This window comes from Rhizobium albus (genome assembly GCA_030160035.1).
GTDB lineage: Bacteria > Pseudomonadota > Alphaproteobacteria > Rhizobiales > Rhizobiaceae > Georhizobium > Georhizobium albus.
Genome location: BSNO01000001.1, coordinates 1,421,828 through 1,477,804 on the forward strand (window position 1 = coordinate 1,421,828; position 55,977 = coordinate 1,477,804).

At 63.7% G+C, this 55,977-nt stretch carries 56 protein-coding genes (2 of these 56 only partly in view); 29 read left to right on the forward strand and 27 right to left on the reverse strand.

Annotation, left to right across the window (positions count from 1 at the left end; all coding sequences use genetic code 11):
* From QQL76_RS06840 to QQL76_RS06855, 4 genes are all read right to left on the reverse strand, one after another.
* Positions 1-437 carry the 5' portion of a VOC family protein gene (locus QQL76_RS06840; protein ID WP_499206935.1) on the reverse strand. The gene continues 16 nt to the left of window position 1, outside the view, so the window shows 437 of its 453 coding nt (coding positions 1-437); the start codon lies at positions 435-437; the stop codon falls past the left edge of the window.
* Positions 438-579: 142 nt separating this feature from the next.
* Positions 580-1,002 carry a VOC family protein gene (locus QQL76_RS06845; protein ID WP_126010016.1) on the reverse strand — a complete coding sequence of 141 codons (423 nt, stop codon included), beginning with the start codon at positions 1,000-1,002 and terminating at the stop codon, positions 580-582.
* Between the two features lie 39 nt (positions 1,003-1,041).
* Positions 1,042-1,395, reverse strand: coding sequence for a DUF1428 domain-containing protein (locus QQL76_RS06850; protein ID WP_126010017.1), 354 nt, complete (start codon positions 1,393-1,395; stop codon positions 1,042-1,044).
* Between the two features lie 82 nt (positions 1,396-1,477).
* Positions 1,478-1,936, reverse strand: coding sequence for an SRPBCC family protein (locus QQL76_RS06855; RefSeq protein ID WP_126010018.1), 459 nt, complete (start codon positions 1,934-1,936; stop codon positions 1,478-1,480).
* Here QQL76_RS06855 and QQL76_RS06860 point away from each other — a divergent pair.
* Positions 1,935-2,108 carry a hypothetical protein gene (locus QQL76_RS06860; protein WP_164527860.1) on the forward strand — a complete coding sequence of 58 codons (174 nt, stop codon included), beginning with the start codon at positions 1,935-1,937 and terminating at the stop codon, positions 2,106-2,108. The genes QQL76_RS06855 and QQL76_RS06860 overlap by 2 nt on opposite strands.
* A gap of 56 nt (positions 2,109-2,164) precedes the next feature.
* Here QQL76_RS06860 and QQL76_RS06865 read toward each other — a convergent pair whose 3' ends face one another.
* The 6 genes from QQL76_RS06865 to thpD form a co-directional block, all read right to left on the reverse strand.
* Positions 2,165-2,374 (reverse strand): cold-shock protein, encoded by a 210-nt coding sequence (locus QQL76_RS06865; RefSeq protein WP_126010019.1) that lies wholly within the window; start codon positions 2,372-2,374, stop codon positions 2,165-2,167.
* 189 nt (positions 2,375-2,563) lie between these two features.
* Complete coding sequence (locus tag QQL76_RS06870) at positions 2,564-2,809, reverse strand: hypothetical protein (protein WP_126010020.1); 246 nt, start codon at positions 2,807-2,809, stop codon at positions 2,564-2,566.
* Positions 2,810-2,870: 61 nt separating this feature from the next.
* The gene (locus QQL76_RS06875) at positions 2,871-4,181 is read right to left on the reverse strand and encodes an RNA polymerase sigma factor (protein ID WP_499206936.1); all 1,311 of its coding nucleotides are present in this window, start codon (positions 4,179-4,181) and stop codon (positions 2,871-2,873) included.
* On the reverse strand, positions 4,178-4,561 hold the full coding sequence (locus tag QQL76_RS06880) for a YciI family protein (protein ID WP_499206937.1): 384 nt from the start codon (positions 4,559-4,561) through the stop codon (positions 4,178-4,180). Before QQL76_RS06880 ends, QQL76_RS06875 begins: the two co-directional genes overlap by 4 nt.
* A 164-nt stretch (positions 4,562-4,725) precedes the next feature.
* The gene (locus QQL76_RS06885) at positions 4,726-4,941 is read right to left on the reverse strand and encodes a hypothetical protein (RefSeq protein ID WP_126010023.1); all 216 of its coding nucleotides are present in this window, start codon (positions 4,939-4,941) and stop codon (positions 4,726-4,728) included.
* Positions 4,942-5,056: 115 nt separating this feature from the next.
* Entirely contained in the window at positions 5,057-5,983 is a 927-nt protein-coding gene (gene thpD, locus QQL76_RS06890) for a 2OG-Fe(II) oxygenase family protein (protein ID WP_499206938.1), read from the reverse strand.
* A 349-nt stretch (positions 5,984-6,332) separates the two neighbouring features.
* Between thpD and QQL76_RS06895 the strand changes: the two genes are divergently transcribed.
* The gene (locus QQL76_RS06895; RefSeq protein WP_126010024.1) at positions 6,333-7,154 is read left to right on the forward strand and encodes a sulfite exporter TauE/SafE family protein; all 822 of its coding nucleotides are present in this window, start codon (positions 6,333-6,335) and stop codon (positions 7,152-7,154) included.
* On the opposite strand, the gene QQL76_RS06900 is transcribed toward QQL76_RS06895, so the two are convergent.
* The 3 genes from QQL76_RS06900 to cobS are packed head-to-tail and all read right to left on the reverse strand — an operon-like array spanning position 7,138 to position 8,920.
* Complete coding sequence (locus QQL76_RS06900) at positions 7,138-7,848, reverse strand: pepsin/retropepsin-like aspartic protease family protein (protein ID WP_499206939.1); 711 nt, start codon at positions 7,846-7,848, stop codon at positions 7,138-7,140. The two genes, QQL76_RS06895 and QQL76_RS06900, sit on opposite strands and share 17 nt — an antisense overlap.
* A 4-nt stretch (positions 7,849-7,852) precedes the next feature.
* Positions 7,853-8,134, reverse strand: coding sequence for a DUF1289 domain-containing protein (locus QQL76_RS06905; protein WP_499206940.1), 282 nt, complete (start codon positions 8,132-8,134; stop codon positions 7,853-7,855).
* A 9-nt stretch (positions 8,135-8,143) separates the two neighbouring features.
* On the reverse strand, positions 8,144-8,920 hold the full coding sequence (cobS, locus tag QQL76_RS06910; protein WP_499206941.1) for an adenosylcobinamide-GDP ribazoletransferase: 777 nt from the start codon (positions 8,918-8,920) through the stop codon (positions 8,144-8,146).
* A 209-nt stretch (positions 8,921-9,129) separates the two neighbouring features.
* Here cobS and cobT point away from each other — a divergent pair, with 209 nt between their 5' ends.
* From cobT to QQL76_RS06940, 6 genes are all read left to right on the forward strand, one after another.
* A complete protein-coding gene (gene cobT / locus QQL76_RS06915) occupies positions 9,130-10,152 on the forward strand; it encodes a nicotinate-nucleotide--dimethylbenzimidazole phosphoribosyltransferase (protein WP_499206942.1) in 1,023 nt (340 codons plus the stop codon).
* Positions 10,153-10,279: 127 nt separating this feature from the next.
* Positions 10,280-10,693, forward strand: a complete 414-nt coding sequence (locus QQL76_RS06920; protein ID WP_499206943.1) for a GFA family protein — start codon at positions 10,280-10,282, stop codon at positions 10,691-10,693.
* Positions 10,694-10,774: 81 nt separating this feature from the next.
* Entirely contained in the window at positions 10,775-11,584 is an 810-nt protein-coding gene (locus QQL76_RS06925; RefSeq protein ID WP_499206944.1) for a DODA-type extradiol aromatic ring-opening family dioxygenase, read from the forward strand.
* 100 nt (positions 11,585-11,684) lie between these two features.
* The gene (locus QQL76_RS06930; RefSeq protein WP_499206945.1) at positions 11,685-12,035 is read left to right on the forward strand and encodes a diacylglycerol kinase; all 351 of its coding nucleotides are present in this window, start codon (positions 11,685-11,687) and stop codon (positions 12,033-12,035) included.
* A gap of 7 nt (positions 12,036-12,042) precedes the next feature.
* Positions 12,043-12,624, forward strand: coding sequence for a hemerythrin domain-containing protein (locus QQL76_RS06935; protein WP_499206946.1), 582 nt, complete (start codon positions 12,043-12,045; stop codon positions 12,622-12,624).
* A 119-nt stretch (positions 12,625-12,743) separates the two neighbouring features.
* A complete protein-coding gene (locus tag QQL76_RS06940; protein WP_499206947.1) occupies positions 12,744-14,417 on the forward strand; it encodes a glutamine-dependent NAD(+) synthetase in 1,674 nt (557 codons plus the stop codon).
* 7 nt (positions 14,418-14,424) lie between these two features.
* Here the strand turns inward: QQL76_RS06940 and QQL76_RS06945 are convergent, their stop codons facing one another.
* The 3 genes from QQL76_RS06945 to QQL76_RS06955 are packed head-to-tail and all read right to left on the reverse strand — an operon-like array spanning position 14,425 to position 17,035.
* A complete protein-coding gene (locus QQL76_RS06945; protein WP_499206948.1) occupies positions 14,425-15,315 on the reverse strand; it encodes a DMT family transporter in 891 nt (296 codons plus the stop codon).
* 35 nt (positions 15,316-15,350) lie between these two features.
* Positions 15,351-16,112: an ABC transporter permease gene (locus QQL76_RS06950; protein WP_126010034.1), complete on the reverse strand. Its 762-nt coding sequence runs from the start codon at positions 16,110-16,112 to the stop codon at positions 15,351-15,353.
* Positions 16,109-17,035: an ABC transporter ATP-binding protein gene (locus QQL76_RS06955; RefSeq protein WP_499206949.1), complete on the reverse strand. Its 927-nt coding sequence runs from the start codon at positions 17,033-17,035 to the stop codon at positions 16,109-16,111. The genes QQL76_RS06950 and QQL76_RS06955 overlap by 4 nt, the downstream gene beginning before the upstream one ends.
* Positions 17,036-17,461: 426 nt before the next feature.
* On the opposite strand from QQL76_RS06955, the gene rpsU reads away from it, so the two are divergent.
* Positions 17,462-17,692, forward strand: a complete 231-nt coding sequence (gene rpsU / locus QQL76_RS06960; RefSeq protein ID WP_126010036.1) for a 30S ribosomal protein S21 — start codon at positions 17,462-17,464, stop codon at positions 17,690-17,692.
* A gap of 329 nt (positions 17,693-18,021) precedes the next feature.
* Positions 18,022-19,401, forward strand: coding sequence for a glutamate--tRNA ligase (gene gltX, locus QQL76_RS06965; protein ID WP_499207131.1), 1,380 nt, complete (start codon positions 18,022-18,024; stop codon positions 19,399-19,401).
* Here gltX and QQL76_RS06970 read toward each other — a convergent pair.
* Entirely contained in the window at positions 19,319-20,038 is a 720-nt protein-coding gene (locus QQL76_RS06970) for a hypothetical protein (protein WP_499206950.1), read from the reverse strand. The genes gltX and QQL76_RS06970 overlap by 83 nt on opposite strands.
* A 160-nt stretch (positions 20,039-20,198) precedes the next feature.
* On the reverse strand, positions 20,199-22,520 hold the full coding sequence (locus QQL76_RS06975; protein WP_499206951.1) for an NADP-dependent malic enzyme: 2,322 nt from the start codon (positions 22,518-22,520) through the stop codon (positions 20,199-20,201).
* A gap of 201 nt (positions 22,521-22,721) precedes the next feature.
* On the opposite strand from QQL76_RS06975, the gene QQL76_RS06980 reads away from it, so the two are divergent.
* From QQL76_RS06980 to QQL76_RS07005, 6 genes are all read left to right on the forward strand, one after another.
* A complete protein-coding gene (locus QQL76_RS06980; RefSeq protein WP_499206952.1) occupies positions 22,722-23,567 on the forward strand; it encodes a UDP-2,3-diacylglucosamine diphosphatase in 846 nt (281 codons plus the stop codon).
* Positions 23,568-23,681: 114 nt separating this feature from the next.
* Complete coding sequence (locus QQL76_RS06985) at positions 23,682-24,863, forward strand: MFS transporter (RefSeq protein ID WP_499206953.1); 1,182 nt, start codon at positions 23,682-23,684, stop codon at positions 24,861-24,863.
* Positions 24,864-25,065: 202 nt separating this feature from the next.
* Positions 25,066-26,199 carry an ABC transporter permease gene (locus QQL76_RS06990; protein WP_499207132.1) on the forward strand — a complete coding sequence of 378 codons (1,134 nt, stop codon included), beginning with the start codon at positions 25,066-25,068 and terminating at the stop codon, positions 26,197-26,199.
* Between the two features lie 9 nt (positions 26,200-26,208).
* On the forward strand, positions 26,209-27,063 hold the full coding sequence (locus tag QQL76_RS06995) for an ABC transporter ATP-binding protein (RefSeq protein WP_499206954.1): 855 nt from the start codon (positions 26,209-26,211) through the stop codon (positions 27,061-27,063).
* A gap of 7 nt (positions 27,064-27,070) precedes the next feature.
* Entirely contained in the window at positions 27,071-28,759 is a 1,689-nt protein-coding gene (locus QQL76_RS07000; RefSeq protein ID WP_499206955.1) for an MlaD family protein, read from the forward strand.
* 118 nt (positions 28,760-28,877) lie between these two features.
* Positions 28,878-29,471, forward strand: coding sequence for an ABC-type transport auxiliary lipoprotein family protein (locus tag QQL76_RS07005; protein WP_499206956.1), 594 nt, complete (start codon positions 28,878-28,880; stop codon positions 29,469-29,471).
* Between the two features lie 381 nt (positions 29,472-29,852).
* Here QQL76_RS07005 and QQL76_RS07010 read toward each other — a convergent pair whose 3' ends face one another.
* The gene (locus QQL76_RS07010) at positions 29,853-36,128 is read right to left on the reverse strand and encodes an apolipoprotein A-IV repeat region-like domain-containing protein (protein WP_499206957.1); all 6,276 of its coding nucleotides are present in this window, start codon (positions 36,126-36,128) and stop codon (positions 29,853-29,855) included.
* Between the two features lie 465 nt (positions 36,129-36,593).
* Between QQL76_RS07010 and QQL76_RS07015 the strand changes: the two genes are divergently transcribed.
* The 3 genes from QQL76_RS07015 (at position 36,594) to QQL76_RS07025 (ending at position 38,677) form a co-directional block, all read left to right on the forward strand.
* The gene (locus QQL76_RS07015; RefSeq protein ID WP_499206958.1) at positions 36,594-36,911 is read left to right on the forward strand and encodes an Hpt domain-containing protein; all 318 of its coding nucleotides are present in this window, start codon (positions 36,594-36,596) and stop codon (positions 36,909-36,911) included.
* 200 nt (positions 36,912-37,111) lie between these two features.
* A complete protein-coding gene (locus QQL76_RS07020; RefSeq protein ID WP_126010046.1) occupies positions 37,112-37,432 on the forward strand; it encodes a 2Fe-2S iron-sulfur cluster-binding protein in 321 nt (106 codons plus the stop codon).
* 219 nt (positions 37,433-37,651) lie between these two features.
* A complete protein-coding gene (locus QQL76_RS07025) occupies positions 37,652-38,677 on the forward strand; it encodes an NAD(P)/FAD-dependent oxidoreductase (RefSeq protein WP_499206959.1) in 1,026 nt (341 codons plus the stop codon).
* Between the two features lie 459 nt (positions 38,678-39,136).
* Here QQL76_RS07025 and QQL76_RS07030 read toward each other — a convergent pair whose 3' ends face one another.
* Positions 39,137-39,808: a DUF922 domain-containing Zn-dependent protease gene (locus QQL76_RS07030; RefSeq protein WP_499207133.1), complete on the reverse strand. Its 672-nt coding sequence runs from the start codon at positions 39,806-39,808 to the stop codon at positions 39,137-39,139.
* Between the two features lie 166 nt (positions 39,809-39,974).
* Between QQL76_RS07030 and folP the strand changes: the two genes are divergently transcribed.
* Genes folP through folK form a run of 3 tightly spaced genes read left to right on the forward strand, consistent with a single transcriptional unit; the run spans position 39,975 to position 41,747 of the window.
* Positions 39,975-40,865: a dihydropteroate synthase gene (gene folP, locus QQL76_RS07035; protein ID WP_499206960.1), complete on the forward strand. Its 891-nt coding sequence runs from the start codon at positions 39,975-39,977 to the stop codon at positions 40,863-40,865.
* The gene (folB, locus tag QQL76_RS07040; RefSeq protein ID WP_404861658.1) at positions 40,865-41,233 is read left to right on the forward strand and encodes a dihydroneopterin aldolase; all 369 of its coding nucleotides are present in this window, start codon (positions 40,865-40,867) and stop codon (positions 41,231-41,233) included. The genes folP and folB overlap by 1 nt, the downstream gene beginning before the upstream one ends.
* On the forward strand, positions 41,217-41,747 hold the full coding sequence (gene folK, locus QQL76_RS07045) for a 2-amino-4-hydroxy-6-hydroxymethyldihydropteridine diphosphokinase (protein WP_499206961.1): 531 nt from the start codon (positions 41,217-41,219) through the stop codon (positions 41,745-41,747). Before folB ends, folK begins: the two co-directional genes overlap by 17 nt.
* On the opposite strand, the gene QQL76_RS07050 is transcribed toward folK, so the two are convergent.
* From QQL76_RS07050 to QQL76_RS07065, 4 genes are all read right to left on the reverse strand, one after another.
* Positions 41,741-42,268, reverse strand: a complete 528-nt coding sequence (locus tag QQL76_RS07050; protein WP_126010052.1) for a hypothetical protein — start codon at positions 42,266-42,268, stop codon at positions 41,741-41,743. The two genes, folK and QQL76_RS07050, sit on opposite strands and share 7 nt — an antisense overlap.
* A 57-nt stretch (positions 42,269-42,325) precedes the next feature.
* On the reverse strand, positions 42,326-43,480 hold the full coding sequence (locus tag QQL76_RS07055; protein ID WP_499206962.1) for a YcjF family protein: 1,155 nt from the start codon (positions 43,478-43,480) through the stop codon (positions 42,326-42,328).
* Complete coding sequence (locus QQL76_RS07060; protein ID WP_499206963.1) at positions 43,477-44,955, reverse strand: YcjX family GTP-binding protein; 1,479 nt, start codon at positions 44,953-44,955, stop codon at positions 43,477-43,479. Before QQL76_RS07060 ends, QQL76_RS07055 begins: the two co-directional genes overlap by 4 nt.
* 90 nt (positions 44,956-45,045) lie before the next feature.
* Positions 45,046-45,549, reverse strand: coding sequence for a SixA phosphatase family protein (locus tag QQL76_RS07065; protein WP_499206964.1), 504 nt, complete (start codon positions 45,547-45,549; stop codon positions 45,046-45,048).
* 253 nt (positions 45,550-45,802) lie between these two features.
* On the opposite strand from QQL76_RS07065, the gene dksA reads away from it, so the two are divergent.
* Positions 45,803-46,222, forward strand: coding sequence for an RNA polymerase-binding protein DksA (gene dksA, locus QQL76_RS07070; protein WP_126010056.1), 420 nt, complete (start codon positions 45,803-45,805; stop codon positions 46,220-46,222).
* 125 nt (positions 46,223-46,347) lie between these two features.
* Positions 46,348-47,163, forward strand: a complete 816-nt coding sequence (locus QQL76_RS07075) for an alpha/beta fold hydrolase (protein WP_499206965.1) — start codon at positions 46,348-46,350, stop codon at positions 47,161-47,163.
* A gap of 22 nt (positions 47,164-47,185) precedes the next feature.
* Here the strand turns inward: QQL76_RS07075 and QQL76_RS07080 are convergent, their stop codons facing one another.
* The gene (locus QQL76_RS07080) at positions 47,186-47,965 is read right to left on the reverse strand and encodes a flagellar biosynthetic protein FliO (RefSeq protein ID WP_499206966.1); all 780 of its coding nucleotides are present in this window, start codon (positions 47,963-47,965) and stop codon (positions 47,186-47,188) included.
* Between the two features lie 316 nt (positions 47,966-48,281).
* On the opposite strand from QQL76_RS07080, the gene cckA reads away from it, so the two are divergent.
* The 4 genes from cckA (at position 48,282) to QQL76_RS07100 (ending at position 52,976) form a co-directional block, all read left to right on the forward strand.
* Positions 48,282-50,873: a cell cycle histidine kinase CckA gene (cckA, locus tag QQL76_RS07085; RefSeq protein ID WP_126010059.1), complete on the forward strand. Its 2,592-nt coding sequence runs from the start codon at positions 48,282-48,284 to the stop codon at positions 50,871-50,873.
* Between the two features lie 220 nt (positions 50,874-51,093).
* Entirely contained in the window at positions 51,094-51,582 is a 489-nt protein-coding gene (locus QQL76_RS07090; RefSeq protein WP_499206967.1) for a PAS domain-containing protein, read from the forward strand.
* Positions 51,583-51,690: 108 nt separating this feature from the next.
* Entirely contained in the window at positions 51,691-52,356 is a 666-nt protein-coding gene (locus tag QQL76_RS07095) for a YiaD family glycine zipper/OmpA-like lipoprotein (RefSeq protein WP_404861665.1), read from the forward strand.
* Positions 52,357-52,502: 146 nt separating this feature from the next.
* A complete protein-coding gene (locus QQL76_RS07100; protein ID WP_499206968.1) occupies positions 52,503-52,976 on the forward strand; it encodes a hypothetical protein in 474 nt (157 codons plus the stop codon).
* 82 nt (positions 52,977-53,058) lie between these two features.
* On the opposite strand, the gene QQL76_RS07105 is transcribed toward QQL76_RS07100, so the two are convergent.
* Both QQL76_RS07105 and QQL76_RS07110 read right to left on the reverse strand, forming a co-directional pair.
* On the reverse strand, positions 53,059-53,982 hold the full coding sequence (locus QQL76_RS07105; RefSeq protein WP_499206969.1) for a pseudouridine-5'-phosphate glycosidase: 924 nt from the start codon (positions 53,980-53,982) through the stop codon (positions 53,059-53,061).
* Positions 53,983-54,014: 32 nt separating this feature from the next.
* Positions 54,015-54,965 (reverse strand): carbohydrate kinase family protein, encoded by a 951-nt coding sequence (locus QQL76_RS07110; RefSeq protein WP_499206970.1) that lies wholly within the window; start codon positions 54,963-54,965, stop codon positions 54,015-54,017.
* Between the two features lie 211 nt (positions 54,966-55,176).
* On the opposite strand from QQL76_RS07110, the gene recA reads away from it, so the two are divergent.
* On the forward strand, positions 55,177-55,977 hold the 5' portion of the coding sequence (recA, locus tag QQL76_RS07115; protein ID WP_499206971.1) for a recombinase RecA. 285 nt of this gene lie beyond the right edge of the window; the window shows 801 of its 1,086 coding nt (coding positions 1-801); its start codon is at positions 55,177-55,179; its stop codon lies beyond the right edge, outside the window.

The window sequence follows — 55,977 nt, forward strand, 5'->3', positions numbered from 1 at the left end:
TTTTCCAGTTCCGCGATGTCGAGCTTGACCATGCCCATGACGGCAGCCTGGACGCGGGAGGATCTTTCACGGTCCGGGTCGTTCATCATCTTGGGCAGGATGGCAGGCACGACCTGCCAGGAAAGACCGTAACGGTCCTTAACCCAGCCGCATTGCTGGATGGTGCCGCCTTCGCCGAGCGCGCTCCAGTAACCGTCGATCTCCGCCTGGTCGCGACAGGCGACCGAGAGTGATATCGCCTCGGTGAATGCGAACATGGGCCCGCCATTGAGGCCCATGAAGTCGCGGCCGGCGAGGCGGAAGGTGGCGACGAAGAGCTTGCCATTTGCATGGCGCGTGGCTTCGATGATGGCGGTATCGGGGAAGATGTCGCCGTAGAACGCGATCGCTTCCTCCAGCTGGTTATCGAACCACAGGCAGGGGGTGATGGTTGGCATGGTGGACGCCTCCGACATCGATCGTCTCAAGGATTATCGCAGAAACTCTCCCGCGCGGGCGGGTCGGCCGGCGAGGTGCCGGCGCGGCCTCAGAACCATGATCCCATGATATGCCGACTTATTTGCCGGCTTGTCGTTCTGTCTATTTCCCGTCCGGCGGACCGACGATGGCCCACATATGGCCGAAGGGGTCCTTCAGCTGGCCGTAAAGATCGCCCCAGAAGGCGACTTCGAACGGCATGACGACGGTGCAGCCGGCATCCACCGCGCGGTCCCACCATTCGCGGGCGTTCATGACCGCGAGCGTCAGCGTTGTGCCCTGCGGCTCGACCCAGGGATAGCCGTATTCGGGCATAGCATCGCCCAGCATGAACTTGCCATCGTTGATCGTGAGTTGGCAGTGCATGACGCGCTTGCCGTCATCCATCAGCATGCGGCTGTCTTCGGTGGCGGCGAAGGCCTTCTTGTAGAATTCGATGGCTGCGCTCGCATCCTTGGATGCGAGATAGGGGACGACGCCAGGGATGGATGCGGTCCATTCCTGCGGCTGGGTTTGATCGGACATGGGTGCTTCCTCCTTCAAGCTGTGTTTGGCACCGGTGGATCAGAATTCGACGAAGCTTTCAAAGCCGCCGAAGATCATGCGCTTGCCGTCAAACGGCATGCTGGCCATGTCCATCTTCATGCGGTCGTCTTCGAACACCTTCTTGTTGATCTCGTCGCGCTTTTCGCGGGACGGATAGGTGATCCAGGCGAAGATCACCGTTTCGTCGTCCTTGGCCTGGACGGCGCGGGGAAACGAGGTGAGCTCGCCATAGGGCACGTCGTCGGCCTTGCATTCGACATAGGACAGCGCGCCGTGCTCCATCCAGATGCGGCCGGCAGTGGTGGCGATCTCCTTGTAGGCGTCGAACTTGTCCTTCGGGACTGCAAGCAGAAATCCGTCGACATAGGGCATTTCAGAGCCTCCTCTTCAGCATTTTCATTGAGCTTAGGACGTTCGCGATTTCGGGCAGCCGACATGGCCGCTCGAAATTTCTTCAGAGCGTGGCGGCGAGCGCAGCCATCTGGTCTGCAGCCTTTCCCCAACCTTCATGAAAGCCCATCTCTTCGTGGGACTTCTTGTCGGCCTCCGTCCAATGGCGCGCGACCGCGGTGTAGCGCGTGCCGCCCGCTTCATCCGCAAAAGTGATGATGCCGGTGAAGAAGGGCTTTTCCGAAGGCGTCCAGGCATCGGTGTAGGCGTCGGTGAAGACGATCTTCTCGTTGGGCACGACTTCGAGATAGATGCCCTGGTTCGGATACTCGTTGCCTTCGGGATCCGCCATGACGATGTGGCTGATGCCGCCCGGGCGCACGTCGACCCTGGCCGAAGCGATCGTCCACGGCGCGGGGACGAACCACTGCTTCAACAGGTCGTCTTCGGTCCAGCAGCGATAGAGTTTCTCGCGCGGCACGTCGATGAAGCGGGTGAGGGTCAGTTCACGGGGCTCAGCCATGGTGCATCTCCAGATGATGTCCGATTTCGTGCAAAGGACGCTGGAGGATGCCACTTCCCGACAGGGGGCGTCCAAAAAATCTGAATTTTCGCGGAAACCGGCGTTGCTTGAGCCGAAAAACGCAAAAAAGGCCGGTATGAACCGGCCTTTCATTGCCATTGCCGCATCCTGAGCCAGTACATCCGTGGTCACAGGGAAGGCGATGACAAGCTATTCGAGCTTGCTCGATTAAGCGGCGGCGAGGTTGCCTGCGCTCATCTTGCCGCTCTTGCTGTCGCGAACAACGTCGAAGTGCACTTTCTGGCCTTCGGCGATGGACGACATGCCGGCGCGCTCAACGGCCGAAATGTGAACGAACACGTCTGCGCTGCCATCGTTCGGCTCAATGAAGCCGTAACCCTTGGTGGCGTTGAACCATTTTACAGTACCAGTAGCCATGACGATTACCTTTCAATCGCATAGTAAGAATGCCGATCGACCAAAAGTCGAAAGGCGGTGGATCGATAGGTAAGGGAAAGTCGTCGCATGCGCCGTGGCGCCTAAACAAGTTCGGTTACTCAGATCGATTTGACATAGGTGCGCCTTTGGCGGCCCAATGTCAATGCTATGGCGTTGATAGTCGGGTCCTTATCGGCTGCCTACGCCCTTTCTGGTGGCTTTCTTAGGGGATTTGCGCGCGGGCGCCTTGGGCACTTCGACAGCGGCGGTCTCCGCTTCCATCGCCAGGCGCTGTGCTCTCAGCCGCTCCGTCTTGCGCTCGCGGGCGACGACTTCCTTTTCCATGATGGTGCGGGCTTCGTTGTTGGTCGATGACCACTTGGCCTCGGAGGAAGAGCGCTTTTCCGTGGACGGCGTTTTGAAGGGCTGGGCCAATCGTTTTCCTGACTCTGTCTGAACACAATGAACGCTGTCTGCGTTCTCTAAAGTCCTTATATCAGACATTCGTCGTTCGTGACAGGTGGGCTGTTTCACGCGCCGTTTTGGGGGCTTCGCCGAGCTTGTCGAGATGACGCCGGATATGCGCCGCCTCGGCGGGGCTGTTGGCCAGCGAAATGGCGCGGTTGAACGCCTCGACCGCCTCCGCGCGCCGGCCGAGTTCGCTGAGCAGGCCACCACGCAGGCCGTGGAAATAGAAGTAGCCGGACAGCCTTTCAGCGAGCGGATCGATGAGCGCCAGCGCCGCTTCGGGCCCGGCAAGCTTGTTGATCGCAACCGAGCGGTTGAGCGTGACGACGGGGGATGGCTGCACGGCCTCCAGCGTGCGGTAGAGCAGGTCGATCGCTGCCCAATCGGTTTCGACGGCGGATTTCGCGCGGGCATGGGTGGCGGCAATCGCGGCCTGAAGCTGGTAGGGGCCGGGGCGCGCGTGACGCAGCGCCTTGTCGAGCATGGCGACGCCTTCGGCGATCATCGCGCCGTTCCACAATGTGCGGTTCTGATCCTCCAGCAGCACAATCTGGCCATCGGCATCGAAGCGGGCGGGGCTGCGGGCGTGCTGCAGGAGCATGAGCGCGAGCAAGCCCGCAATCTCAGGCTCGGCGGGGAAGAGCTTGACCATCAGGCGGGCAAGCCGGATCGCCTCCTCGGCGAAGACGGAGGCGGACCGCTCGGCCTCACGCGTCCTGGCGACGTCGCTGGCGCGGGCGGAGTAGCCTTCGTTGAAGACCAGATAGAGCATGGCACCGACGGTCGACAGGCGCTCGGCACGCGCCTCGCGGTCCGGCGCCTCGAAGGGAACGCCGGCGCGGGCGATCTTCGCCTTGGCGCGCGTGATGCGCTGTTCCATCGCCGCTTCGGAAACGAGGAAGGCACGCGCGATCTGTGGCACGGTGAGGCCCGAAACGATGCGTAAAGCGAGCGCGATCTGCTGCGTCGTCGGCAGATCCGGATGGCAGCAGACGAAGAGCAGTCGCAGTATGTCGTCGCGATAGGCGCTCTCGTCCAGCTTCTCGGCGATGTCGGTTTCGGCGTCCGAGAGATCGGAAATCTGATCCTCTTCCGGCAGCGGCCGGAGGCGGCTGTCACGACGCACGCCGTCGACGCCGGCATTGCGGCCGACGAAGATCAGCCAGGCGGCGGGATCGCGCGGCGGGCCGTTCTTCGGCCAGGATTTCAGTGCGCGCAGGCAAGCTTCCTGGAAAGCTTCCTCGGCCCGGTCGAGATCGCGAAAGTAGCGAAGAAGCGCTGCGACCGCCTGCGGACGGGCGGCGGTCAGTGCAGTCTCGATCCAGGCGGGGTCGTTCATCTGGTCTCAGCCTTCGGTGTTGCCGGTTGATAGAAGCCGACGGGGCGGATCTCGTAGGAACCACCGCCGGGATTGGCCTCCGCGAGGTCGCGCGCGATCGTCAGCGCATCGTCGAGCGTTTCGCAATCGACGAGGTAGAAGCCCAGGAACTGCTCCTTGGTTTCGGCAAAGGGACCATCGATGACGAGCGGTTCGTCCGCGCCCTTGCGCAGGGTGGTGGCGGCGCTGGTCGGCATGAGGCGGGCGACGGGGCCGAGGCGGCCTTCGTCCTGAAGTTTGCCGGTGATCTTCATCAGACGCGCCATGACGGCATCGTCTTCTTCCTTGCTCCAGGCACCGACGACGTCTTCATGGTTGTAGCACAGGATCGCATAAAGCATGGGTTTGGCCTCGCTTGCTCACAGGACGAAGGAAACAAGCGGTACCCGACAGCAGGCCGGCAAACAATGTTGGACAAATCGATGGGAAGGAGGGCGCGGGCTCGATGCCGCGTCTCTGACCGGGACAAGAGCCCCGGCCTCATTCGTGTGCCAGGCGCTGGGTTTCAGGCTGGCTCGGGCTCGTCGATGAGGATCAGCTCCTCACGGGTGATGTCGATGACGTAGCGTCCTTCCTCGACATGGGTGACCTTGCGGCCGTCGTCGAGAATGTAGTGCTTCATGCCAAGCGCGCCGCTCGCCATGAGATCGTGATACTCGTCCACGCGGCGCTCGGTGCCCTTGCCGTCGCGCACCCGGAACGATCCGGTTTTCTTGTCCATGGGACATTGCCTCCCTCTTCCAATCACCGTCTCGGCGAGACGGTTTTCATCAGGCCCGAAGACCCGATCTGTCCATCGGACGCCCCACCGATCGAGGCGTCCGAAGGCCTCGCCGTCAGGCGGCGAGTGGTTTCGCGTTGCGCTCGATCACCTCGACCCTGTCCACATGCTTGCGTGCGCCGACGAATTCCGGGCGCGGCGTGCCTGCAGAGAAGGGGGCGACGAGCTTGTTCGACACGGCGTTGAACACGAAGAACGCGTTGGACCGCGCCATCGGCGAGATGTTGGACGCCGAGCCGTGCATCGTGTTGCAATCGAAGATCAGCAGCGAACCGGCTGGGCCCGTTGGCGTTTCCAGCCCGAAATCGTCATAGAGACGGGTGAGGCTTTCATCGTCCGGCGTGCCGGTTTCCTGGACCTTGAGCGATGACTTGTAGTTGTCCTCGGGCGTTTCGCCGACCGTGCCGACGAAGCGCTTGTGGGAACCGGGCATCAGCATGAGCGGACCATTGTGCGGCTCGTTGTCGGTGAGGAGCAACGACATGGACAAGGCACGCATGCGGGGCATGCCGTCTTCCGCGTGCCAGGTTTCGAAATCGGAATGCCAGTAGAACTCCTTGCCGCGAAAGCCCGGTTTGAAGTTCAGCCGCGACTGGTGGATGTAGACGTCGTCGCCGAGCAGGAAGCGGGCAAGCCCGGCCAGGCGTTCGTCGCTGGCGAGGCGATGCATGATGGCGCTCTGCCGGTGAAGGGCGAAGATCGAGCGGACATCGCCGGAATTGGGTTCAGTGATGAGGGTTTCGTCTTCGAGCGCATCCTTGGAGGTGCGAAGCCGCTTGGACTCATCAAGAAGGATCTGAAGTTCGTCCGCCTTGAAGAGGCCGGGCAGGAAGAGGAATCCCTTGTCCTCGTAGGATCGATATTCCTCTTGAGTGAGGGGCGCATCCTCGCTCCAGCGCGAATAGATCACCGGATCCTGACGGTCTCGGATGTCAGGTTCCGTGCCTTTTCGGGTCGGGTAAAGGTCGTGCATCTCTGCCATCGTCCATCTCCTCATTCGTCGTTCGGTTGTTTCACACGTCCGAAACTGGCGTGGCGACCGAAAGAGCGGATCGAAATCCGATAGGGCAAGGCAGTCAGACTTACCGGCGAGCGGCTGGCAGGCCGCGGGATTTCCTCATCATTCCGGCGGCGCAACGCACGCATCGGACACCGGCGGAACATCTGCTTCCGCCTCGTGTTCCAAACTACCTCAAATTTTTTCCGTCTGAAACCTTCGGTGAGGTGCGCGACTGGAAGAATGGGGGCGATCCAAAGACGGGTTTTGCTTTTGGCCGCTTTCGCGCTATGGCGATTGCATACAATCTTCAACTCTCGCGAATGCCGGTCCCATGCCCCCCATCGAAGATCTGATCCTATTCGCGCTGGCGCTCGCCGGTGCCGGTGTCGTTGCCGGTATTCTGGCCGGACTGTTCGGCATCGGAGGCGGGGCGATCCTCGTGCCGGTATTCTACCAGGTGTTCGCGCTGGTGGGCGTCGATGAGGCGGTGCGGATGCATCTCGCGGTTGGTACGTCGCTTGCGATCATCGTGCCGACATCGCTTCGGTCCTATTTTTCGCATCGAAAGCGCGGGGCGGTCGACGATGTGCTTCTGAAGTCCTGGATTACGGCCGTGCCGCTCGGCGCGCTGCTTGCGGCGGCCGTGGCAGCGTTTTCGTCGAGCGAGGCGCTCCGGGCAATCTTTGCGGTGATTGCCGTGCTGGTCGCCTTCCGCATGCTGTTCAACCGGGCATCGTGGCGGCTTGGCGACGACCTGCCGCGCAATCCGTTCAAATATATCGCGGGCGTCGTCATCGGCGTTCTGTCGGGCCTGATGGGCATCGGCGGCGGCGTGCTCAACAACACCTTCATGAGCCTTTACGGGCGACCGATGCACCAGGCGGTGGCGACATCTGCCGGCGTCGGCGTGCTGATTTCGATCCCGGGGCTCATCGGCTACATCATTGCAGGCTGGGGCGCCTCCGGCCTGCCGCCGTTTTCGACCGGCTACATCAACTGGGTGGCGGTCGCCCTGATCATCCCGATCACGTTGCTCGTCGCGCCTGTCGGCGTCGCGCTGGCCCACCGGGCGAGCAAGCGGCAGCTGGAGATCGGTTTCGGGATCTTCCTCTTGATCGTCGCCGCCCGCTTCGCGATCAGTCTCGCAGAATAAGCTCGTCGCGACGCATCTCGAAGGACGAGAGCTCGCCGATGAAATTCATGCCGAGCAGGCTTTGGGACAAAGCGCCATCCTCGGAGACCAGCGCGCGGACATCGCTGCGCACGATCGGGCCAATCGCGACCTCATCCAGCGTAACGATTGCGGCGAGCGCCTGGCCATTGGCGGTGGAGACCGGCTGGCTGTAGCTGAGGTTCTCAGGTTCGAGGCCGAGCCGCTCGGCGTCGTCATAGGCCAGCGCGATCAGCGAGGCGCCTGTGTCGACCATGACCCCCACGGGCTCGCCATTGACGCTGATCTCGGTGGCGAATTGACCGCCCATGGCTTTCTGGATGACGACTTCCCGCGTGCCATCGTCAAGCTGGCGCACGGCCGCCGTGCCTGGCATGAGGCCGGCCTGCAACCGCGTGCCGAGCGATTGGATGTCGTAGCGGAAGACGTAGAGCGCGCTGAAGGCGAGGATGATGACCGCCCAGATGACGGCGGCCTTGAGCACCTGGCCGAAGCGGCCGCGGATCAGGAATGCGGACGACAGGACCGTAAGTAGAGCGACGCCGGTGACGAGATTGCCGAACTGATCGTTCTCCAGGCCGAGCGTCTGGCCCGCATTGTGGTTCCACAAAAGGAGGCCGAGGCCGGTGGCGAGGATGGCCATCGCGACATAGAAGATGACGGGGTTGCGGCGCATGCGGTCAGCCCTCGTCGCGTTCAAGCGCGAGGCGCTGGCGCTTCGTCACGCGGCGCGGCCTGCGCTCGATCTTGTCCAGGCGGGCGGGCAGCTCATCCATGATCGCGCGGCGTTCGGCGGCGGAGTAGACGAGCCAATTGGTGATTTCGGCACTGGTGCGGCCGCAACCGAAGCAGTGGCCGGTCGACCGATCAATGGAGCAGACGAGGATGCAGGGGCTTTCGACGGTCACTGGGCAGCGCTCACGGGGCGGGCGGGTCTCTCTGTTCAAGTCGTTCAGGTTCATATCGTTTGCCTAGAGGCAAAGGGCAAGGCCGGCGAGGAGCGCGACTTCGACGAGTTGCTGCGTGGCCCCGATCGTATCGCCCGTGGCGCCGCCGAGGCGGGTGCGGGTGCGGCCGGTGAAGACGAAGAACGCGGCGAGGGCGCAGGCGACCGCGACGAGGGCCGCGATGGGCCCGGCCGCGATGGGCAGCAGCGGCAGCGCGATGAGCGCACCGAAAAAGAGCGCGAGGCGGGCGGATTTCGGCGCGGGGCGCCCCATGGACACGGCAAGGCCATCGCTGCGCGCCGGCGGCAGCATGTGCCAGTGCCAGACCATGGCCGCTCGGCTTGCGGCGGCGATGGCCATGAGCGCCAGGACGAGCGCTTCGGGCGGGAGGATGACGACGAGGGTCGCGAGCGCCGCGACGCGGATCAAGAGCGTCATGACGAGCGCGACGACGCCGAAGACGCCGGTGCGGCTGTCCTTCATGATGGCGAGTGCGCGCTCGCGGTCGCGGCCGGCACCGAGGCCGTCGGCGGTATCGGCAAGACCATCCTCATGCAGCGCCCCGGTGATCATGAGCTGATGCCCGACGATCAGCGATGCGGCGAGGAAGGGCGGTGCCACGACGACGGCAAGTGCCGCAGCGATGAGCGCGACGGGAAGCGCGATGACTGCGCCGGCGATCGGGAAAGCCCGCACGGTGCGCGAGAGGCCGTGATCGTCACCATGGAAATGGCGCGCCGGGACCGGCAGGCGGCTCAGAAAGGCAATCGACCGGGCGATGTCGTCGACGAAGGCGCGCATGGGGATATCGACCGTACTCCTAGCAGCTTCGGCCGGCGCCCTTGAGAGGCTGAGGCTTCCGAGCCGTTTTCGCGTTTTGGGACGGTGAACCGATATCCACACTGCCTTCAACGCATTCGTCAGTTGTGGCGAAGGCCGGATGCTTTTACCAGTGGCGCCGACTGTTGTTCCAAGGCCTCGTGCATCAGGCGAGGCGATAGAGGTTTGCCATGCCCGCCAATGCCACCGGACTGCCCTTCGACGATTTTCGCACGCTTCTGGCCAATCTGCCGGGCGCCGACCGCGCTGCCGTGGAGGCGGTGCGCGCGCGCGACGGCGAACTGACCAAGCCGCGCGGATCGCTTGGGCGGATGGAAGCGCTGGCCGAATGGCTGGCGGCGTGGAGCGGCCGCGCGCCGGCGGTCAACCGGCCGCTGATGGCCGTTTTCGCAGGCAATCACGGCGTGACGGAGGAGGGCGTTTCGCCGTTCCCGAGCGACGTGACGGCGCAGATGGTCTCGAATTTCGCGGCAGGTGGAGCGGCGATCAACCAGATCTGCGTCGCCTACGATCTGGGACTCAAGGTGTTCGATCTGGCGCTGGAAGTGCCGACCGGCAACATCACGAAGGAAGCCGCGATGGACGAGCGCACCTGCGCGGCGACCATGGCCTTCGGTATGGAGGCGATCGCCGGGGGCACGGACCTGCTCTGCATCGGCGAAATGGGCATCGGCAACACCACGATCGCGGCGGCCATGTGCCACGGGCTTTATGGCGGCGAGGCGGAGGACTGGGTGGGGCCGGGCACGGGCGCGGAAGGCGAGGTGCTTGCCCGCAAGATCGCGGCGGTGAAGGCGGCAGTCGCGCTGCACAAGGCGCATCTTTCCGACCCGCTCGAAGTGCTGCGCCGGCTCGGCGGGCGCGAGATCGCCGCGATGGCGGGGGCCATTCTGGCGGCACGGGTGGAGCGCATCCCCGTCATCATCGACGGCTATGTGGCCACTGCGGCCGCCGCCGTTCTGCACAAGGCGAACCCGGCCGCGCTCGACCATTGCCTGATCGGCCACGTCTCGGCCGAGCCCGGCCACGCGCGCGTTATCGCCAAGCTCGACAAGACCCCGCTGCTGGCCATGGGCATGCGGCTTGGCGAAGGCACGGGCGCGGCACTCGCCGCAGGCATCGTGAAGGCGGCTGCACTCTGCCATTCGGGCATGGCGACGTTTGCGCAGGCTGGGGTCAGCGGGAAGGAGTGAGGTTGGCGGCGGGAGTGTTCGCGGCGGCCGCTGTGTTGGATTGCAACTCACCGGCATGCCCGCCACACATGAGAGGTGGCTTTGACTGTAATAGCTCTGGTGGACAAAGGCGAGTGGAGGTTGGGCAATGGTGACAACCAGGGTAGGTGGATGTCTGTGTGGGGCGGTGCGGTACAGTGTCGTGAGCGACGAGGCGCGGCCGATGCGTGGGATCTTTGCCTGCCACTGCGTCGAGTGTCGCCGGCAGTCCGGACATTATGTGGCGGCCACTGCGGCCGGCGACGAGGCTTTGACGGTAACGGGCGGCGACAACCTGACCTGGTTTGCAGCATCGTCGGAGGCAAAGCGCGGATTTTGCAAGATCTGCGGATCGATCTTGTTTTGGAAAGCGGACGCGCGTTCCTCGACATCGATCATGGCCGGTAGTCTGGATGGGGCTACGGGGCTCTCCATCGATCGTCATATCTTCGCGGCTGAAAAAGGCGATTACTATGCGATCGACGATGGACGGCCGATCTATGACGACGCGGGTCCGTCTTGAAATAGCGAACGGTGCGTGGCTGTTTCGGCATCTTATGTGAACAATGACGGTCGATTATCTTCCTGTCTAAAGGAGGGTCCTATGACCGTTTTTCCAAGTCTCTTCATTTCGCACGGCTCGCCGGACACGGCGATTGCCGATACGGCGGCTGCCGCATTCATGCGCCGTTTCGGCGAAACGATGCCGAAGCCGAAGGCAATCGTGGTGGCGAGCGCGCATTTCGAAGTGGGCGGCGGTGTTGCCGTTTCTGCCGATGCGAAGCCTGAGACGATCCACGATTTCGGCGGGTTCGACCGCGCGCTTTATGAAATTCACTACGATGCCCCGGGTGCGCCAGCGCTTGCCGAAGACATCGCGGCCAAGCTGACGGAGGCTGGCTTTCGCGCGCAGGCGGTTCACGGTCGTGGCTTCGACCACGGTACCTGGGTGCCGCTCAGCCTGATCTATCCGGATGCCGACATTCCCGTCGTGCAGGTGTCGGTCGATCCGACCAAGGATGCGGCCTATCACATGGCGCTTGGCCAGGCGTTGGCGGATCTGCGCGAGAAAGACGTTCTCGTGATCGGGTCGGGCTCGTTCACCCACAATCTCGGCGAGGCGTTCAAGCTGTTGCGGACCGGCCAACGGCAGGCGCCGGTGCCTGAATGGGTCGAGGAGTTCGTGACCTGGATGGACGACCGGATCCGGGCAGGCGACATCAACGCTCTCAAGCGCTGGCGGCAGCAGGCGCCGTTTGCGGTGGAGAATCACCCGACGGACGAGCACCTGATGCCGCTCTTCGTCGCGATCGGCGCGGCGATCGGCAGGCAGACGCGCAGCTTCGATGCACAAGCGCTGCACTCCAGCCAGGAATTCGGCGTGCTTTCGATGGATGCCTACGCATTTCATTGAAGATTGATCCTCGCACTCTAAAGTCTCCGGCGAAGGTCGGATGCCGCTCGATCCCTGGTGCGGAAATGGCCGGATCGATCACAGGCGTGCGAGGATTTCCATGAAGCGGCTGTTTTATGCCTTTCGCCATTCTCTGGCGGGCATTCGCTATGCGGCGGCGCATGAAGCCTCGTTCCGGCAGGAACTGATCCTGTTCTTTGTGGCGTTGCCGGTCGCGGTGCTCGTCAGCGACAGTCTGGTCATGCTGCTGGCGCTGATGGGAGCGATCGTCTTCATGATGATCGTCGAACTGCTGAACACGGCGGTGGAGGCGGTTTGCAACGGGCTGTCGCGCGACTACATGGAAGAGATCAAGATCGCCAAGGACTGCGGATCCGCCGCAGTCCTGTTCTCCGTGCTTTCGGCCGGCACCGTCTGGCTGAGCGCGCTTTACCTCAGATTTTTGGCTTGATGACCCGATGACACCCGATCTCACGCTATTTGCACGCGCCGGCCTGCCCGACGATTTGAAGCTGCTTCTCGCGAAATATCCGCGGGAGAGCTGGGGCCGGGATCATACGATCGGCCAGATGGGATCGTTCTGGCTGCAGCGCCACGACATGTTTCGCGAAGTCGGTTCCGGCCTGGTGACCGCGACGCATGAGCTGCGCGAGGGCCGCATGGAAGCGGGTGCGTTTGCCGGCTGGTTCGTGCCGCGGATCAATTTCTTCCTGTCGCAGCTCGAAGGGCACCACCAGATCGAGGATCAGCATTATTTTCCAGTGTTCGCGGCGGCTGAATCCCGGCTGAAGCACGGCTTCGACCTGCTCGACGAAGACCATCACGTCATCCACGATCTGCTTGCCGCGAATGCACAATCGGCCCGCGGTTTCCTCGGTGGGCTGCAATCCGGCGGCGACGCGTTGAAACGCGGCAGCGAGGACTATGCCAGGAACGCCGAGCAATTGCTCAAGGGCCTGCTCAGGCACCTGGAAGACGAGGAAGATCTGATCATTCCGCTGATGCTGGATCGTGGGGAAGACGCGCTAGGGGTCTCGTGATCAGGTGAGACAGGCGAAGGCCTGCCATGCCGTCGCAGACGATCATTTCGATTTGGCGGAACGGTCCTGCATCCGCTAGAAAGCGGCAGCGACTTTAAAGTGCCCAGAACAGGTTCCGCATGACGTCCCGTCCCGACCGTTTGAAGATTGCCGTCGTCCAGCTCAATCCGATCGTCGGTGATGTGGCCGGCAATCTGGAGAAGGCTCGGGATGCGCGGCGGGAGGCGGGGGCGCAAGGTGCCGATCTCGTTTTCTTCACCGAGCTCTTCATTGCCGGCTACCCGCCGGAAGATCTGGTGTTGAAGCCGGCGTTCCTCGCGGCTTGCGCGCAGGCCGTCGAGGCGCTGGCAGGCGATACCGCCGATGGCGGGCCGGGGGTGGTGATCGGCTATCCGCGCGTCGACGACCATGGGCGCTACAATTCCATCGCCGTGCTGGACGGCGGCCGGGTGATCGCGACGCGCGACAAGGTGGACCTGCCGAACTACGGCGAGTTCGACGAGAAGCGGGTGTTTCAGGCGGGGCCGATGCCGGGACCGGTGGGTTTTCGCGGCGTGCGGATCGGCATTCCGATCTGCGAGGACATCTGGGGTGACCTCTCCGTCTGCGAAACGCTGGCCGAAAGTGGCGCGGAGATGATCCTCGTTCCGAACGGCTCACCCTATTATCGCGGCAAGATGGATGTGCGCCAGCAGGTCGTGATCCGCCAGGTGATCGAGAGCGGGCTGCCGGTGCTTTATGCCAACCAGGTGGGCGGGCAGGACGAACTCGTCTTCGATGGCGGCTCCTTTGCGATCAATGCCGACAAGCGGCTTGCGTTTCAGCTGGGCCAGTTCGAGGAGACGGTGGCGCTGACGGAATGGGTGCGCCAGGGCGATGAATGGCGGTGCGCGGCGGGATCGGTCGCGCCGCTGCCGGACAGGATGGAAGCGGACTACACCGCCTGCATGGTCGGCCTGCGCGACTATGTGGAGAAGAACGGGTTCAAGCAGGTCGTGCTGGGCCTGTCCGGCGGGATCGACTCGGCGATCTGCACGGCGCTCGCCGTCGATGCGCTCGGCCATGAGCGGGTGCGCACCGTGATGCTGCCCTATCGCTACACGGCGGAAAGCTCGCTGACGGATGCCGAGGCCTGCGCCAAGGCGCTGAACACGCGCTACGACGTGGTGCCGATTTCCGAGCCTGTGGAAGGGTTTACGGCCGCGCTCGAAAGCGTTTTCGAAGGCACCGAAGAAGGCATCACGGAAGAAAATCTGCAGAGCCGCACGCGCGGCGTGATCCTGATGGCGCTTTCCAACAAGTTCGGCTCGATGGTGGTGACGACGGGCAACAAGTCGGAGATGTCTGTCGGCTATGCCACGCTTTACGGCGACATGAATGGCGGGTTCAACCCGATCAAGGACCTCTACAAGACCGAGGTCTACCAGCTGTCGCGCTGGCGCAATTCGAACAAGCCGAAGGGTGCGCGCGGACCATCAGGCGAGGTGATCCCGGTTTCGATCATCGACAAGGCGCCATCGGCGGAACTGCGCGAAAACCAGACGGACCAGGATTCGCTGCCGGACTACGCCGTGCTGGACGACATTCTGGAGTGCCTGGTGGAAGGCGAAATGGCGACGGAGACGATTGTCGCGCGCGGCCATGACGAGGCGCTCGTCCACCGTATCGAGCACCTGCTCTACATCGCCGAATACAAGCGCCGGCAGTCGGCGCCGGGCGTGAAGATCACGCGTAAGAATTTCGGCCGCGATCGGCGCTACCCGATCACCAACCGTTTTCGCGACAGGGGATAACCCGTCCTCACGCCTTGGCTTTCTGCGCGCGTGTCGTCATGGCGACGCCGGCGGCGATGATCAGTGCGCCGATCCAGGTGAGCAGCGAGTAGCGCTCGCCGAGGAAGACGACGCCGGCGAAGAGGCCGACCGCGGCGGCGACGTAGCCGATCTGGCTGAGATAGACTGGGCCGCCGACCGATTGCAGGCGAAAGAAGAAGATGAACATCGCCGAGGCGCTCGCAACCTGTGCCGCGACGACGAGCGGGATCGTGCCGAGAACCGGCAGGGCGGCGATGTCGCCGGTGACGAGCAGGCCAACCAGAAGAACAAGTGCAGCAGCGAGATGGCTGCCAGCTGCGAGTTCGATTGGGCCGGCATCCTTCGGCCAGTCGATCGTGCGGTAGATGTTGCCGGCGGCGAGGCTGACGGGAATGAGCAGGCCGATCGCGACCCAGAACAGGCTAGCGGGCTCGCTGGCTTCTCCGCGCGTGATGGCGACGAGAAGCGCGCCGACAAAGCCGACGGCGATGCCCGCCATGCCGAGGCCGTTCGGTTTGCGCACGCCAAGCAGAATCGAGAGCAGAAGCGTCAGCACCGGTGAGAGCGTGAACATGATGCCCGTGTAGCCGGCACCGAGATGGGGCACTGCGGAAAACATCAGGAGGTTCGGGATCGCGTAGGAGATGATCGCCGCGAGGAAAAAATAGCGCAGTTTCGCCGCACCGAGCCCGACGCGCCCGCCACGGGCAAGGAGCCCTGCGAGCAACAGCGTGCCGGCGCCGAACGAGATGACGAAGGACCAGAGAAGCGGCGGGGCTCCCGCGAGCGTCGCGACCTTGCCGAGCGGCGGCGTTGCACCGAGCAGGAGCCCGGTGACGACGAGGAGGCCGAAGACGGATCGCCAGAGTGCGGTCATCGGAGGTTCGCTTCAGCGCTTCAGAATGAGGCGCATCAGCTCTTCAACTGGTAGCCGGTCTTGAAGATCCACCAGACGACGGAGAGGGCTGCGACCAGGAAGAAGAGGATGGCGGCAACCGACCAGACGAGGCTGACGTCGGAGACTTCGAAGAAAGACCAGCGGAAGCCCGAGATCAGGTAGAGAACCGGGTTGAACAGCGTGACGTTCTGCCAGAAGGGCGGCAGCATATCGATCGAGTAGAACGAGCCGCCGAGGAAGACGAGCGGCGTGATGACGAGCAGCGGTACAAGCTGCAGCTTCTCGAAATTGTCCGCCCAGATGCCGATGATGAAGCCGATCAGCGAGAAGGTGAAGGCGGTCAGCAGCAGGAATGCGATCATCCAGAACGGGTGCGCGATGCGCAGATCGACGAAGAGGGCAGCGGTGGCGAGAATGATGACGCCGAGGATGATCGACTTCGTCGCGCCGGCACCGACATAGCCGAGTACGATTTCGAAGAACGAGACCGGTGCCGACAGGAGTTCGTAGATCGTGCCGGTGAATTTGGGGAAATAGATGCCGAAGGCCGCGGCCGAGACGCTTTGCTGGAGGAGGGTCAGCATGATGAGGCCCGGCACGATGAAGGCGCCATAGGAGACGCCGCCGACTGTTTCGATGCGCGAACCGATGGCCGCGCCGAAGACGACGAAATAGAGCGAGGTGGAGATGACCGGCGAGATGATGCTCTGCAGCACCGTGCGCTTCCAGCGGTTCATCTCGAACATGTAGATGGATTTGACGGCCTGGAAATTCACTGCTGTTCCTTCACGAGGCTGACGAAGATGTCTTCGAGCGAGCTCTGGTGGGTATCGAGATCGCGGACGCGGATGCCGGCCTGCTGGAGATCGGCGAGCAGCGCCGTGATGCGGGTGCGTTCGCCTTGACGGTCGAAGGTATAGACGAGAGTACGGCCCTCGTCGTTCAGTTCCAGATCATAGGTCGCGAGGCTTTCCGGCACCGAGGCCAGCGGCTCGCGCACTTCGAGCTTCAGCTGCTTGACGCCGAGCTTGCGCATCAGCTCGGCCTTGCGCTCCACGAGAAGAAGACGACCCTGCGAGATGATGCCGATGCGGTCGGCCATCTCTTCGGCTTCCTCGATATAGTGCGTGGTCAGGATGATGGTGACGCCGGATTCGCGCAGCTTGCGGATGACCTCCCACATGTCCTTGCGCAGCGAGACGTCGACGCCGGCGGTCGGTTCGTCGAGGAAGAGGATGTCGGGCTCGTGCGACAACGCCTTGGCGATCAGTACGCGGCGCTTCATGCCGCCTGACAGTTCGCGCAGCTTGTTGTCGCGCTTGTCGTAGAGCGAGAGGTCCTTGAGGATCTTCTCGATATAGGTCGGGTTCGGCGCCTTGCCGAAAAGGCCGCGCGTGAACGAGACGGTGTCGAAAACCGATTCAAACTGATCGGTCGTCAGTTCCTGGGGCACGAGGCCGATCATGGAGCGAGCGGCGCGATAGTCGCGCACGATGTCATGGCCGCCGACGGTGACGGCGCCATCGCTCGCATTGACGATGCCGCAGATGATCGAAATCAGCGTCGTCTTGCCCGCGCCATTGGGGCCAAGCAGCGCGAAAATCTCGCCGCGAGCGATCTCGAGATCGATGCCCTTGAGGGCCTCGAAACCGGAATCGTATTTCTTGGAAAGGCGAGAGACGGCAATGATCGGCTGCATGCGGCGCAATCTATGCTCAAACCGTGCGAATGCAATGTGCCGCCCATCGAAAAGCATTGGTTTGCCGATTCGAAGATACTGGCACCCGCGAAAGGGCTGCACCGGATGATGATGAGCGCTGCCGCGCCATTGAATTGCTGAGCAAGCGACCGTATATGGAGACCAATGACGCGCCCGATTCTTGCGGGACGATGGCCGATTATTTCTCGGTCAACCTCATTTGGCCTTCCACGGACGTCCGACCCTCGAAGCGACACTCGTTTCCCTCGTCGGCGCCGCCCGGACATTCCGGGCCCTGTCACAGTGACAGGTCGGCGTTTCTTCAACGCCTCGTCGGGCCAAGAACTCAACGGGAATGCCCTGGGCTATGCCAGGACTTCCAAGATAGCCGGTTTCCGCGACGGCGGGATCGGGATTGGAGCACCATTGCAAGTACTTGTCAGAGACAATAACGTCGAGCAGGCCATGCGTGCGCTGAAGAAGAAGCTGCAGCGCGAAGGTCTTTTCCGCGAGATGAAGCAGCGCCAGGCTTATGAGAAGCCATCCGAGCGCCGCGCCCGCGAAAAGGCACAGGCGATCCGCCGCGTTCGCAAGGCAGCCCGCAAGCAGGCGCAGCGCGAAGGCCTGCTGCCGCGCACCGGCGGCGCTCGACGCTAGGACTTTTCGGGCAGGACACTTCGGTTAACGTTTCGTTAACCATTTGCGCCTTAGCCTGACATATCCGCTGATTTGGCCTTCGCGGCCTGCGGCGGATGACTGAGATTGACGCGCCGTTGCTGACCACGGATGTACTGGCAGCACGGTGCGTGATCTCGACTTTCCAGCGCCTCAGAGGCGGATCCATCGATGGTGGGCGGATCGAACGGGGGAAGCCCCGTTTTTTTTGTGCCTTGCCGAAGCCGATCGCGGGGTTGTCGCTTCGCTGCCAGCCTTGCGGGCGCAGGCAATCTCGACTAACCGACATCGCTATGAAGACATTCGAACGCATGCCCGTCGCCGTCCGTTTCGCGCCTTCGCCGACCGGATATATCCATATCGGCAATGCCAGGACCGCGCTCTACAACTGGCTTTATGCCAAACAGCACGGCGGCGAGTTCATTCTTCGTTTCGACGACACCGACCAGGCGCGTTCCAAGACGCAATATGCTGAGGCGATCGTGCGTGATCTGGAGTGGCTTGGGATCAGGCCCGACCGGATCGAGTACCAGTCGAAGCGCTTTCCGATCTACGACGCGGCGGTGGCCAAGCTGAAGGACGCGGGCCTGCTCTATGCCTGCTACGAGACGGCCGAGGAACTGGAGCGCAAGCGCAAGCTGAGGCTCGCGCGGCGACTGCCGCCGGTTTATGGCCGCGACGCGCTGAAGCTGTCGGACGAGGAGCGCGCCGCGCTCGAGGCGGAAGGGCGCACTCCGCACTGGCGCTTCCTGCTGCCGAATTTCGAGAGTGATCCGTTCGAAACGCGCCGCACCGAGATCCACTGGGACGATGTGGTGCGTGGCCACCAGACGGTCGACCTCGCGTCCATGTCGGATCCGGTGCTGGTGCGCGAAGACGGCACCTACCTCTATACGCTGCCGTCGGTCGTCGACGACATCGAAATGGGCATCAGCCATGTGATCCGCGGCGACGACCACGTGACGAACACGGGCGCGCAGATTGCGCTGTTCCACGCGCTGGGCGAAGAGGCGCCGGACTTCGGCCATCACAACCTGCTGACGACGGCCTCCGGCGAGGGACTGTCCAAGCGCACCGGCGCGCTATCGCTCGGCTCATTGAGGGAACGCGGTTTCGAGCCGATGGCGGCGGCGTCGCTCGCGATCCTGATCGGATCGTCGGAAAGTGTATCGGCTGTGCGCTCGATGGATGCTCTGCAGGAGCAGTTCGATCCGGCGAACGCATCGAAGTCGTCGGCAAAATTCGATCCGGAGGAACTGACGGCGCTTAACCGGGCTCTGGTGCATCAGCTGGAGTTTGCGGATGTGCGGGACAGGCTTCAAGCGCTCGGCATTGAGGGCGAGAAGGCGGAGGCGTTCTGGCAGGTGATCCGCGGCAATCTGGATTTCGTCCCGGATGCCGGTGCCTGGTGGCAGATCGTGACGGACGGACCGACGCAAGATGGCGAGGCCGAACTTGCAGGCGAGGATCTCGATTTTGCGCGCCAAGCTTTCGACAGCGCGCCGGCCGGCCCATGGGGTGCGACGACGTGGAAGCTTTGGACCGATCAGCTGAAGGCGGAAACGGGACGCAAGGGCCGAAATCTCTTCATGCCGCTGCGCATCGCGATTACGGGAAGAACGTCGGGACCGGAGATGTCAGATCTATTGCCTCTGATTGGTCCGGAAGGAATTGCGGCCCGACGACCCTGACATTGCGTTCCTGAAGGCGCTCGTCCAGATCGACCAATTCACGCTCTTCGGCCGGCTTGATCGGTTCGGCAACGACCGGTGCAGGGGCTTGCGGCGCCGGGATCGTCAGCGTGGACCGCTGTTCGTCCGATGACGGAGCAGGAGGCGCTGCGGGCATGATTTCGATGACGCTGGAATGATCGTTGGAGGCAGTGTGGAACTGGCTGTAGCTTGCAGCCTCGCGCACCGGCTCCACCTGGCAGCCATAGGCGGCAAGTTCGGCGCGGATTGCCGACGGGTCCGAGTAGATGACGGACTGGCGCAGAGCGTCGCGCTCTTGCTGGAGGAAGGCGATCTCGTTTTCGATGGATGCCGCCTCGGCTTCGAGCGGGCCGCATACGTTTCCTTCGCCGCCGCGATAGACCATCACCGAATTGCCGCAGCCGGCATGATGCAGCTCAAGCGCGATCTCGCCAAGAGTCTGCTTTGCCTGCGCGAGATAGACATCGACGGTGGTGTTGGTCGTCTGGCCGGTCGATAGCGCCAGATCGTGATGAAGAGCCGCGCAAATGTCGGTGCTTTCGGCAAAGGCCGTTGTGGAAGTCGTCAGAACGGCACCGGCCAGCAGCGCCGCAACGCCCGTTGCGATCGGTTTCATTTTTGTACCCGCCTGTCTTGATCCGCCGGTTTTATCGGCTGCAGCGATGGCCGCCAAGCGGCATCGCGTTTTAGCCTTAATGCGGCAGAGCGGATTTTGTTTCGTCGGATAAAGATCAGGATCCAGCTGGTGCAAAAATGCCCGCTGGATCCTGTGAGGTTCAGTGTGGCTGCGACGCTTCCACGACGGCGAGCGTTGCCATGTTGACCACGCCGCGCGAGGTGACGGACGGCGTGAGGATGTGCGCCGGCTTTGCTGTTCCGAGCAGGATGGGACCAACATGCAGCGCGTCGGTCATCGTCTTGACGACGCCGAGCGTGATGTTGGCGGCATCGAGGTTCGGGAAGACCAGGAGATTGGCCTCACCGCTGAGGCCGCTGCTCGGCATGACGCGCTGTCGCAGCACTGCCGAAATCGCAGAATCGCCGTGCATCTCGCCATCGGCCTCGAGTTCCGGATCGAGCTTGCGGACGAGTTCGGTGGCGCGGCGCATTTTCTCGGCGCTCGCGGAATCGCGCGAGCCGAAGTTCGAGTGCGAGACGAGGGCCGCGCGCGGCTCGATGCCGAAACGGCGGATTTCGTTGGCTGCCATGATGGTGGTTTCAGCCAGTTCCTCGGCACTTGGATCGTAGGACACATAGGTGTCGGTGAAGAAGGTGGCGCCGCGCTGCGAGATGAGCAAGCTGAGCGCGGAATAGTCGATGACGCCTTCGCGCTTGCCGATGATCTGGCTGATGTCACGCAGATGGCGGGCGTAGCGGCCTTCCAGTCCGCAGATGAGTGCATCGGCCTCGCCGCGGCGGAGAGCAAGCGCGGCGATCACCGTGGCGTTGGTGCGCACAGTCGTGCGGGCGGCTTCCGGCGTGACGCCCTTGCGGCCGACGAGTGCAAAATACTCGTCGACATAGTCACGGTAGCGCGGATCGTCCTCTGGATTGATGAGGTCGAAATCGGTGCCGGGGCGCACGCGCAGACCATAGCGGCGGAGACGTACGTCGATGATGGCCGGACGGCCGATGAGGATCGGGCGCGCAAGGCCTTCTTCCACGAGAACCTGGATGGCGCGCAGCACGCGCTCGTCCTCGCCTTCGGCAAAGATGACCCGCTTCTTCTCGGCGGCCTTGGCGGCGGAGAACACCGGCTTCATGATGAGGCCGGAGCGGAAGACGAAGCGGTTCAGCTCATCCATATAGGCTTCGAAATCGGCGATCGGGCGGCGGGCGACGCCAGTTTCGGCGGCGGCCTTGGCGACAGCCGGCGCGATGCGCAGGATGAGACGCGGATCGAAGGGCGAGGGGATGAGATAGTCCGGCCCGAAAACCGGTGTATCGCCGGAATAGGCGCGGGCCGCGACGTCGGACGGCTCCTCGCGCGCAAGGCCGGCGATGGCGCGCACGGCGGCGAGCTTCATTTCCTCGTTGATCGTGCGGGCGCCGCAATCGAGCGCGCCGCGGAAGATGTAGGGGAAGCAAAGCACGTTGTTGACCTGGTTCGGAAAATCCGACCGGCCCGTGCAGATCATCGCGTCCGGCTGAGCGGCGCGTGCTTCGTCCGGCATGATTTCGGGCGTGGGATTGGCGAGCGCCATGATCAGCGGCTTTTCCGCCATGTCGGCCAGCATCTCAGCATTGAGCACGCCGGCTGCGGAGAGGCCGAGGAAGACATCGGCACCGCTGATCGATTCGATCAGCTTGCGCTTGTCGGACGGCTGCGCGTAGACGGCCTTCCATTCGTCCATCAGCGCGGTGCGGCCCTCATAGACGAGGCCTTCGAGGTCGTGGACCCAGATGTTTTCGCGCTTCGCGCCGAGCGCAACCAGGAGGTTGAGGCAGGCGAGGGCGGCGGCACCGGCGCCGGCGGTGACGATCTTGACGTTCTCGATCGACTTGCCGGCGAGCTCGAGGCCGTTGAGGATTGCGGCGGCGACGATGATCGCCGTGCCGTGCTGGTCGTCGTGGAAGACCGGGATGTCCATCCTGTCGCGCAGCTGGCGTTCGACCTCGAAGCACTCCGGCGCCTTGATGTCTTCGAGATTGATGCCGCCGAAGGTGGGCTCGAGCGCCGAGATGACCGTGACCATGCGGTCGACTTCCTGCGCGTCGATCTCGATGTCGAAGACGTCGATGCCGGCGAACTTCTTGAAGAGGACGGCCTTGCCTTCCATCACGGGCTTGGACGCGAGCGGCCCGATGGCGCCGAGGCCGAGTACGGCCGTGCCGTTGGAGACGACCGCGACGAGGTTGGCGCGGCTCGTGTAGTCGGCGGCGCGATCGGGATTATCGCGGATGGCGAGGCAGGGTGCGGCGACGCCCGGGGAATAGGCCAGTGCCAGATCGCGCTGGTTGCCGAGCGGCTTGGTGGCCTGGATCTCAAGCTTACCCGGGCGCGGATAGCGGTGATAGAAGAGTGCGTTCTCGTCGAGATCACCGGACGCCGGTTTGTTGCGATCCGTCTTGGGTCCGTTCTGATCCTTCAAAGTCATAGCGCGCTCACGTCCTGCCTGCCGAATACAATGGTGCGGGGCGCGCACCGCTTCGCCCGCCCGCGCGATGGTCCGGAGTGTCTTGCGGATAAGTGCCGCCGCTGTCCAGTCTGACGACGATGTTTCCGCCATTTCCGGCCGATGTCATCCAACTGAAACAGGACTCTGATTATCCGTGCGCATGAAGCCAGAGGATGCGACATGTCACAGGACACGAATGAAGCCGCCGTGCGCCGCTTTCGAACGCTCTTCATCTCCGATGTGCATCTTGGTTCGAAGTCGGCCAAGGCGGATCATCTCATCGACTTCCTCCGGTATCACGAGGCCGAGACGATCGTTCTGATCGGCGATATCGTCGATGGGTGGCGGCTGAAGCGCAGCTGGTACTGGCCGCAGGATGCCAACGACGTGGTGCAGAAGCTGTTGCGCAAGGCGCGCAAGGGCACGCGCATCATCTACATTCCCGGCAATCACGACGAGTTCCTGCGCGATTTTCCCGGCATTCATTTCGGCGGGATCGAGGTGAAGACCAACACGATCCACGAAGCGGCCGACGGCAAGCGCTATCTCGTGCTGCATGGCGACGAGTTCGACGTGGTGGTGCGCCATGCCCGCTTCCTCGCCTATCTCGGCGACTGGGCCTATGACGCGGCGCTCGGCATCAACATCGTTCTGAACGTTCTGCGGCGCCGCATCGGCATGCCGTACTGGTCTTTCTCGGCCTGGGCGAAACACCGGGTGAAGCAGGCGGTGAATTTCATCGGCGAGTTTCAGAAGGTCGTGGCGGAAGAAGCCCGCCGCCACGAGGTGGATGGCGTGATCTGCGGCCATATCCACCATGCCGCGATCGAGGACATGGACGGGATCACCTATATCAACAGCGGCGACTGGGTGGAGAGCTGCACGGCCATCGGCGAGACGCTCGACGGCGAGATGACCCTGCTCACCTGGCGCGTGCTGATGGCAGAACCTGCTCCCTCGACCACACCGCCTTTGCTTGCGCCACCGCTTGCCCCGGTCAAGCTGCGGGAAGTGGAGGCGGCTTGAGCGTTCGCGCAATTTCGTTTGCCGCTTGGCTCTGCCTGCGGGACTCGTGTAACGGTCGCGCCATCTGATGCGGTGGCTGGCGTTGCGCCGGCAGTCGCTGGCGAAAGGCGGGCGATGCAGGGCGATACGGGCAATTCGGGGGCGGTGGAAAAAGCGCCGCCTGCTTTTGCGCTTCGCGCCGGGGTGGGCTTCTTCGGCACCTTTCTCGCCTTCGGGATCATGCTCCCGTATTTCCCTGTTTGGCTCGAATCCCTATCGCTCGAGGACTGGCAGATTGGGCTTTTGCTGTCTCTGCCGATGTTCGTCCGCATTCTCACGACGCCGCTGATTGCCGCCTATGCCGACCGCGCGGCCGACCGGGCGCATGTGCTGATCCTGACCGCATTCCTGTCGATCCTGGTGACGGCGCTGCTTTTCGTCGTGGATGGCTTCTGGATGCTGCTCATCGTCGTGCTGGCGCAAGCGATCGTGGTGGCGCCGCATGTGGTGATCATCGATTCGATCACCATCACCGGCGTGCGGCGGTACCGGACGGATTATGCGCGCGTGCGGCTCTGGGGTTCTGTCGCCTTCGTCGTCGCCAATGTCATCGGTGGCTATGTGATTGCGCGGCAAGGGGCGGGCGCGGTCCTGCCGCTTCTGATCCTTGGCCAGATCACGACCTTCGGGGCAGCGCTGATGGTGCCGCGGGTCGGGCGGCCGCGTCGGCCTTCAGCGCTCGCAAGCGGCACTCAGGCCGGGCTGCTCGCCAACCGGCCGTTCGTGGTGATGCTGATCGGTGGGGCAACGATCCATGCCAGCCACGCGATGCTTTACGGGTTCTCGGCCATCTACTGGGGCCAGCTCGGCTATTCGGGCACGGTCATCGGCGCGCTCTGGGCGACGGGCGTTGTCGCGGAAGTGGCGCTGTTCCAGGTGTCGCGTCGGCTGATCGGCCATATCGACGTGACGCGGATCATCGTAGTCGGCGGGCTGATTGCCGCGCTGCGCTGGGCACTCTTCCCGATCGATCTCGGCGCCGGCTGGTATTTCGCGATGCAGCTTCTGCACGCCGGCAGCTTCTCCGTCGTGTTCCTCGGCATGCAGCGGTTGATCGTGATGCATGTGGGCGAAGAGAAGGAAGCGGGTGCGCAGGGCCTGTTCTTCATGGCGAGCGGTGCGACCATGGCGACGGCGATGGTGCTGTCCGGTTATCTGTTTGACAGATTCGGTGGAACCGCATTCGTGGCAATGGCGTTGTTGGCTCTAATGGGCATTGCGTGCCACCTCGCGGGCCGGTCAATGCAGCGTCCATAAGCTCTTGCAGATGCAGGCGGGCAACGCCGGTTTCAAAAAAGACATGAAGGCTGTTCAAACGCCCGTGACCCGGTGTCATGTGCGCGTGACAGTGGAGAATTGAGCGGATAAGGCTTCGCGAATGGAAGATGCTATCGTCAATCCCGGACATGCTGATCATGCAGCCCCGCGCAGTTCTGCGCGCGGCGCGGATACCAGCATCATGGGCAAGGCGCGCCTCGACATTCGCGACGAGGCGGATGGTACCGTGCGGCTGGCGATGTCCGACGACTGGCGCCACCATGGGGTAAAGGAGGTTAACGCCGCCTTAACCGACTTCCAGACCAGCACAGATGCGCGCGCCGTGATTGTCGACATGAGTGCGGTGACGCAGATGGACACGGCCGGCGCCTGGCTGGTGCGGCGCCTGCAGGCGCAGATGCGTGCCAAGCGCATCGGTTTTTCGGTGGAGGGCGCCGACGAGACCGAAAAGGCGCTTCTCGTCGCCGTGCCGGAAGAGCTGCATGACGGCCGGACGCCAAAGAAGGAAAAGCCGCTTTTCGAGCGCTTCTTCGAGCCGACCGGCAAGGTCGTCTACGCGGTCTATGACGACATCGTCGCATCCCTGTTCATTCTCGGCTCGGCCGTGCGCGGCGCGCAGGAGAAGCTTGAGAAGAACGCGCGCGTTTCGCCGGCGGCGATCGTATCGCAGATCGACCATATGGGCGTACGCGCCGTTCCGATCATCGCGCTGATGTCGTTCCTGATCGGCGCGATCATCGCGCAGCAGGGTGCGTTCCAGCTGCGTTATTTCGGTGCGGAGCTGTTCGTGGTCGACCTCGTCGGCATTCTGCAGCTGCGCGAGATCGGCGTGCTGTTGACCGCGATCATGATCGCCGGCCGCTCCGGCAGCGCCATCACGGCCGAAATCGGCTCGATGAAGATGCGCGAAGAGGTCGACGCGCTGAAGGTGATGGGCCTCAACCCGATCGGCGTGTTGATCTTCCCAAGGCTCGTGGCGCTGACGATCGCGCTGCCGCTTCTGACGGTGATCGCCAACTTCTCGGCCCTGTTCGGCGCGGGCGTCGTCGCCTGGAGCTATTCGGGGATCACGCCTGACACGTTCCTTGCGCGTCTGCAGGAGGCGGCTGACGTATCGACGCTGATCGCCGGCATGATCAAGGCACCGTTCATGGCGCTGATCATCGGCATCGTCGCTTCGGTGGAAGGCATGAAGGTCGGCGGCAGCGCCGAATCGCTTGGCCGGCACGTCACCGCTTCGGTCGTGAAGGCGATCTTCGTCGTCATCCTGGTCGATGGCCTCTTCGCCATTTTCTACGCCGCAATCGATTTCTGAGGAGCCTCGATGTCCGACACGACAGACATGCAGGCGAAGGATGCGAACGGGGCGAGCCGCAAGACGGTGTTGTCCGTGCGTGGCGTGAATGTTTCCTTCGGCAGCAACACGGTGCTGAAGGATCTCGATCTCGATGTCTATCGCGGTGAGATCCTGGGCTTCATCGGGCCTTCGGGCACGGGCAAGTCGGTGCTCATGCGCACCGTGCTGAAGCTTTTGCCGCGCCAGAGCGGCAAGGTCTGGATCCTCGGGCACGATTACGAGAACGTGTCGGACGCCGAACGCATGGCGCTCGACATGCGGCTCGGCGTGCTGTTCCAGCAGGGTGCGCTGTTTTCTTCGCTGACGGTGCGCGAGAACATCCAGGTGCCGATGCGGGAATATCTCGATCTGCCGCAATCGCTGATGGACGAACTCACCATGCTCAAGATCGAGATGGTGGGCCTCGCGCCGCAGGCGGCGGACCGGTATCCGTCGGAGCTTTCGGGCGGGATGATCAAGCGCGCGGCGTTGGCGCGGGCTTTGGCGCTCGATCCGGATCTGGTCTTTCTGGACGAGCCGACATCGGGCCTCGACCCGATCGGTGCGGCGGAATTCGACGAACTGATCGCGCGCCTGCGCGATACGCTGGGTCTGACCGTCTATATGGTGACCCACGACCTCGACAGCCTGTTTTCCGTGTGTGACCGCATTGCGGTGCTGGGGGACAAGAAGGTCAAGGCGCAGGGCACGATCGAAGAGATGCTGGCCTTCGACGACGAATGGATCCAGTCCTATTTCCACGGCAAGCGGGCGCGCTCGATCGTCCGCAAAGACGGACAGCCGAACCGAGCCGGCGCCGATGCCGGAACGATGAACGGATAGAAGCAGTATGGAAACAAGAGCCAACTACGCCATTGTCGGCCTGTTCACGGTCCTCGTGCTCGTCGCCTCCTTCGGATTCGTCTACTGGATGACGAATTACGGCAACCAGAGCCAGATGGCGCCGCTGAACGTGCGCATTCCAGGCTCGGCCAACGGCCTGAGCGTGGGATCGCCGGTGCGATTCAACGGCATCTCGGTCGGCTCCGTGCGCGGGCTGACGATCGACGAGAACGACGCAAGCTTCGTCGTGGCGCGGACCGATGTGCGCGCCGATGCGCCCGTGACGGAAGCGACCCAGGCCATTCTGGAGATCCAGGGCCTGACGGGCGCTGCCTATATCGAGCTGAGCGCGGGACAGGCGCCGGGACAGCAGAACATTCTGCTCGAGGCGATGGAAAGCGGCGTGCCGGCGCAATTGACGGCCGATCCTTCCAGCGTGACCAATCTGCTGTCGACGGCCGACCAGATCCTGACGCGTGCGAATGACGTGGTGGAAGAAATCGAAGGCTTTGTCGTCGATGCGCGCGGGCCGCTGACCAACACGCTGCGCAACACCGAGACCTTTTCGCGCGCACTGACCGACAATGCCGACAATATCGACCAGTTCCTGCAGAGCGTCGGCGCTCTTTCCTCCACGTTCGAAGGGCTTTCCGGCCGTCTGGACACGACGATGGCTGCCGCCGAGCAGCTGATGACCTCGATCGACGGCCAGAAGATCGATTCCATTCTCACCAATGTCGACACCGTGACCGCCAATCTGTCGGTCGCGTCCGGCGACGTTACGGAAGTGGTGGCGAGTTTCCGCGACACGGCCGCGACCTTCGAGACCTTTGCTACGACCGCCGGCGCCTCGATCGAACGCGTCGACCAGATCGTCGGCAATGTCGACCAGATCATCGCCAGCGTCGATGCGGCCCAAGTGGGCCTCTTCGTTGACAACATCTCGGCTGCGAGCGCCGACGCCCGTGCGGCGATCGAGAACACGGCGCAGATCACCGAGCGCTTCAATGCGCGGGGCGAGGATGTCGACCGTTTCATCAGCGACGTGACGGAGATGGCAGACCGGCTGAACGCGGTTTCGACCCGCGTCGACAGCGTGGTGGCCAAGGTGGATACGGCGCTTGGCGAGGGAGATGTGCGCAACCTGCTGGCCGATGTGCAGCAGGCCGTACAGTCGTTCACCGCCGTTGCCTCGGCGATCGATTCCACGCAGGTGAACCAGGCGCTGACCGACATTGCGTCGGCCAGCGACAGCGTGCGCCAGGCAGCCGAGGACACGCGGCGCGTGACCGGCAGCTTCGCCGCGCGCGAGGATGATATCGACGCCTTCATCTCCGATGTGACCCAGATGGCGGACCGGCTGAATGCCGCTTCCGTGCGAGTCGACGGCGTGCTCGCCAAGGTCGATGGCTTCCTGGGCGAGGGCGATGCCTCCAACCTGTTGGCCGAAGCGGAAGCGGCGATCGCCTCGTTCCGAAGCGTCGCCGACAACATCAATGGACGCGTCGGGCCGATTGCGGAGAATTTGGAGCGCTTCTCCAACAGCGGCCTGCGTGATGTGGAATCCCTGATCGTGGAGACCCGCCGTTCGATCAATCGGATCGAGCGGAGTATCTCCTCCATCGAGCGCAACCCGCAGCGTCTGCTGTTCGGTGGCGACGACGTGCAGCAATTCGACGGCCGGGTGCGCCGCTGATGCGAAACGGACAGCAAGATCGGCGAGGGGAACGCGCCTGCGTCACCCTCGGACACTCCCTTTTTCCGGCGGCCACCGCGTGCGGCGCCGACTGCCTTTTGATGAAAGGATTTCTCGTTTGCTGAAGCGTTTCCTGTCGATCATCGCCGTTGCGGCAGCGCTTTCGGGCTGCGCCGGCCTTCCCGGTTTCTCCACGCCGAACGACACGTTCGCCCTGACCTCGCCACCTCCCGCGCCAGCCGTGCCGGCGGCGCAGCGCCGCCAGCTGCTTATTCAAGAGCCGAGCGCGCTGAAGCTGCTCGACAGCGAGCAGATCGTCGTTCGCGTTTCGGATTCGGAGGTGCAGTACCTCACCAATTCGCAGTGGAACGACCGCCTGCCGCGGATCGTGGAATCGAAGCTCGTCGAGGCCTTCGAAAACACCGGTCAGCTCGGCGGCGTCGGTCGCTCGGGCGACGGGCTGGCGATCGATTTCCAGCTCCTGACCAACATCCGCAGTTTCGAAGTGGTGGCCTATGGTTCACCGCGCGCGAATGTTGAGCTCTCGTTGCGCCTGATCAACGACCGCGATGGCACCGTCATCGCCCAGCGCGTCTTTACCGGCAGCGCCCCAGTCGCCGGCACGGGCAACGAGACCTATGTTCGCTCGCTCGACGCGGCCTTCAACTCGATCGTGCCCGAGATCATCGCCTGGACGATGCAGAGCATCTGACCGACTGGAAACAGTACGACGTTTGAGAGACCCCGCTGGCGATGCTGGCGGGGTTTCTTGTTGCGGGCAAACGGAGCTCAGGTGCTCGAGATCCTGTTGGTGTCGCCGATATATGACGTGAGCTTGACCGCAGGCACAGGCCATCGATGTTCGTGGATGCTTGAGCGCTGCAAGTCTCTCACCGGGTGTGAACAGAGCGAAGCGGTCGACGGGGCTGGAGCGGCTTAGCTCTGCTGGCTCAGAGGTCTGTGCTGAGGGCTTGGGACGCCACCCATCCGCATATTGCCAGCCGCGAACCGACTGAACTCCGGACAAGAAAAAACCGCCGCGAACCGTATAGCTCGCGGCGGTTATGTTGGTTCTGGCCTCGGCCTTCGACGCTTATTTGAAGCGGCCGGCGGCGTGGGCGAGCATGGTGTAGACCTTGCCTGTGTCGGAGGTCAGGTAGGTCTGGGTCATCATGTTGTCGCGGTCGTTGCGCGAGACGTCGGCGAGCAGCTTCTCGAAATCAGTGACGTAACGATCGACGGCCGTGCGGAACTCCGGCTCGCGGGCATATTTGTCGCGGATGTTGTCGAAGGTCTGCTGGCCCTTCAGCGTGTAGAGCTTGCGAGTGAAGACGTCGCGTTCGCCGCGCTGGTAGCGGCGCCACAGTTCGACCGATGCTTCGTGGTCGATCGCGCGGGCGATGTCGATGGAGAGCGAGTTCAGCGATTCCACCACGTGGCGCGGATTGCGGCCATCGCGGACCGGGGCCTGCTGCGGTGCCGGAGCCGCTGCCTGCGGGCGGGCGGGCTGCTGCGGCGCAGGCGCATCGGTCTCGTCGAGCGAGGCGCCGCGCAGGAGGTCGCTCACCCATCCACCCTGACGGCTGGTCGAGCTCGTCGCGCCGGCATCACCGGCAAGGCTTGGACGAAGCGGCGCCGAGGCCCCTGGCATCTGCGGGCGCGGTGCGGCCTGGAAAGCCGATGGCGCGGGCGCCGGACTTGCCGCAGGCGTGGCGGCCGGTGCGGCAGGACGCTGGGCAGCAGGCTGCGGCGCTGGCTGAGCGGCGGGGGCTTGCGCGCGGGGCTGAGCAAGCGTCTGGGTCGCATCGTTGCGGCTCGATACGTCGAGCGCGCGATCCGACCGTTCGACGATGTGCGAGAGGTCCTTCAATGCCTGGATCTGCTCGGCGACGGCGCGGCGCATGGCGGCGGCGTTGCTGCGCGTTTCTTCCGGCAGGTCGAAGGCGCCGCGCTTCAGTTCCTCGCGGGTTGCTCCGAGCTCCTTGCGGATTTCGGACGAGGCACGGCGGATCTCGTCGGTGGCACCGGCGAAGCGTGCAACGGCCTCCTCGACGGCTTCGCGCGTCGCCTTGCGGACGAGTTCGGCGGTCGTGGCGGAGCGGCCTTCGGTTTCCTGCAGCAGGCGTGCGACTTCCTCGATGGAGCCGCCGAGGCCGGACTTCAGCTTGGAGGCCGTGCCGGTTGCCAGGCTGTCGGCGCGGGCGAAGGCCTTTTCGACGATGTCTTCCAGCGAGCGCATCGTGCCTTCGATCTGCTCGGAGCGTGACACGAGGCCAACCGACAGGCGCTCCAGCGCTTCGCGGCGCTCTTCGAGCGTGCTGGCGAGGTTCGATTGGGCGGCGCCCAAGAGATCGGAGGCAGAGGAGAGCACGCGGGAATGCTCGTCGAAGCGGTGCGCGATCTGGCCGACCTGCGAGAGCGTGCGCGACGAGATGCCATCGAGCTTCTCGACATTGTTTTCGAGAAGGCGCGTGGAGCTTGCAACGAGCGAGGCGGCCTTGTCGGCCGAACCGACGAAGCTTTCCGTCGTCTGAGTCAGGCGGACATCCACCGAGCCGAGATTGTCGGCGGCGCGCTCGACCACTTCGGCGATCGCGGCATTGCTTTCGGAAAGGCGGTCGACGAGGGCGAGCACGTTGCCGCGCAGGCTGTCTTCCGCCGAAGCCACGGCGGCGAGCGTTTCAGAGGTGCGTGCCGACAGGGCCTGGATGAGCGCGTCGTTTTCGGTGCGCAGGCGGTCGCGGCCCTCGCGGGTCGCTTCGTCGACGCGGGCGGCGAATTCGGCGCCGGAGCGGGCGATTTCTTCAGCCGCGCCGCTGGTGGAACTTGCAAGCCGGTCGAAGAGCGGGCGGGCCTGCTCGTCGATGAGGCGGGACAGCTCGGCCGAGCGGCTGGCCAGCATCGAGTTGAGCTCGCGGGTGCGCTCGTCGAGCGTCTGGCGGATCGTCTCGTTGCGGACGGTGAGCGCCTTTTCGGTCTCGTCGAGCTTGCCGCCGATGAGATCGCTCTGCTCGGAGAGCTTTGCGGTCAGCGCTTCGGCCTGGGCGGTGAGGCGTGTCGTCAGGTCTTCCGACTGCTGGGTGAGAAGCGAGCCGGTGGTACGCATCGTGTCGGAGATCGCATCGGCCTTTTCGCCGAAGAGCGCACGCGAGCGATCGATGAGCGTGGTCATCTCCTCGACGCGTTCGGCAATCTCGTTGGTGCGGACATTGAGGCGCTCGTCGAGCTGGCGGGCGAATTCTTCGCTCTCGCGGCCGAGACGCTCGGCGAAGGCACCGGATACGCCCGACAGGGTCTCGCCGGCGCGGTTGGCTTCCGCATCGAGATCGCCGGTCGCCTGGGCAACGGCATCGCGCAGGCGGCTTGCCAGGCTGCCGGCCTTGGCTTCGATGGTGCGGGCCACGTTGTCGAGGCCCATTCCGAGCGCCGTGTCCATGGTCGAGAAGCGTTCCTCGATATGGGCGCCGCGGCTGTCGAGGGTTTCGGCAAGACGCTCGGCTGCGCCACCAGCCTTGATTTCGAAGGCTTCGGAATGGCGTGCGAGCGTCTCTTCCAGGTGGCGGGCGCTGTCGGCGAAGCCGGAAGAAATCGGCGCGCTGGCCTCTTCGATCGCCGAACGGAGGCGATCCGCACCCGACGTGATGGTCGCTTCCAGTTCGCCGGCGCGGGCGCCAAGCGCTGCGTCGATGGTGCCGAGACCGCCGGCCAACGCCGTGTCGATGGCATCGGCGCGGGCGGCAAGGGCGGTGCGGATGTCGTCGGAGGTGCGGTCGAGGCGCTCGTTGAAGCCGGTGGTGGCATCGAGCAGGCTCGTCTCGACGCGGGCAGCACCGCTTTCGATGGTGGCACCGATTTCAGATGCGCGGTCGCCGAAGGCGGTTTCGATGCGAGCCGCGCGGGTGTCGAGCACGGTGCGGATGTCGCTTTCGGTGCGCTCCAGGCGGTCGTTGAAGCCCGTCGTCGCATCGCGCAGGCTCGCCTCGACACGGGTCGCGCCGCTTTCGATGGTGGCGCCGATTTCGGACGCACGGTCGCCAAAGGCCGTTTCGATGCGCTCGGCGCGGCTGTCCAGCACGGTGCGAATGCCCGTCTCGGTGCGCTCAAGGCGCTCGTTGAAGCCGGTCGTCGCCTCGCGCAGGCTCTCCTCGACGCGGCTTGCGCCGGTTTCGACAACGGTGCCGATCTCTGCCGCACGATCGCCAAATGCGGCTTCGATGCGCTCGGCGCGGCTGTCGAGCACGGTGCGGATGCCCGTCTCGGTGCGCTCCAGGCGTTCGTTGAAGCCGGTCGTTGCGTCGCGCAGGCTGAGTTCGACGCGGCTCGCGCCGGTTTCGATGACCGAGCCGATTTCTGCGGCGCGATCGCCGAAGGCCGCCTCGATGCGCTCGGCACCACCTGCCAGCGCCGTGTCGATGGCCGACGTGCCGCGATGCAGGGTCTGGGCGATGTGGCTGGCGGTCTCGTCGAGGCGGAGATCGAAATTGTCGCCGGCGGAGCGCATGGCGAGATCGATCCGGTCGGCACCGGCGATGATGGTGTCCTCGATGGCGCCGACTCGGCCTTCGAGCGCGCCGCCGATGCGGGTTTCGCTTTCCGCAAGCCGCGCGGACAGGCGCTCTTCGGTGCCGGCGAGGCTCGCTTCGATGCGTTCGGCGCCGCCATCGACGATGGTCGACAGGCCACCGGCGCGTTTTTCAAGCGTATCGGCGAAGCGGTCGTTGCTCTGGGTCAGAGCGCGGTCGATGAGGCTTGCGCCTTCTTCGAGCGCCAATTCGATGCGCATGGAGCCTTCGGAGACGCGGCCGGTGATGGCATCGGCGCGCGCGGCGAGCGAGCGGTCGAGTGCCTCGCTGCGCTCGTCCAGAAGGCGCTCCATGGCTTCCTGGCGCTCGCTCATGGTGAAGTGAATGGCTGCGCTCTGCGCGGCGAGCGATGCGGCAAGGGCTTCGCTCTGCTCGCTGAAGGTGCGCTCGATCGCCGGACCGTGCAGTTCGAACGTGCCGGCGAGGCGCTCATTGGCGCCTTCGATGCGCGAGGCAAGCGTGTCGGCACGTTCGGACAGGGTGCGCTCGATGGCGTCGCCCTCGTGGCGCAGCGTGTCGCCGAGGCGATCGTTGACGCTCTCGATGCGCGAGGCGAGTTCGTTGCCACGGTCGCCCAGCGTCCGCTCCATGAGAGCGGCGTTCTGTTCCAGCGTTTCGCCGAGGCGATCGTTGAGGCCGCCGAGACGGATGGCGAGCGTGTCGGTGCGCTCGGCCAAAGTGCGCTCAAGCGCATCGCTGCGGCTGTCGAATGTTTCGGCAACGCGGGCATCGATGGCTTCGATGCGGGCGGCAAGGCCTTCGCCGCGTTCGCTGAGCGTGCGCTCCAGCGCTGCGCCCTGGACTTCGAGCGTACCCGCGAGGCGATCGTTGAGAGCGGCGACGGTGCCGGCGAGGGCTTCGCTGCGCTGGCCGAAGGTGGCGTCGATGGACGAGGCTGCTTCGGAAAGCGTGGCAGAGAGGCGCGCATTGCCTTCCGACAGGTTGGTGGCGAGGCGGTCGTTCTGCTCGGCAAGGGCGCTGGCGATGCCTGCGCTTTGCGAAGCAAGCGCGCCGGTCATGCGCTCATGGGCACCCGACAGCATGCCGGACAGCTGCTCGGAGCGTTCACCGAGCGATGCGCCGATGCGCTCCAGCGACGAGGACAGGATGCCGTCGATCGCTTCGCTGCTGCCGCTGACTGTCTGGTTGATGCGCGCAAGGCCTTCGGACAGCTTGGCATCGAGCGTACCGGAACGCTGATCGAAGGCGTTGGCGAATTCCGCAACGCGGTCGTCGAAGGCCGTGTTGAGAAAGCCGACGGTCGCCTGCAGCTTGTCCTCGAAGAAGCCCGAGCGGAGGTCGAGATCGACGATCGCATCCTCGACGCTGGACTTGAGCGAATGGCGGAAATTCGCGCCTTTCTCGTCGAGCGTGGCATTGAGGGCTGCGATGACGTCGTCCAGGCCGCGATTGACCGCAGCTTCGCCGACGCGAAGGCTCTCGGAAATCTCGCGGGTGCGGGCGATGAGCGTGTCGTTGAGCTGCTTGGCGCGGTCGTTCAGCGCCTGGTTCAGGCGCTCGGTGTTGGTGTCGAGCGAGGAGGCGCGGGTTTCGAACTGCGACAGGAGCGCTTCGCCACGCACGACCAGCTGGTGGTCGAGCGAGTCCATGCGGCTGTCGAATTCCTTGCCGAGCGTCTCGGTAGAGCGCGCAAGCGTCTCCAGCATCTTTTCCGTGCGGCCGGTCAGCATCGTGTCCAGCGCGCGGGAAGCATCGTCCGCGCCGGCGGTCAGAGCCGTGACGCGGGTTTCGAGCAGACGGGCGACGCCTTCGCCGGAGGTGGCGATGCGCGCGGAAATTTCGTCGCCGGCGGTCGACAGCTCGTCCTTCAGCTGCTCATGGGCGCCGGAGATGGAGGCGCGAACGCGCTCGGCATGGCTGACGATGGCGTCGCGCTCGGTGCCGAGTTCGTGCACCAGCGAGCGAATGCGCATCTCATTGTCCGAATAGCTGCGCTCCAGCGCGTTCACTTCGGAATGCACGAGGGTTTCCAGTTCGGAGGCGCGGGCGATGGTGCGCTCAATGCCTTCGTTCATGGCGGAGACTTCGCGGCGCACGGCCTGGCCCACCGAAATGATGCGATCGGCAGCGACCGTCTCCGGCTCGGAAAGGCGCAGCGCGATTTCAGCCATGGAGCGGGCGGCGGTCCGCAATTCCTGGGCGCGCGCCATCATCGCCGCGAAGGCGAAGAACATCATGATCGGCAGGAAGGTCGCGATCAGCAGGATGACCGCCGGCGGCATGGCCATGAGGTCGGCAACGGAGCGGATCTGCCAGATTTCGGGCGAGAACAGGAGATGGGCGACGGCGATGGCGCCGACGAGCCACAGGGCCGACATGATGAGAGCCGTGCGCAGATAGGCTCGCGACTTCTGGCTGTCGAGGCTGCGCAGGATGAAGGCGGTCGGACGGCGGCCGTCATCGTTTGCGGGCTGGCTGGTGCGATCTTCGACAGGACGCTGCGGCTGAGGCTGGGGCGCTGCGGCGCGGCGCATGGTGGCGGGCGCGTTGGCAGCCGTGATTCCCGCCGCGGCGGAAGCCTTGGCGTCGCCGACAGGATTGGATGTGGTGCGGGCAGGGCGATGGGCGGCTGTGCGCTCGGCTTCCCGATCCGCTTCGGCCAACTCGCGTGCCGCCTGCGAGACCTGGGTCTCCAGCTCCTCGAACGACATTTCGTCCAGGAGCGCGCGCTCGTCATCATCGTTAAAATCGATGGTCAGCGCGTCCTCGAGGGCCTGGAACGCCTTGTCATCGATCGATTCGTTGGCTGCCGTCTTCTTCGCCATGTCCGTCACGCCTCGTTACTCACAACCACCGGCGATCATCGCCTGCAGCGAATTGCGCGTCATGCACATCTACTCACCCGCTTCGCAGCCCTTTGTTCCAGCCCCCACGGTGGAACCGGCGACATGCTCGTCGCCAAGGCATAAAAAGCGGCCTGCGCATGGGCAGTCCATCCGTATCGTAGTGGCACAAAGCCGATACTTTAACAATTCGTGTCGCATTTCCGTCCACACGAGCGTCATGAAGTAAGACGGGGTTTTTTAACATTTCGGCCGCAGAATGCCGCAAATTTTTCTTATTTACCGGGCGTTAACCATGCCGCGAAGTTTTCTCGGTATTGTCCCGCTTGCGTTAAATTGCCGGCGTGTTGCCCGGGTTTATGTTCACCATCGAAACACACTGTCAGAGACCCTTGTCCCATGCCCGCCTATGCAATTGCCTTCAATCGTCCCGAAACGGAATGCCGAATGTCATCCGCAGAGCGTCCCATCGACTTCGACCATCTGGCCCGGCAGACCATGGGGCAGAAGGATCTGGAGGCGGAAGTGCTGCGGCTGTTTCTGCGCCAGGCACGGGACTGCGTGCGCAGCATCCATGCCAGCAAGGACAAGGATCGCGTTGGCATCGCCCACACGCTGAAGGGCTCGGCCCGCGGCATCGGCGCTTTCAACGTGGCAGATAAGGCCGCACGCCTGGAAGAGATGCCGGACGATGCGGAACGCGTGGAAGCGCTCTGCGAAGCCGTCGTCGCGGTCGAGAACTTCCTGCTGCGTCTTTCGCGCTAGGACTTCTGGCAGGCCTGTTTCCCGCGCGCCATAAATGCGCAGGCGGCCTGCCTTTCCTTGACTTTCCCGTTTCACTCTTTAACTCGGCGGCTTGAGCATATTGCCAGTCTTCGGGATTTTGCGCGTGGAGGTCGGATCGCCCATCCTCGTGCCGTAATTCTCAAGAGAGACAGGCGCACCTGCCAGCGGAGAGTCCTTGAATGACCACCATTACTTTCGTCGCCTTCGACGGCACGCGCCATGAGCTGGAAGCCGAGAACGGCTCCACCGTCATGGAAAATGCCATCCGCAACTCGGTGCCGGGCATCGAGGCGGAATGCGGCGGCGCCTGCGCCTGCGCGACCTGCCACGTCTATGTGGACGACGCATGGAAGGCGGCAGTGGGCGAGCCGGAAGCGATGGAAGAAGACATGCTCGATTTTGCCTATGACGTGCGGCCGAACTCGCGCCTGTCTTGCCAGATCCGGGTTTCCGACAAGCTTGACGGTCTCGTCGTCCACGTGCCCGAGCGCCAGGCGTAACCGGGATTCAAGGGCGAGCTGGCGCACAGATTTTCCGCTTTCGGGCCGAAGACTAGGACGGATCACCTTTGATCCCGGCCGGCGATGCGGCTAAACGACAGCCATCATTTCATCGGAAAGGCAGCGCCCATCTTGGGCGCGACCCAAAAACAAGCAACAATCGGCGCGGAGCGGCGGCATTGATGTCTGCCGGGACCGGCCAGCAGGAAAGCACGATCGATGCGGAATGTGATCGAGACGGATGTCGTCATCGTCGGGGCAGGGCCGGTCGGGCTCTTCGCCGTGTTCGAACTCGGACTTTATGATCTTCGCTGCCATTTGATCGACATTCTGGATCGTCCGGGCGGCCAGTGCGCCGAGCTTTATCCGGAAAAGCCGATCTACGACATTCCGGCATGGCCTGAAATCTCGGGCGCGGGCCTGACAGAGCGGCTGATGGAACAGATCGCGCCGTTCCATCCGGAATTCCATTTCAACCGCATGGTCACGGCGCTGAAGAAGCTCGACGACGGGCGCTTCGAAGTGGAGACCGACGAGAACGAGATTTTCCATGCGAAGATCGTGGTGATCGCGGCCGGGGGCGGTTCGTTCCAGCCCAAGCGCCCGCCGATCCCTGGCATCGAGGCCTTCGAGGACAAGAGCGTCTTCTATTCCGTGCGCCGCATGGAGGAGTTCCGTGACCACGACATTCTGATCGTCGGTGGCGGCGACTCCGCGCTCGACTGGACGCTGAACCTGAAGCCCATCGCAAAATCCGTGACGCTGGTGCACCGCCGCCCCGAGTTTCGCGCAGCACCCGACAGCGTGAACAAGATGTTCGCGCTGCAGGAACGCGGCGAGCTTGCTTTCGAGATCGGTCAGGTCACCGGGCTCACCGGCGAGGATGGTCAGATCCGGTCCGCAACGATCAAAGGACCGGACGGCGACGTCGAGGTGAATGCAACGCGTCTGCTGCCGTTCTTCGGCCTGACGATGAAGCTCGGGCCGATTGCTGACTGGGGTCTCAATCTGCATGAGAACCTGATCAAGGTGGATACGGAGAAGTTCGAGACGTCTGAGCCCGGCATCTTCGCCATCGGCGACATCAACTGGTATCCGGGCAAGCTGAAGCTGATCCTTTCGGGCTTCCACGAAGCGGCGCTGATGGCGCATGCGGCGAAGAAGATCGCTCACCCTGAAGCGAAGGTGGTGTTCCAGTACACCACGTCTTCGACGAGCTTGCAGAAGAAGCTCGGCGTAAAATAGCGCCGAGCACGTTTCCCCTCAGCCTTTAGAGAACGATACGCACAAAAAAGACCCCGCTGCCATGCATGTGCGTGCCGCAGCGGGGTGCAGTTGTGCGCATCGTAAACCGGGTGGAAGGAACGCCCGTCAAACCGAATGCGCCAGGGAGGCCACAGAGAGACTTCAAGCCGGAAACTACATGTCGTGCTATCGAAACCAGTAATGAGATGGTAAGCGATACGCGACTGAGTCGCCACTCCAAGAATTCGTGGGTGTGAATTTGCGCGAATTCTGGGGAAAAATTGCAACACCAGTCAGTTGATCAGCTGGATTACAGCCAGATGATCAAGGCTTTCCAAGAGTTTCTTCAAGTGAATTCTTGATGGCTGCCTGGATGGCATTGATGCGTAAGGCGCACGCAGTGCGCATTACGACCAATTGTCGATTCTGTATCGGAAGTCGATGACGTTGCTGGCGGCGCTATTCCGGTGCCTTGATCTGCTCGAGCCGGTATTGCAGCAGACGCACCATGCGGCGCTCGAAGTTGATCGCCTCGATGCGGTCGAAGCGCGCCTGCTCTGCATCGTGTTCGGCAAGCACGCTTTCCGTGATGCGGGCCACTTCCGCTTCCATCGCCTGGCAATTCGGCTGCGCGCGCAGGCCCTTCACGTCGCTTTCCAGCTTGCGGGCGTATTGCCGCGCGATTTCGGCATGGCGCTCTTCGTGGCGCTTGATGTCGCCGGACAGCGTATCCCAGATGAGGGCGAGGTCGGCTTCGGCGCGGCGGCGCTGGGTCCAGCGGGGCAGGATGATCTTGGTGTCGAGCGTGATGCGGGCGGAATCGACTGTGCAGCGCGTGCCCTGGTCGGCATAGGTCACGCTGCCGCCGAAGCGCATTTCCGTCGCGCCGGGATGGCGGATGCCGGTTCCCTGGAGGAGCGGACCGCTTTGCGACAACGCTTCGTCGAGATCAGCGGCGGTGCGGCCGCGGACGGGAAAATAGGAAAACGACTTGGTGATCACCGTCTCGGCTTCGGCGGAACCCATGAAAAACGGCGCCGACACGGCAGCAACGACAACAAGACCCGCGATTGCCGCGGCGCGTGCGAAACGATGATACAAGAATTGCCAGCCTCGATTGCGCGGGATCATCCTGCCATTTCCAACGAACGGCGTCGTGATCCAGATCATTCCATCAGCCTGAGGCGAGGGACGAGCCCCGGTCCGACAAGCGCATGCAAACAGCTTGCGTCATGCGTTCGGGCGATGCAACAGGCAACAGGTCACAAGCGCTTGAATTTGCCGGAGAGATGCATCGATGCAAGACCAGCCCCTTGAACGGCCCGATCGCTGGATCTGGCGCGTCGGTCATGGCCGCGAGATCGATCTTAGCCGGCGCGGCCTGCTGATGGGCGTTCTCAACGTGACACCGGATTCGTTCTCCGACGGCGGTCGGTTCGCCGATGTCGCGGCCGCGCTGGCCGAAGCTGAGGCGATGGCGGACGCAGGCGCCGCGATCATCGATGTCGGTGGCGAATCGACCCGCCCCGGCGCCGATCCGGTCGATGCTGCCACCGAGCAGGCGCGCGTGCTGCCGGTGATCAAGGCGCTTGCGGAGCGTCTTGCCGGGGCCAGACAGGTGTTGATCTCGGTCGACAGCTACCGGGTGGAGACGGCGCGGCTGGCGGTTGCAGCGGGTGCCCACATCATCAACGACATTTCGGGGCTGCAGGGCGAGCCGGGCATGGCGGATCTTGCCCGCCAAACGGGAGCGGGGCTCGTCGTCATGCATACGGGGCGCGGACGTGAGAAACTGCCGGACGTGATCGAGGACCAGATGGTCTTCCTCGGCCGATCGCTCGCGATCGCCGAAAAGGCGGGATTGGACGCGCGGCAGATCGTGCTCGATCCGGGATTTGGCTTTGCCAAGGACAGCGACGAGAACTTTTCGCTGATGGCGCGGTTTGACACGTTGCACGCGCTCGGGCGGCCGTTTCTCGTCGGAACATCGCGCAAGCGCTTCCTCGGGGCGGCGACGGGCAGGGAAGCCGGCGAGCGCGACGTGGCGACGGCGGCGACCACGGCGCTGCTGCGGGTGGCCGGCGCACGCATCTTCCGCGTGCACGATGTCGCGAAAAGCCGCGACGCCCTTTCGGTCGCCGAAGCGATGTGCGACAGGCTGGCCCAGGAAACCGGAAGCGACGTTTGATGACCTACCGAATTCACCTGAAGAACTGCGCCTTCTTCGCGCGCCACGGCGTGCATGATGCCGAGGAGTTTCTCGGCCAGCGCTTCTTCGTGGATGCCGATCTGACCGTGGATGCGCCGAGCGCGCTGACCGACGACGCGATTGCGGACACCGTGGATTACGGCGTCGCGTTCCAGGTGATCGAGGCGATCGTGACCGGCAAGCGGCGCTTCCTGATCGAGGCGCTGGCGATGGATGTGGCGCGGGCGCTGTGCGAGCGGTTCGGTGAGATCACGGTCGCGCGGATCACCATCCGCAAGCCGAACGCACCGGTGCCGGGCGTGCTGGATCATGTCGAGGTGACGGTCGAGCATGTCGCGCGTGCTTGAGGGGCCGGTGACGGCCGCACTCGGTCTCGGCGGCAATATCGGCGATGTTGCGGGTGCAATGCGGGCGGTGCTCGCCATGCTGGATCAGCGCGACGACACGGAGGTGACCGCGGTCTCCTCGCTCTACCGTACGCCGCCCTGGGGGCTGACGGAGCAACCGGATTTTCTGAACTGCGCGGCTCTGGTGACGACGCGGCTTTCGGCAGCCGATCTGCTCGCCGCCTGCCTCGATGCCGAAAAGGCGCTGAAACGGGACAGGGCAGGAGCGACGCGATGGGGGCCGCGGCCGATCGATATCGACGTTCTGACCTATGGCGACGAGACGATCCAGACCGAAACGCTTATCGTTCCGCATCCGCGGATGACGGATCGCGGCTTCGTGCTACTGCCGCTCGGCGAAATCGCCCCCGACATCATGGTCGACGGCAGGAGCATCGCGGAATGGGCGGCAAAGATCGACGCGACGGGAATCGAGCGGATCGGCGAGCCTGACTGGTGGCTATCGTCCTACTGAACGGAGCCGACGGCCATGGTGTCGAGGTTGCGTGCGAGTGTCATGCCAATCACGGGCACCATGCTGTCGCCGACATTGACGGACACGGTGACGTTCATGGTGTTTGCATCCAGCATGCGGGCGACCATCGCGCCTTCGAGCTGCTTGCGTTCGATGGCCATGAGCACACGGTCGCCATCGACGCGGCCGGCGGTGATGTCGAGGCCTTCGCCGGCGGCGCCATCGAGGAAGCGGCCCTCATAGTCGCCCGAGACCTTGCGGATCACGGCCGACATTTTCTGGCTGAACACGCCGACGCGGCAGGAGCCATCCATCGCGATACCGGCTTCGGCATCGGCCACGGGGGTGCCGGTGAGGCTGCAGTTGAACTTGGTGCCCTGGTACTTGCCGGCGACGATTTCGCCGGGCCCGGTCCACACGCCCGAGACGTTGCTGAAGAACGCCTGATCGGCCGCCTGGGCGGGAGCGGCAAATGCGGCAGCCGAGAGGAGAGCGGCTGCGATACGGTGCTTCATGCCCATGGGACGACCCTTACTCGTGACGCAAGATAAGCTTGCGCTGAGGATCGCCGAGAATGGTTAACGGGTGGTTTCCGAAGCCGCCGCGACGCGTGATTCTTCACGGGATGCGACGCGGGTGAGATCCTGCACGAAATCCCCGATGCCGGGCCGTTTGACCGCTCGAAACGGCAGCGGGCGGCAAAGGTCCATGGCGGCGATACCGATGCGAGCCGTCATCAGGCCGTTGATCACGCCTTCGCCAAGACGCGTGGACAGCCTGGAGGCGACGCCGTGGCCGACAAGCTGCTGCACGAGGCCATCGCCGACGGCGATGGAACTGGTGACAGCGAGATGGGCGATCACATCGCGGAAGAGCCGCATGAGGCCAAGCGCGCCTGGGCGGCCCCCATAAAGCGTTGCCATGGCGCGCACGAGGCGGGAGCTTTCGTAGAGCACATAGGCGAGGTCAACGATGGCGCGCGGAGAAACCGCCGTGACGATGGACACGCGCTTGGAGGCGTTGAGGATGAGGCGGCGGGCCTGGACATCGAGCGGCGCGAGCAGCTCGGCTTCCGCGAAGGACAGCAATTGAGGCCCGTCGACGATCTCGCCCTCCATGTCGGCGATGGCAGCGCGGCCGCGCGCGGTCTCGGGCTTGTCGACGGTGAGCGCCACCAGCTGGGTGACGACGGAGCGGGCCTTCGCGGGCTTCCGTTCGGCAAGCGCATCGATGGCTGCCTGCTTCAGGTGCTGGACGGCGGAAAGGCGCATGAGCGCTAGAACTTCCCGGCCGACGACCACCAGCGTGGCGAAGACGAAGACCGCGACCGTCGCCATCGCCGCCCAGCCGAGCCAGTCGGAACGGGCGAAGAGATCGCGGATGAGGCTATCGGTCCAGATGCCGATGGCGAGCGAGATCAAGACGCCAAAGGCGCCGGCGGCGAGCTTGCCGAAGGAGAAGCGGCGCCTCGCCGCAACAGCCGGCGGTGGCGTGAGCGCGTTGGCTTCGGCAAGGCTCTGCGGATCGATCGGGTCCGGTGCGATGAACGGATCGATCTCGTCGATCACGATCTTTTCGGCAGGGCGCGCGACCGGCGCGCGCGGACGTTCCGGCGCCGCCTTCACGCGGGATTCGGCTCTAGGTTCGACCCTGGGCGGCGCGGCGGCCGGTTCGTTGCCGAGGTTGAAGACTGCGGGGCGGCGCGGCGGCGTGCGGCGGTCGTTGTCGCTCATGCGAGGTCATCCCCGAACAGGAACTCAAGGGCGCGGTCTAGCCGGATGTGGGGCAAGGACAGGGTGATGCCTTCAGCGGTTCGTTCCAGCTGCGGCGGGCGGAAGCGGACGAAGTTGATGTCGGTCACCGGCTCGCCATGCTTCTTGCGGTCGAGCGCTTCAAAGATCGAATCCGGTTTTGCCGGCAAGTCCCCTGGAAACACAGCAGTTTTCGTTTCGCCGTCGAAGGTCTGGCCGGCGATCTTTTCGCCCCGGATCGGCGTTCCGACGATGACGGGCAGGGTCTCGCCACCTTCGTCGATGCTGGCTTCGCGGGTGGCGCGCACGGCGGCGAGCGCCATCACGTCGATGCCTGCACCCGAATAGTGGATCCGCTCGGCGGCGCGATCGACGAGCCGCCGCACGATTGCTTCCAGCCGGTCGTGGCTTTCATGGTGGAGATGGTCGGCCTTGGTGGCGCCGATCAGCACGCGGCCGATGCGGCGCGTGAAGAGCGCCGTGAGCAGCGAATTGCGGCCGGTGCGGAAGCAGGACAGGATATCGCCAAGCGCGCGTTCCAGATCACGCACCGCGTCGGGGCCGGCATTCATCGCCTGCAGCGCGTCCACGAGCACGATCTGCTTGTCCAGGCGGGCGAAATGTTCACGAAAGAACGGCTTCACCACGACCTGCTTGTAGCTTTCGAAACGGCGCTCCATCATCGCCCAGACCGAACCTTTCGGCGCACTGCCTGTGGGCGGCAGATCGGGCAGAGGCGAGAAGGTGAGCGCGGGCGAACCTTCAAGATCGCCCGGCATGATGAAGCGGCCGGGCGGCAGGGTGGAGAGCGCGCGGGCGTCCGACTTGCAGGCCTTGAGGTAGGTGGCGAAAAGCTGCGCCAGTTCGCGGGCAGTGGTTTCATCGGCGGCCGCCTTCGGGTCGACAGCAGTGGCGCGGGCAAGCCAGTGCTCGGCGAGATCGGCGCGGGCGCGCGAGCGGGCAAGCTCGACCGCATTGGCGCTGAATTGGCGGAAATCCTGCGCCAGCAAAGGCAGATCGAGCAGCCATTCACCGGGATAATCGACGATGTCGATCGACAGCTTGCCAGCGGACAGCATGCGATTCCAGCCGCTTGCGGACTCGTATTCGACCGTCAGGCGAAGCTGGGAGATGGCGCGGGTGGAATCCGGCCAGAGCCGGTCCTCGATCAGCGCGCGGACGTGATCCTCATACTGGAAACGCGGGATGTCGTCGTCGGGCTGAGGCTCGAGATAGGTTCGCGCGATGCGGCCGGTGTGGTGGGCGTTGAAGAGCGGCAGGCGACCGCCATGCAGGAGATTGTGGACCAGCGCCGTGATGAAGACGGTCTTGCCGGCGCGCGACAAGCCCGTGACGCCGAAGCGGATCGAGGGGTGGATCAGACCGGCGGCACGGTCGGCGATGTTGTCGAAGGCAATGCGCGCCTCATCGGAGAAAGTCGTCAGCGAACGCGCCACAGGCAAGGCCTCTCACATCACACAGGAACCTGCGCGATATAGGCGTGGAGACTGCGCGATAAAAGGCAGCGTCGTGGCGATCAGCCGCCCTCAGGCTTCGACGGGCTTCAGGAAGGCATGCAGAGTGGCCTTGCGGGCGGACATGCCGGACGCGGCGTTCGTCAGGTCGATGATGGCGAGGCCGCAGGTGGGAAAGCCGCGACGGAGCTCCGCGCTGATCGTCCCACCGTCGCTTTGGAGAAGAGCCGCGGTCGCATCCTCGATCATGGGATTATGGCCGACGAGCATGACCGATCCGGTACCCTCGAGGTCCTGTATGATGTCGAGATAGCCTCCCTGGTCCTCGACATAGAGTGTCTCGGTAAAGGTGACGTCGGAAACGGGCAGCGCCTCGGCCAGGAGATCCCAGGTCTCGCGGCAGCGCTTGGCCGACGAGCAGATGACGCGGTTGGGCCGGAGATCCTTGGTCGCCAATTCGCGCCCCAGCGCACGTGCGTCCTCGCGGCCCCGCGCGTCCAGCGCGCGATCGAAATCACGCGTACCGGGCTCGGCCCAGACGGCGCGCGCGTGGCGCAGCAGATAAATGCGAAGCATGCGGGTCGCGATCATCCTGCTGAAATAGGGTGAACTTGGGCACAGAGGCAAGCGAGGATCGTCGGCAAGATCGCTGGATGCAGTGTCGATGATCAGCAGCTTATGAGCGAACACGAAAATAATGATGCGAAATGAGGCATTTAAGTGAACGCGAATCGCACGCTAATGTGAAAAACGGCAAATCTTTTGCGCTTGCGAGCAGTTTTCCCAATGGCTATACAGCGGCCCAACCAACGGTTCGGGGAGATTCGTGGTGGGTGAGAAGATCGACCTTTCTTCCTATGTTCCCTCCGAGGACGAGGAATTCATGAACGTCAAGCAACGGGCCTATTTCCGGGCCAAACTCGTTGCCTGGCGAAACGACATTCTCCGCGAAGCGCGCGAGACCCTCGACAATCTGGCCGAGGAAAATGCAAATCACGCCGATATAGCCGACCGCGCTTCTTCGGAAACGGATCGGGCGATCGAACTGCGGGCGCGCGATCGCCAGCGCAAGCTGATCTCGAAAATTGATGCAGCATTGCAGCGGATCGACGAGGGCACTTACGGTTATTGCGAAGAGACCGGCGAGCCGATCAGCCTGAAGCGGCTGGACGCACGTCCGATCGCGACATTGTCGATCGAGGCCCAGGAGCGCCACGAGCGGCGCGAGAAGGTCTATCGCGACGAATAAGCCGGATGGGCCCCACCGGCCCGCCCGATTGATTTGAAGCGTTTTATCTCACGCTTTAGTGCACCCGCCACTGCGGAACCCGATCGATCATCTGTGCATTCGTCTCCCGAACAAAGGAGGCGCTCATGCCGATGATCAAGACCCGCGACAACACACACCTCTACGTCAAGGATTGGGGCGAGGGCCGTCCCGTCATCCTGATGCATGGCTGGCCGCTTTCGGCCGACAGCTGGGACGACCAGGCTTTCGCGCTGGCCGATGCGGGCTTCCGCGCTATCGCCTATGACCGTCGCGGCTTCGGCCGGTCAGAGCAACCGTGGTCCGGTTACGATTACGACACGCTGTCCGACGATCTGGCCGACGTGATGGCGGCCACCGGAGCAGAAGATGCCGCGATCATCGGGTTTTCCATGGGTGGCGGCGAGGTGGCGCGCTACATGTCGCGCCATGGCGGCAAGGGCGTGAAGCAGGCAGGGCTGATCGCCTCGGTGGTCCCCTACATGCTCCAGACCGAGGACAATCCGAACGGCGTTCCGCAATCGGTCTTCGACGAGATGACGGCCGGCATGAAAGCGGACCGCGCGGAATTCTTTGCGGATTTCCTCGAGGACTTTTTCGGTGCGGAAGAAAACGATGTGAGCGACGAGCGGCTGCATTGGGCCTGGGGCCTGTGCATGCAGGCCGGCCTTCGCCCGACGCTTGCCTGCGCGAAATCGTTCGCCACGACCGACTTCCGGCCCGACCTTGCGGCATTCGAAGTGCCGACGCTGATCATCCACGGAACGGCTGATGAAACGGTGCCGATCGACGCATCGGCCCGCGAAGCCGTGAAAGGCATCCGCAATGCCGAGCTCAAGGAATATGAGGATGCGCCGCACGGCCTGTTCGCCACCCATGGGGACGAACTGACCGACGACCTGATCGCGTTCCTGAAAGGCTAAGGCGCCGGTAAACGAATGAAGCTCAACGGCGCTCGGGCTTCATCTCACCAAGAAGACGGGCCATCTCCTCTTGCAGGGAGGTGGCCTTTTTCTGTTGCGGGGTCATGTCCTGAGGCGGCTCGATGGAGGGGATCGACGCCTTGGCGCGCTCGGCCGCATCCTTGTCGAGGGTAACGAAGGGCGTGACCTTGACGGGGCGGTTGCGTTCCATCTCTGCGGCGAGCACGGCGGAGAATTCGGCTTCGTCAAACGGATTGCCGGCCCTGACGCCTTCGATCCGCGGTTCTTCAGCGGCGTTCGCGGTCGGCTGAGCGAAGCGCTCCGCGGGAAAGTGTTTCGGTGCGGCTGCAGCGGCAGGTGCGACAGGCACAGGTGCAACAGGGCCAGGTGCGGGCATTTCGGGAGCGCGTCGTGCCGGCTCCCTGGTCGTTGAAGCGGCCTTCTGCTCCATGGCCTCTTTCGACGGGCCCCAATCGGTTTCGATTGACGGTGCTTGGGCCGATCCGCCGATGCCGCTTTCGACGACCACATCGGCCGGGCCGCCGATCAGGATCAGGTGCTCGACATCGTCGCGACGGATGAGGACGATGCGCCGCTTGGTGTCGACCATGGCGCTTTCCACCACTGCCAGACGGCTTTCACGGCGCCCACGGCCGCCAAGGCCCGCGACCGGTGCGCCGCTGCGCATGCGGTAGATCCAGAAGACGACGACCAGCGCGAGAAGTGCGATCGAAACGGCCAAAATCGCCGTGACCAGCGCGCTGCCGCGCTCGTCGAGCATTCCGGAAAACAGTCCATCCATAGTTTCAGCACTCCGTTGCCGACGGCGCTTCCGGCTCACCACGGCATCGGCCAAAACGGGAATGGCATGCCGGGAAACCTTATCGCCGCTTATCTTTAGCAGTTGGTCATTGACGGCGGTAAGCCTCGATCATGGATATTTCGCGATATTCCCCCGACAATCGCGCGCGAATCATCCGGGCTTTCATGACTTTCGGCAGGGGGATGGCTATGGTCCGATCCGGTACACGCCGACTGACTGGAGCGCCCCTGCGTTTCGAGCGAGACGAACGAGGCCTTGCGGCCACATCTGACACTGCCCGATCATGAGGACTGGAATGGCCAATAAGAGTGGGGGCGAACCCTATCCAAGCCCGATCGTGGACCGGGCTGCCAGTCCGAGGACGCTGATGCGGCTGTTCCTGCTGGCGGGCGTCCTGATCGCGGCGGCTATCGCCTTCGTGTTCCTGCGCGATGCGCTGAGCCCTTCGATCGTGCTCGGGCTTCTCGGCTTTCTGTCGCTGCTGGGGATCTTCTTCATCGTCTCCTCCATGATTGGCTTCATCCAGGTGATGCCGCACAGAAGCTCCGATCCGCTGGCGCGCAGCTTCGTCGACGGGCAGGCGGAAGGCACGCTGATCACCGACCGCAAGGGCCGCGCGGTCTATGCCAATGCGGCCTATGGCCAGCTCACGGGCGCGAAGAAGGCAGCGGACGTCCAGTCGGTCGAGGCGCTTTTGTCGCGCAGCAAGGAATCGTCCGAAGCCGTTTACCGGCTGACGAACGTGCTGCGCGAAGGCCGCCATGGGCAGGAAGAATTTCGCCTGACAAGGGCGCTCAACCCTGCATCGGGAGCAGTCGGCGCACGCTGGTACCGGCTGAGCGGTCGGCCGCTGGTGCTGGAAGAAAGCCAGAGCGAGAAGCTTTTTGCCTGGCAGCTTTGCGACATAACGGCGGAGCGGGAGGAGCAGGAGCGCTTCTTCAAGGACCTTCAGCACGCGATCGACTATCTCGACCATGCGCCGGCGGGCTTCTTCTCGGCGGGGCGCAAAGGCGACATCGTCTACATCAACGCCACACTCGCCGACTGGCTCTCAATCGACCTGACGAAGTTCCGGCCCGGATCGCTGACCATCGCCGAGATGATCGCCGGCGAAGGCATGGCGCTGATCGACTCGGTCCAGGCGGAGCCCGGCCGCAACAAGACCGCGACGCTCGACCTCGATCTGCGCAAGACCAACGGCCAGAGCGTGCCGGTGCGTCTCGTGCACCGGGTGTCGGCCACGCGCGACGGTGCGCCCGGTGAAAGCCGGACGATCGTTCTGGCGCGCAATGGCACCGAGGGCAGCGATCATTCCGCGGCAACGGCGGAGATGCGCTTCACGCGGTTTTTCAACAACACGCCGATGGCGATCGCTTCCGTCGACGGAGACGGGCGGATCCTGCGCACCAACGCGCCGTTCCTCAAGATGTTCTCGGGACTCGTGACCCGCGACGATCTGGAAAACGGCGCGCGCTTCGAGACCGTGATCCACGACAATGACGTGACATCGTTCAAGGCAGGGCTTGAGCAGGCGCGCGACGGGCAGAGCGATATTGCGGCCGTCGATACGCGCCACCCGAACGATCCGGCGCGGCATTTCCGGCTCTATGTGAATGCCGTGATAGACCACGCGGAATCGCGCGAGGAAGCGGCGATCATCTATGTCGTGGAGACGACCGAGCAGAAAGCGCTCGAAGAGCAGATGGCGCAGACGCAGAAGATGAATGCGGTCGGCACGCTCGCCGGCGGCATCGCGCACGATTTCAACAACGTGCTGACGGCCATCCTGCTTTCGGCCGATCACCTTCTGCTCTCGCTTCGGCCATCGGATGCGAGCTTTGCTGATTTGATGGAGATCAAGCGCAACGCCAATCGCGCTGCCGTTCTGGTGCGGCAACTGCTCGCCTTCTCGCGCAAGCAGACGATGCGGCCGAGCGTGCTTTCGATGACCGACGTGATCGGCGATCTGCGGATGCTGATCGACCGGCTCACCGGAACCAATGTGAAGCTGGCAATAGAATATGGGCGCGATCTCTGGCCGGTGCTAACGGATCTGGGGCAGTTCGAGCAGGTGCTGATCAACCTTGCGGTCAATGCCCGCGACGCCATGCCGAAGGGCGGCACGGTGACGATCCGCACCCGCAACATCGGCGCCGACGAGGTCGGCAAGCTGAATTACCGCGGGCTGGAGGCACAGGACTGCGTGCTGATCGAAGTGGCCGACGAGGGCACCGGCATTCCGCCCGAGATCATCGACAAGATCTTCGAGCCGTTCTTCACCACCAAGGACGTGGGCAAGGGCACCGGTCTCGGGCTCTCGATGGTCTACGGTATCGTCAAGCAATCGGGCGGCTACATCTATCCGATCTCGGAAGTGGGCAAAGGCACAGCGTTCCAGATTTTCCTGCCGCGCCATATCGAGGTACCGGTGGAGGCGACGGCAGAGGGCGAGGCTGCGGCAGCCGCGGTGCCCGTGGCCGCGCCACAGGCGCCGAACGCCGAGCGCGTGGATTTGACCGGCAGCGCCGTGGTGCTGCTCGTGGAAGACGAGGAAGCGGTGCGCCGCGGTGGCAAGCGCATGCTGGAGACGCGTGGCTATACGGTGCACGAGGCCGCATCCGGCGTCGAGGCGCTGGAGATCATGGAAGAGCTCGGCGGCGCGGTCGACATCGTGGTGTCGGACGTCGTGATGCCGGAAATGGACGGGCCGACGCTGCTGCGCGAATTGCGCAAGGACTATCCCGACCTGAAATTCGTGTTCGTTTCCGGCTATGCGGAGGAGGCCTTTGCGAAGAACCTGCCTGCGGACGCGAAATTCGGCTTCCTGCCCAAGCCATTCTCGCTGAAGCAGCTGGCGATCACGGTGAGCGAGACGCTGAGTTCGTAGCCGGCATCGCAGCGGCACACATGACGTGAACGCCGCCACGCTTGCCGACTGGGATTTTGTACTTTAGTGCCATTGGCCACAATTTCCGTGTGCATAGCAGTTTAGAAATTCTTGCCCGACGGGCGTTTTGCCAAGTAGCGTCAGCGTACTTCCTGCGGTGAGGCGCCCAATACTGCCTTTGCGGCAAGGTGTGGGCTGCAAAGATTTGAACGGGCGATTCATGGATGATCCGGCGCTTTCCGGCCGTGAGACGATGAAGACGGACGATGCGCTGGCGCTGCTGGCCGCATTTGTCGGTCGCAACGACTGTTCGCCCGGCTCGCCGGTGATCGAGGTGCTGTGCCGTCTGCCTTTGTCAGGCGTATGGAAATCGGAGCTCGCCTCCGGTCTGCTCTTCTGGTCGCCGGCCGTTTTTGACATCTACGGATTTGAAATGGCCGAAGGGCCGATCAACTTTTCTCGCGGCATGGCAAGTTACCACCCCGAAGATCGCGAGCCGCTGTTCGAGATGATCGACCGTGCAACCCGCGACCGCCATGGCTTCTCCTTCAATCTGAGGATCAAGCCTGGGCACGCGACCGACGATGACGATGGCTGGATCTTCATCCGGACCGAGGCACGGTTCCATGTCAACGGGCAGGGGCTGGACGAGATCTACGGCAGCGTCGGCGTATCAGGATCGGACGAGCGTTTCATCCGCACGGCCTGAATGGCGCCATGTTTGCAGGCTTCCAAGGCGAATGGCCTTCGTGTTGACGCGAATCCCCCATTCAGTTCTAACGATCACCATTCGACATATTCCTGGAGAGGACCCATCATGACCCGATCAGCATTCAGGCTGCGGATTGCGGCCGCCGGCATGGCCACGGCGCTGCTTGCCGGTTGTACGGCCGACCCCTTCACCGGCCAGCAGCAGCTGTCCAACACGGCCGGCGGTGCCATGCTGGGTGCTGCGGCAGGCGCCGGTCTCGGCCTTCTGGCTGGCGGCGACGACCGCCGCAACGCGCTTCTCGGCGCCGGCATCGGGGCATTGGCCGGTGGCGCGATCGGCGGCTACATGGACAACCAGGAAGCACGCCTGCGCGCGCAGCTGCAGGGAACCGGCGTTTCGGTGACCCGCAATGGCGACAACATCATCCTGAACATGCCGTCCAACATCACCTTCGGCACCAACGAAGCGAGCGTTCGCCCGGACTTCTATTCGACGCTGAATTCGGTCGTTCTGGTTCTGCGCGAATTCGACCGCACGCTCGTCGACGTTCTCGGCCACACCGACAATGTCGGTTCGGCGAGCTACAACCTCGATCTGTCGCAGCGGCGTGCACAGTCGGTTCTCGGCTATCTGACGTCCCAGGGCCTCGATCCGCGTCGCTTCCAGGCGCAGGGTTTCGGCTTTAACCAGCCGATCGCCGACAATTCGACCGAGGCCGGCCGCGCCGCAAACCGTCGAGTCGAAATCCGGATCGTTCCGATCCAGGGTTGAAAACCCCACATTTGATTCCCGGCCCGGTCTATGCACCGGGTCGGCGTTCACCATAGAGGTGGATGAGCGGTCCCCAGCCGCCTGAGATCTATGGTTTTTCGCTGAATTCGGCGTATTCTGAGAAAGTTTTCTGGGGGACTTTCAACATGAACAGGATTTATTGGGTTTTCGCGTTTCTCGTTCTTTTCGGCGGGAGCGCTTTGGCGTGTCCGGACTACTCCAAGTCTGGCGATACCTACGAGTTGACGGGGGCAGACCTCTACTCGGTGCACCAGTACAATGTGCGCGCCGGTGGCAACATCAACATCGAGAAATGCAGCAACGTCGTGCCGCAAACCGACCGCGGGCGCGGCTATGTGACCGAAGCGCCGGACTTCACCTTCAATTTGAGCGGCATGGGCAAATACACACTGACGGTATCGGTCGAGAGCGACTGCGACAGTGTGCTGCTGGTGAACACGGCATCTGCCGGCTGGTACTATGACGATGACGACAACGGCAATCTCGATGCCAAGGTCAACCTGACGCGCCCGTCGGACGGATGGCTCGACGTCTGGGTGGGCACCCATGACGGCGCGGTCTGCGACGCGATGCTGTCGATGGAAACGTTCGACCGCTGATAGAACGCGTCAGTCCTTCACAAAGCCAAGCGATCCGCGTGCCGGGTCGCTCGGCTTTGCCATGGCCGCGCGGCGAGACCGTTCAGGCAGCGAGGGCGACCGCGATGCGCGTGGCGAGACGGACATTGGCCTTGACCAGCGCAATGTTGGTTTGAAGGCTCTTGCCGCCGGTGATGTCGACAAGTTCGGAGAGCAGGAACGGCGTTACGGCCTTGCCGCTGACACCGGCTTGTTCGGCGCGGCCCATGGCTTCGCGGATATGCGCTTCCATGACGTCGCGGGCGATCTCGTCTTCGACGGGCACGGGATTGGCGATCAGCATGCCGCCGGTGATGCCCATGGCGGTGCGGACTTTCTGAAAGCGGGCGATGGCGTCCGGCGTGTCGAGGCGCAGCGGCGACTTCAGGCCGGATTCGCGAGACCAGAAGGCAGGAAACGCATCCGAGCCGAAGGTGACGACGGGCACGCCGCGGGTTTCGAGCACTTCGAGCGTCTTCGGCACATCCAGGATGGCCTTGGCGCCGGCAGAGACGACGATGACGCCGGTGCGCGCAAGCTCGTCGAGATCGGCGGAGATATCGAAGCTCGTTTCGGCGCCGCGATGAACGCCGCCGATGCCGCCGGTGGCGAAGACGGAGATGCCGGCATGGGCCGCGGCGATCATGGTGGCGGCGACCGTGGTGGCGCCGGTGCGGCCTTCGGCCAGCGCGAAGGCGAGATCGGCGCGCGAGAGCTTCATGGCATCCTTGCGGAGCGCGAGCGTGGCCAGGGTCTCATCCGACAGGCCGACGTTCAGCACGCCATCGATGACGGCGATGGTCGCGGGCGTCGCGCCTTCCTCACGCACGATGGCTTCCACCGCGCGGGCCATTTCAAGATTGCCGGGATAGGGCATGCCATGGGTGATGATGGTCGATTCCAGCGCCACGATGGGCTTGCCGGACGCCCGCGCCTCTGCGACATCCGGGGCATAGGTGATCAGGCTGGCGTCGTTCTTCGGGCTCATCTTCGGCTTCTCTCGGCTTGGGTCTGCATCGGTCAGCGGTTCAGATGCAATGGATCGATCGGGGGCACAAGAGCAAGGCGCGCCCGCACGGCATCGAGCGTCAGCCCAGGTGGTGCCGGCTCGGCGCTTTCGACGGCGAGCGAGGCGGCGGCGACGCCATAATGGCAGGCCTCGATGAAAGGCAGGCCGGCCTGAAGAGCTCCGAGCGTGGCGGCAGCAAGCGCATCGCCGGCGCCCGTGACATCGACGATGGTGCAGCCTTCGATCGCGGACAAGAGGAACGTCTGCTGCTGATCAAAGGCAAGCGCCGGGCCGCTGCCCGCCGTGACGATGGCGCGGGCGATGCCGACAGCGCGCAGCTGCTCGGCCTGCGCCTGCCCATCCTCTGCAAGCGGGCCGACGAGCGCTTCGGCCTCGCGCCGGTTCATGAACAGGCAAGAGAGGGCGGAAAGTACCGGTTTCAGCCGCACGATCTTGGCCGGCGAGATGGCGATGGCGGACAAAGGACGGCCAGCCTCGCCGCACCGCCGCGCCAGACGGGCTATCGTCGCCTCGGGAATATTGGCATCGACCAGCACCGCATCGGCTTCAGCTATGGCATCGCGCAGGGGGCGGCGATCGCACTGGCGGGGCGAAAATGCATCGTAAAGCGCCATGTCCGCGAGCGCGACGACGAGATCGCCCTGGCTGTCCAGAATCGCCGAATAGGTGGGCGTTGCCCGATCGAGGAAGGTGATCGGCGTATCTTCGACGCCCGCATCGGCAGCCGCCCGCGCGACCGTCTCGCCAGCGGGATCGCCGCCGCGCGGCGCCACCAGCCGAACGACATGCCCCAGCCGCGCGAGATTGCGGGCGGCGTTGAACGCGCCACCGCCGGCCGTCTCCTCCCAATGCCCCGGATTGCTGGCGTGAAGATGCAGTGCGCCCTTCACCTGGCCGCGGCGATCGAGATGCGCACCGCCAATGACGAGGAATCGGCTCATCGGCAAACGGCCTGCCGCAGAGGCGACACCGGGGCTGATGGTGTATTGCATTTCATGCTGATCATGCGCGGAACAATCCGGGAATAGACAGAAGATAAAGATGCGAATTCAGTGTCTTAGAAAGTGCTTGCCAAACGAGAACAAAATAGGTACAAACGAGAACAGAGGGCACGTTTGCCTGTCCGGCTCGAATAACCTAAAGGTGGAACATATGGCACAGAACTCGCTGCGGCTCGTAGAGGACAATTCGGTGGACAAAAGCAAGGCTCTCGACGCGGCGCTCTCTCAGATCGAGCGCGCGTTCGGCAAGGGTTCGATCATGAAGCTCGGTTCCAACGAGCAGGTGGTCGAAATCGAAACGGTACCGACCGGCTCGCTCGGGCTCGATATCGCTCTCGGCGTCGGTGGACTGCCGAAGGGCCGTATCGTCGAAATCTATGGCCCTGAAAGCTCGGGCAAGACGACGCTTGCCCTGCATTGCGTGGCGGAAGCGCAAAAGCGCGGTGGCATCTGCGGCTTCATCGATGCCGAGCACGCGCTCGATCCGGTCTATGCCCGCAAGCTCGGCGTCGATCTGGAAAACCTCCTGATCTCGCAGCCGGACAATGGCGAGCAGGCGCTGGAGATCACCGATACGCTGGTGCGCTCGGGTGCGATCGACGTGCTGATCGTCGATTCGGTGGCGGCGTTGACGCCACGCGCCGAAATCGAAGGCGAGATGGGCGACAGCCTGCCGGGCCTTCAGGCGCGTCTGATGAGCCAGGCACTGCGCAAGCTGACGGCGTCGATTTCCAAGTCGAACTGCATGGTCATCTTCATCAACCAGATCCGCATGAAGATCGGCGTCATGTTTGGTTCGCCGGAAACGACGACGGGCGGCAACGCACTGAAGTTCTATGCATCGGTGCGCCTCGACATCCGTCGCATCGGCTCGGTCAAGGACCGCGACGAGACCGTCGGCAACCAGACCCGCGTCAAGGTCGTGAAGAACAAGATGGCGCCGCCGCTGAAG

Coding starts and splice junctions, on each gene's coding strand:
- QQL76_RS06945 (WP_499206948.1), bottom strand. CDS start 15,315: ATGACCGCACTCTGGCGATCCGTCTTCGGCCTCCTCGTCGTCACCGGG.
- QQL76_RS07075 (WP_499206965.1), top strand. CDS start 46,348: ATGCCGATGATCAAGACCCGCGACAACACACACCTCTACGTCAAGGAT.
- QQL76_RS06935 (WP_499206946.1), top strand. CDS start 12,043: ATGACACCCGATCTCACGCTATTTGCACGCGCCGGCCTGCCCGACGAT.
- QQL76_RS06895 (WP_126010024.1), top strand. CDS start 6,333: ATGCCCCCCATCGAAGATCTGATCCTATTCGCGCTGGCGCTCGCCGGT.
- QQL76_RS06880 (WP_499206937.1), bottom strand. CDS start 4,561: ATGCTTTATGCGATCCTGTGCTACAACCATGAAGACGTCGTCGGTGCC.
- QQL76_RS07030 (WP_499207133.1), bottom strand. CDS start 39,808: ATGATCCCGCGCAATCGAGGCTGGCAATTCTTGTATCATCGTTTCGCA.
- QQL76_RS06850 (WP_126010017.1), bottom strand. CDS start 1,395: ATGCCCTATGTCGACGGATTTCTGCTTGCAGTCCCGAAGGACAAGTTC.
- QQL76_RS07110 (WP_499206970.1), bottom strand. CDS start 54,965: ATGAGCCGATTCCTCGTCATTGGCGGTGCGCATCTCGATCGCCGCGGC.
- QQL76_RS06985 (WP_499206953.1), top strand. CDS start 23,682: ATGCAGGGCGATACGGGCAATTCGGGGGCGGTGGAAAAAGCGCCGCCT.
- QQL76_RS07105 (WP_499206969.1), bottom strand. CDS start 53,982: ATGAGCCCGAAGAACGACGCCAGCCTGATCACCTATGCCCCGGATGTC.
- QQL76_RS07065 (WP_499206964.1), bottom strand. CDS start 45,549: ATGCTTCGCATTTATCTGCTGCGCCACGCGCGCGCCGTCTGGGCCGAG.
- QQL76_RS07050 (WP_126010052.1), bottom strand. CDS start 42,268: ATGGGCATGAAGCACCGTATCGCAGCCGCTCTCCTCTCGGCTGCCGCA.
- cobT (WP_499206942.1), top strand. CDS start 9,130: ATGCCCGCCAATGCCACCGGACTGCCCTTCGACGATTTTCGCACGCTT.
- folK (WP_499206961.1), top strand. CDS start 41,217: ATGTCGCGCGTGCTTGAGGGGCCGGTGACGGCCGCACTCGGTCTCGGC.
- QQL76_RS06925 (WP_499206944.1), top strand. CDS start 10,775: ATGACCGTTTTTCCAAGTCTCTTCATTTCGCACGGCTCGCCGGACACG.
- QQL76_RS07055 (WP_499206962.1), bottom strand. CDS start 43,480: ATGAGCGACAACGACCGCCGCACGCCGCCGCGCCGCCCCGCAGTCTTC.
- QQL76_RS07000 (WP_499206955.1), top strand. CDS start 27,071: ATGGAAACAAGAGCCAACTACGCCATTGTCGGCCTGTTCACGGTCCTC.
- folB (WP_404861658.1), top strand. CDS start 40,865: ATGACCTACCGAATTCACCTGAAGAACTGCGCCTTCTTCGCGCGCCAC.
- QQL76_RS06865 (WP_126010019.1), bottom strand. CDS start 2,374: ATGGCTACTGGTACTGTAAAATGGTTCAACGCCACCAAGGGTTACGGC.
- QQL76_RS07095 (WP_404861665.1), top strand. CDS start 51,691: ATGACCCGATCAGCATTCAGGCTGCGGATTGCGGCCGCCGGCATGGCC.
- folP (WP_499206960.1), top strand. CDS start 39,975: ATGCAAGACCAGCCCCTTGAACGGCCCGATCGCTGGATCTGGCGCGTC.
- cckA (WP_126010059.1), top strand. CDS start 48,282: ATGGCCAATAAGAGTGGGGGCGAACCCTATCCAAGCCCGATCGTGGAC.
- QQL76_RS07010 (WP_499206957.1), bottom strand. CDS start 36,128: ATGGCGAAGAAGACGGCAGCCAACGAATCGATCGATGACAAGGCGTTC.
- cobS (WP_499206941.1), bottom strand. CDS start 8,920: ATGCGCGCCTTCGTCGACGACATCGCCCGGTCGATTGCCTTTCTGAGC.
- QQL76_RS07025 (WP_499206959.1), top strand. CDS start 37,652: ATGCGGAATGTGATCGAGACGGATGTCGTCATCGTCGGGGCAGGGCCG.
- QQL76_RS06845 (WP_126010016.1), bottom strand. CDS start 1,002: ATGTCCGATCAAACCCAGCCGCAGGAATGGACCGCATCCATCCCTGGC.
- QQL76_RS07020 (WP_126010046.1), top strand. CDS start 37,112: ATGACCACCATTACTTTCGTCGCCTTCGACGGCACGCGCCATGAGCTG.
- QQL76_RS06980 (WP_499206952.1), top strand. CDS start 22,722: ATGTCACAGGACACGAATGAAGCCGCCGTGCGCCGCTTTCGAACGCTC.
- QQL76_RS06970 (WP_499206950.1), bottom strand. CDS start 20,038: ATGAAACCGATCGCAACGGGCGTTGCGGCGCTGCTGGCCGGTGCCGTT.
- QQL76_RS07100 (WP_499206968.1), top strand. CDS start 52,503: ATGAACAGGATTTATTGGGTTTTCGCGTTTCTCGTTCTTTTCGGCGGG.
- QQL76_RS06885 (WP_126010023.1), bottom strand. CDS start 4,941: ATGGACAAGAAAACCGGATCGTTCCGGGTGCGCGACGGCAAGGGCACC.
- QQL76_RS07090 (WP_499206967.1), top strand. CDS start 51,094: ATGGATGATCCGGCGCTTTCCGGCCGTGAGACGATGAAGACGGACGAT.
- QQL76_RS06940 (WP_499206947.1), top strand. CDS start 12,744: ATGACGTCCCGTCCCGACCGTTTGAAGATTGCCGTCGTCCAGCTCAAT.
- QQL76_RS06920 (WP_499206943.1), top strand. CDS start 10,280: ATGGTGACAACCAGGGTAGGTGGATGTCTGTGTGGGGCGGTGCGGTAC.
- QQL76_RS07080 (WP_499206966.1), bottom strand. CDS start 47,965: ATGGATGGACTGTTTTCCGGAATGCTCGACGAGCGCGGCAGCGCGCTG.
- QQL76_RS06875 (WP_499206936.1), bottom strand. CDS start 4,181: ATGAACGACCCCGCCTGGATCGAGACTGCACTGACCGCCGCCCGTCCG.
- thpD (WP_499206938.1), bottom strand. CDS start 5,983: ATGGCAGAGATGCACGACCTTTACCCGACCCGAAAAGGCACGGAACCT.
- QQL76_RS06855 (WP_126010018.1), bottom strand. CDS start 1,936: ATGGCTGAGCCCCGTGAACTGACCCTCACCCGCTTCATCGACGTGCCG.
- QQL76_RS06930 (WP_499206945.1), top strand. CDS start 11,685: ATGAAGCGGCTGTTTTATGCCTTTCGCCATTCTCTGGCGGGCATTCGC.
- QQL76_RS06975 (WP_499206951.1), bottom strand. CDS start 22,520: ATGACTTTGAAGGATCAGAACGGACCCAAGACGGATCGCAACAAACCG.
- QQL76_RS07015 (WP_499206958.1), top strand. CDS start 36,594: ATGTCATCCGCAGAGCGTCCCATCGACTTCGACCATCTGGCCCGGCAG.
- QQL76_RS06900 (WP_499206939.1), bottom strand. CDS start 7,848: ATGCGCCGCAACCCCGTCATCTTCTATGTCGCGATGGCCATCCTCGCC.
- QQL76_RS06995 (WP_499206954.1), top strand. CDS start 26,209: ATGTCCGACACGACAGACATGCAGGCGAAGGATGCGAACGGGGCGAGC.
- gltX (WP_499207131.1), top strand. CDS start 18,022: ATGCCCGTCGCCGTCCGTTTCGCGCCTTCGCCGACCGGATATATCCAT.
- QQL76_RS06990 (WP_499207132.1), top strand. CDS start 25,066: ATGGGCAAGGCGCGCCTCGACATTCGCGACGAGGCGGATGGTACCGTG.
- QQL76_RS06860 (WP_164527860.1), top strand. CDS start 1,935: ATGGTGCATCTCCAGATGATGTCCGATTTCGTGCAAAGGACGCTGGAG.
- QQL76_RS06955 (WP_499206949.1), bottom strand. CDS start 17,035: ATGCAGCCGATCATTGCCGTCTCTCGCCTTTCCAAGAAATACGATTCC.
- QQL76_RS06905 (WP_499206940.1), bottom strand. CDS start 8,134: ATGAACCTGAACGACTTGAACAGAGAGACCCGCCCGCCCCGTGAGCGC.